Annotated in this window: 46 protein-coding genes, 2 tRNA genes and 1 riboswitch (2 of these 49 running past the window's edge); of the genes, 19 read left to right on the top strand and 29 right to left on the bottom strand. The window is 72.9% G+C overall.

The features are described from left to right. Positions 1-36, bottom strand: partial view of a urocanate hydratase gene (gene hutU, locus ACIQ8B_RS09745; RefSeq protein ID WP_290000994.1) — the 5' end (the start) only. The gene continues 1,683 nt to the left of window position 1, outside the view; the window shows 36 of its 1,719 coding nt (coding positions 1-36); the start codon lies at positions 34-36; the stop codon falls past the left edge of the window. A 119-nt stretch (positions 37-155) separates the two neighbouring features. Between hutU and ACIQ8B_RS09740 the strand changes: the two genes are divergently transcribed. Then, positions 156-1,568 carry a diaminopimelate decarboxylase gene (locus ACIQ8B_RS09740; protein ID WP_403546359.1) on the top strand — a complete coding sequence of 471 codons (1,413 nt, stop codon included), beginning with the start codon at positions 156-158 and terminating at the stop codon, positions 1,566-1,568. 80 nt (positions 1,569-1,648) lie between these two features. On the opposite strand, the gene ACIQ8B_RS09735 is transcribed toward ACIQ8B_RS09740, so the two are convergent. Both ACIQ8B_RS09735 and ACIQ8B_RS09730 read right to left on the bottom strand, forming a co-directional pair. Next, positions 1,649-2,233 (bottom strand): hypothetical protein, encoded by a 585-nt coding sequence (locus ACIQ8B_RS09735; protein WP_290000998.1) that lies wholly within the window; start codon positions 2,231-2,233, stop codon positions 1,649-1,651. A gap of 171 nt (positions 2,234-2,404) precedes the next feature. Further along, the gene (locus ACIQ8B_RS09730; RefSeq protein WP_106413880.1) at positions 2,405-3,247 is read right to left on the bottom strand and encodes a MurR/RpiR family transcriptional regulator; all 843 of its coding nucleotides are present in this window, start codon (positions 3,245-3,247) and stop codon (positions 2,405-2,407) included. A 283-nt stretch (positions 3,248-3,530) separates the two neighbouring features. On the opposite strand from ACIQ8B_RS09730, the gene ACIQ8B_RS09725 reads away from it, so the two are divergent. Next, positions 3,531-5,231, top strand: a complete 1,701-nt coding sequence (locus ACIQ8B_RS09725) for an LCP family protein (protein WP_403546358.1) — start codon at positions 3,531-3,533, stop codon at positions 5,229-5,231. 86 nt (positions 5,232-5,317) lie between these two features. Next, positions 5,318-5,743, top strand: a complete 426-nt coding sequence (locus ACIQ8B_RS09720; RefSeq protein ID WP_198602730.1) for a hypothetical protein — start codon at positions 5,318-5,320, stop codon at positions 5,741-5,743. A 332-nt stretch (positions 5,744-6,075) separates the two neighbouring features. Here the strand turns inward: ACIQ8B_RS09720 and ACIQ8B_RS09715 are convergent, their stop codons facing one another. Beyond that, complete coding sequence (locus tag ACIQ8B_RS09715) at positions 6,076-7,464, bottom strand: cystathionine beta-synthase (RefSeq protein ID WP_290001008.1); 1,389 nt, start codon at positions 7,462-7,464, stop codon at positions 6,076-6,078. A 163-nt stretch (positions 7,465-7,627) separates the two neighbouring features. Here ACIQ8B_RS09715 and ACIQ8B_RS09710 point away from each other — a divergent pair, with 163 nt between their 5' ends. The 3 genes from ACIQ8B_RS09710 (at position 7,628) to ACIQ8B_RS09700 (ending at position 11,124) form a co-directional block, all read left to right on the top strand. Next, positions 7,628-8,650, top strand: coding sequence for an SGNH/GDSL hydrolase family protein (locus ACIQ8B_RS09710; protein WP_403546357.1), 1,023 nt, complete (start codon positions 7,628-7,630; stop codon positions 8,648-8,650). 197 nt (positions 8,651-8,847) lie between these two features. Further along, the gene (locus tag ACIQ8B_RS09705) at positions 8,848-10,068 is read left to right on the top strand and encodes an acetyl-CoA C-acetyltransferase (RefSeq protein WP_403546356.1); all 1,221 of its coding nucleotides are present in this window, start codon (positions 8,848-8,850) and stop codon (positions 10,066-10,068) included. 279 nt (positions 10,069-10,347) lie between these two features. Then, a complete protein-coding gene (locus tag ACIQ8B_RS09700) occupies positions 10,348-11,124 on the top strand; it encodes a hypothetical protein (protein ID WP_403546355.1) in 777 nt (258 codons plus the stop codon). Positions 11,125-11,190: 66 nt separating this feature from the next. Here ACIQ8B_RS09700 and ACIQ8B_RS09695 read toward each other — a convergent pair whose 3' ends face one another. The 3 genes from ACIQ8B_RS09695 to ACIQ8B_RS09685 form a co-directional block, all read right to left on the bottom strand. After that, the gene (locus ACIQ8B_RS09695) at positions 11,191-11,502 is read right to left on the bottom strand and encodes a hypothetical protein (RefSeq protein ID WP_106416376.1); all 312 of its coding nucleotides are present in this window, start codon (positions 11,500-11,502) and stop codon (positions 11,191-11,193) included. A gap of 108 nt (positions 11,503-11,610) precedes the next feature. Further along, the gene (locus ACIQ8B_RS09690; RefSeq protein WP_290001023.1) at positions 11,611-12,498 is read right to left on the bottom strand and encodes a Bax inhibitor-1/YccA family protein; all 888 of its coding nucleotides are present in this window, start codon (positions 12,496-12,498) and stop codon (positions 11,611-11,613) included. 596 nt (positions 12,499-13,094) lie between these two features. Next, a tRNA-Leu gene (locus ACIQ8B_RS09685) sits at positions 13,095-13,181 on the bottom strand. 387 nt (positions 13,182-13,568) lie between these two features. Between ACIQ8B_RS09685 and ACIQ8B_RS09680 the strand changes: the two genes are divergently transcribed. Together ACIQ8B_RS09680 and ACIQ8B_RS09675 are read left to right on the top strand one after the other, a co-directional pair. Beyond that, positions 13,569-14,339, top strand: a complete 771-nt coding sequence (locus ACIQ8B_RS09680) for an ABC transporter ATP-binding protein (RefSeq protein WP_106413873.1) — start codon at positions 13,569-13,571, stop codon at positions 14,337-14,339. 71 nt (positions 14,340-14,410) lie between these two features. Then, positions 14,411-16,939: an ABC transporter permease gene (locus ACIQ8B_RS09675; RefSeq protein ID WP_403546354.1), complete on the top strand. Its 2,529-nt coding sequence runs from the start codon at positions 14,411-14,413 to the stop codon at positions 16,937-16,939. On the opposite strand, the gene ACIQ8B_RS09670 is transcribed toward ACIQ8B_RS09675, so the two are convergent. The 14 genes from ACIQ8B_RS09670 to ACIQ8B_RS09605 all read right to left on the bottom strand — a co-directional run bounded on the left by ACIQ8B_RS09670 (position 16,926) and on the right by ACIQ8B_RS09605 (position 32,112). After that, a complete protein-coding gene (locus ACIQ8B_RS09670) occupies positions 16,926-17,294 on the bottom strand; it encodes a hypothetical protein (RefSeq protein ID WP_403546353.1) in 369 nt (122 codons plus the stop codon). The two genes, ACIQ8B_RS09675 and ACIQ8B_RS09670, sit on opposite strands and share 14 nt — an antisense overlap. 270 nt (positions 17,295-17,564) lie before the next feature. After that, the gene (locus ACIQ8B_RS09665; RefSeq protein WP_290001030.1) at positions 17,565-18,950 is read right to left on the bottom strand and encodes an NAD(P)/FAD-dependent oxidoreductase; all 1,386 of its coding nucleotides are present in this window, start codon (positions 18,948-18,950) and stop codon (positions 17,565-17,567) included. A 562-nt stretch (positions 18,951-19,512) separates the two neighbouring features. Beyond that, complete coding sequence (locus tag ACIQ8B_RS09660; RefSeq protein ID WP_290001034.1) at positions 19,513-20,466, bottom strand: Ppx/GppA phosphatase family protein; 954 nt, start codon at positions 20,464-20,466, stop codon at positions 19,513-19,515. Further along, positions 20,463-20,999: a DUF501 domain-containing protein gene (locus ACIQ8B_RS09655; RefSeq protein WP_106413868.1), complete on the bottom strand. Its 537-nt coding sequence runs from the start codon at positions 20,997-20,999 to the stop codon at positions 20,463-20,465. Before ACIQ8B_RS09655 ends, ACIQ8B_RS09660 begins: the two co-directional genes overlap by 4 nt. A 28-nt stretch (positions 21,000-21,027) precedes the next feature. Beyond that, on the bottom strand, positions 21,028-21,504 hold the full coding sequence (locus ACIQ8B_RS09650) for a septum formation initiator family protein (RefSeq protein WP_106413867.1): 477 nt from the start codon (positions 21,502-21,504) through the stop codon (positions 21,028-21,030). A 101-nt stretch (positions 21,505-21,605) separates the two neighbouring features. Next, a complete protein-coding gene (gene eno / locus ACIQ8B_RS09645; RefSeq protein ID WP_106416375.1) occupies positions 21,606-22,886 on the bottom strand; it encodes a phosphopyruvate hydratase in 1,281 nt (426 codons plus the stop codon). Positions 22,887-23,154: 268 nt separating this feature from the next. Beyond that, positions 23,155-23,865, bottom strand: a complete 711-nt coding sequence (locus ACIQ8B_RS09640) for a transglycosylase family protein (RefSeq protein ID WP_403546352.1) — start codon at positions 23,863-23,865, stop codon at positions 23,155-23,157. A 4-nt stretch (positions 23,866-23,869) separates the two neighbouring features. Further along, positions 23,870-24,038: riboswitch (cyclic di-AMP (ydaO/yuaA leader) on the bottom strand. Positions 24,039-24,256: 218 nt separating this feature from the next. Then, on the bottom strand, positions 24,257-25,192 hold the full coding sequence (locus ACIQ8B_RS09635; RefSeq protein ID WP_403546351.1) for a transglycosylase family protein: 936 nt from the start codon (positions 25,190-25,192) through the stop codon (positions 24,257-24,259). Between the two features lie 203 nt (positions 25,193-25,395). Beyond that, positions 25,396-26,685, bottom strand: coding sequence for a cytochrome P450 (locus ACIQ8B_RS09630; RefSeq protein WP_403546350.1), 1,290 nt, complete (start codon positions 26,683-26,685; stop codon positions 25,396-25,398). 240 nt (positions 26,686-26,925) lie between these two features. After that, positions 26,926-27,918 (bottom strand): nucleoside triphosphate pyrophosphohydrolase, encoded by a 993-nt coding sequence (locus tag ACIQ8B_RS09625; protein ID WP_290001052.1) that lies wholly within the window; start codon positions 27,916-27,918, stop codon positions 26,926-26,928. Between the two features lie 19 nt (positions 27,919-27,937). Then, positions 27,938-28,588 (bottom strand): SurA N-terminal domain-containing protein, encoded by a 651-nt coding sequence (locus tag ACIQ8B_RS09620; protein WP_290001055.1) that lies wholly within the window; start codon positions 28,586-28,588, stop codon positions 27,938-27,940. Between the two features lie 159 nt (positions 28,589-28,747). Then, positions 28,748-30,244 (bottom strand): serine/threonine-protein kinase, encoded by a 1,497-nt coding sequence (locus ACIQ8B_RS09615; protein ID WP_274543374.1) that lies wholly within the window; start codon positions 30,242-30,244, stop codon positions 28,748-28,750. Between the two features lie 38 nt (positions 30,245-30,282). Next, positions 30,283-30,897, bottom strand: a complete 615-nt coding sequence (locus ACIQ8B_RS09610) for a hypothetical protein (RefSeq protein ID WP_403546349.1) — start codon at positions 30,895-30,897, stop codon at positions 30,283-30,285. A 435-nt stretch (positions 30,898-31,332) separates the two neighbouring features. Continuing rightward, positions 31,333-32,112, bottom strand: a complete 780-nt coding sequence (locus ACIQ8B_RS09605; protein WP_403546348.1) for an HNH endonuclease family protein — start codon at positions 32,110-32,112, stop codon at positions 31,333-31,335. Positions 32,113-32,275: 163 nt separating this feature from the next. Between ACIQ8B_RS09605 and ACIQ8B_RS09600 the strand changes: the two genes are divergently transcribed. Beyond that, on the top strand, positions 32,276-32,461 hold the full coding sequence (locus ACIQ8B_RS09600) for an antitoxin (protein ID WP_106413855.1): 186 nt from the start codon (positions 32,276-32,278) through the stop codon (positions 32,459-32,461). A 78-nt stretch (positions 32,462-32,539) separates the two neighbouring features. Here the strand turns inward: ACIQ8B_RS09600 and mfd are convergent, their stop codons facing one another. From mfd to ACIQ8B_RS09570, 6 genes are all read right to left on the bottom strand, one after another. Beyond that, positions 32,540-36,097 (bottom strand): transcription-repair coupling factor, encoded by a 3,558-nt coding sequence (mfd, locus tag ACIQ8B_RS09595; protein WP_290001062.1) that lies wholly within the window; start codon positions 36,095-36,097, stop codon positions 32,540-32,542. 219 nt (positions 36,098-36,316) lie between these two features. Beyond that, the gene (locus tag ACIQ8B_RS09590) at positions 36,317-38,896 is read right to left on the bottom strand and encodes an ABC transporter permease (protein WP_403546347.1); all 2,580 of its coding nucleotides are present in this window, start codon (positions 38,894-38,896) and stop codon (positions 36,317-36,319) included. Then, entirely contained in the window at positions 38,893-39,681 is a 789-nt protein-coding gene (locus tag ACIQ8B_RS09585; RefSeq protein WP_106413852.1) for an ABC transporter ATP-binding protein, read from the bottom strand. The genes ACIQ8B_RS09590 and ACIQ8B_RS09585 overlap by 4 nt, the downstream gene beginning before the upstream one ends. A 930-nt stretch (positions 39,682-40,611) precedes the next feature. Beyond that, positions 40,612-41,523 carry a cellulose-binding protein gene (locus ACIQ8B_RS09580; protein ID WP_403546346.1) on the bottom strand — a complete coding sequence of 304 codons (912 nt, stop codon included), beginning with the start codon at positions 41,521-41,523 and terminating at the stop codon, positions 40,612-40,614. Between the two features lie 197 nt (positions 41,524-41,720). Next, positions 41,721-44,411 (bottom strand): SUKH-4 family immunity protein, encoded by a 2,691-nt coding sequence (locus ACIQ8B_RS09575; RefSeq protein WP_403546345.1) that lies wholly within the window; start codon positions 44,409-44,411, stop codon positions 41,721-41,723. Positions 44,412-44,420: 9 nt separating this feature from the next. Beyond that, a complete protein-coding gene (locus ACIQ8B_RS09570) occupies positions 44,421-45,440 on the bottom strand; it encodes an SMI1/KNR4 family protein (protein WP_403546344.1) in 1,020 nt (339 codons plus the stop codon). Positions 45,441-45,771: 331 nt separating this feature from the next. On the opposite strand from ACIQ8B_RS09570, the gene ACIQ8B_RS09565 reads away from it, so the two are divergent. Both ACIQ8B_RS09565 and ACIQ8B_RS09560 read left to right on the top strand, forming a co-directional pair. Beyond that, on the top strand, positions 45,772-46,305 hold the full coding sequence (locus ACIQ8B_RS09565) for a YwqJ-related putative deaminase (RefSeq protein ID WP_290001074.1): 534 nt from the start codon (positions 45,772-45,774) through the stop codon (positions 46,303-46,305). Between the two features lie 43 nt (positions 46,306-46,348). Next, a complete protein-coding gene (locus ACIQ8B_RS09560) occupies positions 46,349-46,843 on the top strand; it encodes an SUKH-3 domain-containing protein (RefSeq protein WP_290001076.1) in 495 nt (164 codons plus the stop codon). A 27-nt stretch (positions 46,844-46,870) separates the two neighbouring features. Here the strand turns inward: ACIQ8B_RS09560 and ACIQ8B_RS09555 are convergent, their stop codons facing one another. Next, on the bottom strand, positions 46,871-48,178 hold the full coding sequence (locus ACIQ8B_RS09555; protein ID WP_290001079.1) for a sensor histidine kinase: 1,308 nt from the start codon (positions 48,176-48,178) through the stop codon (positions 46,871-46,873). Positions 48,179-48,345: 167 nt separating this feature from the next. On the opposite strand from ACIQ8B_RS09555, the gene ACIQ8B_RS09550 reads away from it, so the two are divergent. The 7 genes from ACIQ8B_RS09550 (at position 48,346) to ACIQ8B_RS09520 (ending at position 53,997) form a co-directional block, all read left to right on the top strand. Further along, entirely contained in the window at positions 48,346-49,206 is an 861-nt protein-coding gene (locus ACIQ8B_RS09550; protein WP_403546343.1) for a hypothetical protein, read from the top strand. A gap of 14 nt (positions 49,207-49,220) precedes the next feature. Beyond that, positions 49,221-49,294 (top strand) — tRNA-Gln (locus ACIQ8B_RS09545). 134 nt (positions 49,295-49,428) lie between these two features. Beyond that, entirely contained in the window at positions 49,429-50,874 is a 1,446-nt protein-coding gene (gene glmU, locus ACIQ8B_RS09540) for a bifunctional UDP-N-acetylglucosamine diphosphorylase/glucosamine-1-phosphate N-acetyltransferase GlmU (protein ID WP_403546342.1), read from the top strand. Positions 50,875-50,962: 88 nt separating this feature from the next. Continuing rightward, positions 50,963-51,943: a ribose-phosphate diphosphokinase gene (locus tag ACIQ8B_RS09535; RefSeq protein WP_106413844.1), complete on the top strand. Its 981-nt coding sequence runs from the start codon at positions 50,963-50,965 to the stop codon at positions 51,941-51,943. Between the two features lie 207 nt (positions 51,944-52,150). Next, complete coding sequence (locus ACIQ8B_RS09530) at positions 52,151-52,741, top strand: 50S ribosomal protein L25/general stress protein Ctc (protein WP_403546341.1); 591 nt, start codon at positions 52,151-52,153, stop codon at positions 52,739-52,741. 76 nt (positions 52,742-52,817) lie between these two features. After that, positions 52,818-53,420: an aminoacyl-tRNA hydrolase gene (pth, locus tag ACIQ8B_RS09525; RefSeq protein WP_403546340.1), complete on the top strand. Its 603-nt coding sequence runs from the start codon at positions 52,818-52,820 to the stop codon at positions 53,418-53,420. A gap of 91 nt (positions 53,421-53,511) precedes the next feature. Then, positions 53,512-53,997 (top strand): hypothetical protein, encoded by a 486-nt coding sequence (locus tag ACIQ8B_RS09520; protein WP_403546339.1) that lies wholly within the window; start codon positions 53,512-53,514, stop codon positions 53,995-53,997. Between the two features lie 78 nt (positions 53,998-54,075). Here the strand turns inward: ACIQ8B_RS09520 and ppc are convergent, their stop codons facing one another. Continuing rightward, positions 54,076-56,808, bottom strand: a complete 2,733-nt coding sequence (ppc, locus tag ACIQ8B_RS09515; RefSeq protein ID WP_403546338.1) for a phosphoenolpyruvate carboxylase — start codon at positions 56,806-56,808, stop codon at positions 54,076-54,078. Between the two features lie 290 nt (positions 56,809-57,098). On the opposite strand from ppc, the gene ACIQ8B_RS09510 reads away from it, so the two are divergent. Next, positions 57,099-57,671, top strand: partial view of a fatty acid desaturase gene (locus ACIQ8B_RS09510; protein WP_290001098.1) — the 5' portion only. 441 nt of this gene lie beyond the right edge of the window; 573 of the gene's 1,014 nt are visible here — the first part of the coding sequence; the start codon lies at positions 57,099-57,101; the stop codon falls past the right edge of the window.

Genomic DNA, 57,671 nt, shown 5'->3' with positions numbered 1-57,671 from the left:
GTGGGGGCGGGAGACGGGCGGGCGGGGTCCGGACATGGGGTGCCTCCAGGGTGCCGACGTCGTCTGCAGATATTCATATCCTCATGAGCTGAATAGACCTAGTCAACACCGGGGGTGCGTCGGCACGGCCGTCCGGGGGATGTTTGGCTGGACGCATGCGCGCGAACGAGCAGACCGATGACAGGACGGACGGCATGACGGCCGGGGCGGACCCGCGGGCCGCCGGACGGGCGGCCCGCCGGGACGCGGCGGTGCGGGCGGCCGTGGAGCAGGGGCTCCTCGACGCCGGCGTGCCCCTCGTGGCGCTGCTGGACGTCACCGGCATCCGTGAGTCGGCGGCGGACCTGCGGGCCGCGTTCGAGGCGGTGACCGCGCCCGGCACGCCGGTGCTGCACGCCTTCGCGGTCAAGGCGAGCCCGCTGGTGCCGGTGCTGCGGCTGCTGCGCGAGGAGGGCATCGGCGCGGAGGTGGCGAGCCCGGGCGAGCTGGCGCTGGCGCGCGCCGCGGGCGTGGAGCCGGGGCGCACGGTGCTGGACTCCCCCGCCAAGACGCACGCCGAGCTGCGGGAGGCGCTGGAGCTGGGCATCGCCGTCAACGCGGACAACCCGCAGGAGCTGGAGCGCATCGACGCGCTGGTGGCCGGCACGGACATCCGCCCGCCGCTCGGCATCCGGGTGAACCCGCAGGTCGGAGGCGGTTCCATCGAGGCGCTGTCGACCGCCACGGCCACCTCGAAGTTCGGTGTGGCGCTGCGCGACGAGGGCGCGCGGGAGTGGGTGGTCCAGGCGTACCTGGACCGGCCGTGGCTGACCCGGCTGCACGCCCACACCGGCTCCCAGGGCATCGCCCTGACGATGATGGCGCGCGGGGTCGCGGAGACGTACGAGCTGGCGGAGGAGATCAACCGGCGGGCCGGGCGGCGCCAGGTCGACACCCTCGACATCGGCGGCGGACTGCCGGTGAACTTCGCCTCCGAGGAGAGCCGCCCCGGCTACGCGGAGTACGCGCGGCTGCTGAAGGAGACGGTGCCGGGGCTGTTCGACGGGCGGTACGGGCTGGTCACCGAGTTCGGCCGGTCCCTGCTGGCCAAGCACGGCACGATGGTCACGCGCGTGGAGTACGCCAAGAGCGCGGGCGGCCGGCCGGTCGCGGTGACCCACGCGGGCGTGCAGGTGGCGACGCGCACGGTGTACGCGCCGGCGTCGTGGCCGCTGCGGATCGCCGCGTACGACGCGAAGGGGCTGCCCAAGGAGGGCCCGGCGGTCCTCCAGGACGTGGCGGGACCGGCCTGCTTCGCGGGCGACCTGCTGGCACAGGGACAGGAGCTGCCGCTGCTGGAGCAGGGCGACCACGCGGCGGTGCTGGACACCGGCGCGTACTACTTCGCGCACCACTACGCGTACAACTCGCTCCCCCGCCCGGCCGTCCTCGGCTTCACGCAGGACGCCTCCGGCGCGATCACCTTCGCGACGGTCCGCCCGGCCCAGCCGGTCGAGGAGATCGTCACGGAGTCCGGCGCTGCCCACAGGGACGCCCTGACGGGGCTGGGGAACACGCCTCCGGCGTGACCGGCGGGGATGCGGGCTCCCCCGGCACGGGTACGCCTGAACGCCCCGGGCGCGTGGCCGCCACGCGCCCGGGGTGCCGGCTACGCCGCCGTCACGAGCCTGCGGCGGGCCCCGCCAGGGGCCGCGTCGCCCGCGGCGATGCCGGTCGTGCGGTAGGCCTTGACGGCGCGTCCGGCGGGACGGCCCGCGCCCTTGCGGAGCCAGTCGACGCGGACCCACAGCAGCACGTCCTCGGCCTGCTCCAGGCGGCCGATCCACGCCGCCTTCAGCCACAGCCCCACACCGCACCCGGCGAGCAGCAGACCGGCCGCGGCGGGCGCCGCGAACGCCGAGCCGAGCGCGGCGAGGAAGGCGAGCAGCAGCCACCAGCGGTGCGCCCGGCGCCAGTTGCGCGCGGTCACCGCGCGGTCCTGCAGCACGTCGTGCCGGCCCGCCCGGGCCGCCGCCCGGGCCAGTGCGCGGTACCGGCCCCGCCGCGTGAGCGCCACGAGGGCCGCGGCCACGAGGAACAGCCCGGCTCCGCCGAGCGCGCCGATCCGCAGCCCCGTCAGGCCCGGCACGAACGCCCCGGCACCCGCGGCGACGACTCCCAGCCACCACAGTGGCGCGGCCCCGGCCCGTACGACGACGGCCACCCGGGCCAGCCCCTGTCCTCCGCGTGTCACGTCCAGCCTCCCGTCATCCGATTCCTGAGGAAGTCCATCTGTGGGAAGTCCCTTGCCAGTGGTCCTTCACCTGTGGAACGCCTTCGAGGGAAGTCCCCTGCGACGGACGCTAGCGCGGCAAGCTGAGACGAGTCTGAGAAGACGCGGCGGACGACCCCCGCGCCGTGCCCGTCACTCCACGAACAGCCCGCGCGCCGCCGCCCGGGCGTCGAACTCCTCCAGCCGTGCCTGCGCGTCCGGCAGGTCGTCGCACATCGCCTCCAGCAGGACCCGCCCCAGCAGCATCGGCGCGCACGCGGTGTCGAACACCAGCGCCGTGCCGACGGCGGCCGGCAGCAGCAGGTCGGACACCTTGGCGACCGGCGCGAACGGCGAGTCGGCGACGGTGACCACGGTCAGCCCCGCCTCCTTGGCGTGGACGAGCGCGTCGAGGACCTCGCGCGGATGCCGCGGCAGCGCGAAGCACAGCAGCGCCGACGCCCCGGCCCGCACGGCGGCGTCGATCCGGTCGGGCAGCATGGTGCCGCCCTCGTTGAGCAGCCGTACGTCCGGGTGGACCTTGGCGGCGAAGTAGGCGAAGCCGTGCGCCTGGGCGGCTGCGGCCCGCAGGCCGAGCACGGGCAGCGGCCGGCTCGCCGCCAGCACGCCCCCCGCCCGCCGCACGGGCTCCGGGTCGGCCAGCACCTCCGCGAGGTGGCGCAGGTTCTCGATCTCGGCCTCGACGGCCTGCTGGTACGCGTTGTACGAGCCGGTCTCCGGGGCGGGCTCGGCCGGCGCGGCCTCGCGCAGGTGCCGGCGCAGCGCGGGGTACCCGTCGAAGCCGAGGGCGACCGCGAACCGGGTCACGGAGGGCTGGCTCACCCCGGCCAGCTCGGCCAGCTCCACGCTCGACAGGAACGGCACGTCGGCGGCGCGCCGCACCATGCTGTGCGCGATGCGCCGCTGGGTCGGCGTCAGCCGGTGCCCCTCGAAGAGCGCCTGGAGACGCGCCGCGGGGCTCTCGGTGCCGCTCATGACCTGGCTCCCCCTCGGCCGTCCCCGGCCCATTCATCCGTCGTGACTTCTGCATGCCGTTATACAGGCGAACGCCCCGCCGCGTCGGACGGGCACCGCACCGCGCGGAGGTCACGCCACGAACCGCTTCCCGGACCCGCCTCCCGGACACGTCCGGATCTCGACGATTCCGCCACGACGTCCGCGCGTCCGGGAACGGCCGGACAGCGTAACTCGTCGAACATATAAACCATTTCAAACTCAGGTGCCCCACGGGGCACCTGGCGCAGAACGGGGTGGGGGCGTGGACGCGCACAGTCGTGGGCGGGCGGACGGGAGCGATCCCGCCGACCAGTGGGTGCTCAATCCGCGGACCGGTGACTACGAGCTGAGGCCGGACGGCGCCGCCCCGCCCCCGCCCCCGGCCCCCCGCCGACGCACCCCCCACACCCCCGGCCCGCGTCCCGACGGCCCCCGCGACCGGCCCCCCGGCCCACGCGACCGTGACGGCGGCCCCGCCGCCGACGGCCCCCGCGACGCCCACCGCCGCAAGCGCAAGCAGCCGAAGAAGTCCGGCAGGCGCAAGGCGCTGATGTGGACCGGGGGCACGCTGGGCCTGGTCCTCGTCGCCGGCTCGGCGTTCGCGTCCTACTGGTACGACCGCCTGTACGGGAACATCGACACCGTCGACATCGGTGACGTGGGCAGCGACACGGTCCTCGGGGACGGCCCGGCCGACATCCTCGTCATCGGCAACGACGTCCGCACCGGCAAGGGCAACGAGGCGTACGGCAACCGGGACAACGTGACCGGGCACGCCGACACCACGCTCCTGTTCCACGTCGCGGGGGACCGGTCCAACGCCACGGTGGTGAGCATCCCCCGCGACCTGATGACCGAGATACCGGACTGCGAGACCCGCACGGCGGACGGCTCGACGAAGACGGTCCCCGGCTCGCAGGGCGCCACCCGGTTCAACGAGTCGTACGGCGTGGAGGGCCGCGACCCGGGCTGCACCATGCGCACGGTCGAGCAGCTCACCGGCGTGGACGTGGACCACTTCATGATGTTCGACTTCAACGCCGTCAAGACGCTGTCCACGGCGGTCGGCGGCGTCGAGGTGTGCCTGGAGAAGCCGCTGAAGGACACCGAGGGCGGCACCGACCTCGACCTCCCGGCCGGCAAGAGCACGATCCAGGGCGAGGACGCGCTGTCGTTCCTGCGCAACCGGCACGGTCTGAAGAACGAGAGCGACCTGGACCGGATCGGCATGCAGCAGAAGTTCGTCGCGTCGATGCTGCGCCGGCTCAAGGAGGACACCCTCGGCAGCCCGTCCACGATGCTGGACGTCGCCGACGCGGCCACCAAGTCCCTCACCGTGGACAAGGGCATCGGCAGCCCCGGCAAGCTGCTCGCCCTCGCCGGGGAACTCGGGAAGATCGACCTGAAGAACATCACCCTGATGACGCTCCCGGTCATCGACAACCCGGACGAGCCGACGCCCGTCACCGTCGTCCCCGACCCGGTCAAGGCGCCGCAGGTGTTCTCCATGCTCCGGGACGACGTGTCGTTCACCGAGGTGAAGAAGCAGCGGAAGAAGGCCGAGGACGAGCGGGACGCGCTGCTGAGGGGGGAGCGGGCCGAGGCGTCCGCCGTGCGCGTCGACGTCCTCAACGGCGGCGGCCCGCAGGGCGCGGCGCGGGACACCGTCGTCTGGCTGCGGAACAGCGAGGGGGTGTCCCGGTCGTCGAACCAGGGCAACGCCCCCGCGAAGGTCGCCCGCACCCGGCTCGTGTACGCCCCGGACCAGGCCGGCCAGGCCCGTAGGCTCGCCGACCTGATGGGCCTGCCCGCCGCCGCGCTGAAGCCCTCCGCGGACGCCGGCGACGGGCCGATGACGCTCACCCTCGGCCCCGACTTCAAGAAGGCCGGGGTGCCGGTCGCGACGCCGAAGAAGGTCGACGTCCCGCAGTCCCGGGCCGACGACAGGATGTGCGAGGGCTGACACGGCGGCGGGCCCGAGGGCGGGAACGGGGGTTACCCCCAGTGCGGGCGGGCCCCCGCGTGCCTACCTTGTGAGGCATGACCGGAATCGACGCGCGGGACGCCGAGCTGAAGAAGGAACTCCACGCCTCCCTGCAGGCCCGCAGGGAACTGGGCGAGGACTACGAGTCCGCCCTGGTCGACTCGTTCCTCGAGAAGGTCGACCAGCGCATCGACGGCGCGGTGGACCGCCGGGTGCGCCGGCAGCTGGCCGAGCAGCGGATGACGTCCGCACGGGACGCGCGTGCGCCGAAGGCCACGGACTCCTGGGGCGAGCGGTTCGGCTTCGGGATCGTGTCGCTGGTGCTGGCGGTGCCGCTGTCCGCGATCGGCGGGGGCGTGGCCGATCTGCCGGGACTGCTGGTCGCCTGGGCGGGGATCGTCGGCGTGAACGTCGTCCAGGCCGTGCGCACCAACCCCGGGCTGTTCCGGCACCGCCGCTCCGCGACCGCCGACGACGCCTGGGAGGACTGAGCCGCAGGGGGCCGGCGGCGTCCCGCGGAAGGGTCGTGCGCGGGGACCGCCGCACCCCCGTCACCGGGGGGCGGGACGACGGCGGTCCCCGCGAACACGCGCTCCGCCACGGGCGCAGCGCGTGTCACAGGCGTCCAGGGAGGTCCGGGAGCCGCTCCGGAGGTCCGTCGACGCCGTGTGGCCGTCGGCCGGAACGGGGAGCCGCTCCCGTCCCGCCGACAACCACCACTGTGCCGGAGCTGTGTTAAGCGAGTGCTGCGCGGGCGTGACGTGCTCGTACCACTTCCGCGAAGGGCACGCGCCTCACGGCCGCGCGGGGACCGCGCGGTCCCTCACGCGCCGGTCCTGGCGAGGAAGGACAGCAGGTCCTGACGGCTGACCACACCGGTCGGCTTGCCCTCGACCAGCACGATCGCCGCGTCCGCCTTGCCCAGCACGGCCATCAGGTCCGCGACCGGCTCACCGGAGCCGACCTGCGGCAGCGGCGCCGACAGGTGCTTCTCCAGCGGGTCGTCGAGCGAGGCGCTCTTGCTGAACAGCGCGTCCAGCAGCTCGCGTTCCACCACCGAGCCGACGACCTCGGCGGCCATCACGTCGGGGTGGCCGGCGCCCGGCTTGACGACCGGCATCTGCGAGACGCCGTACTCGCGCAGCACCTCGATGGCCTGGCCGACGGTCTCGTCGGGGTGCATGTGGACGAGGGACGGGATGTGGCCGCCCTCCTTGTCGTCCAGCACGTCGGCGACGCGGGCGCTCGGGCCGGAGTCCTCCAGGAAGCCGTAGTCGGCCATCCACTCGTCGTTGAAGATCTTGCTGAGGTAGCCGCGTCCGCTGTCCGGCAGCAGCACGACGACGACGTCGTCCTCGCCGAGCCGGGAGGCCACCTCCAGCGCCGCCACGACCGCCATGCCGCAGGAGCCGCCCACCAGCAGGCCCTCCTCCTTGGCGAGGCGGCGGGTCATCTGGAAGGAGTCCTTGTCGGAGACGGCGACGATCTCGTCCGCGACGTCCCGGTCGTAGGCGGTCGGCCAGAAGTCCTCGCCGACGCCCTCGACCAGGTACGGACGGCCGGAGCCGCCGGAGTACACCGAGCCCTCGGGGTCCGCGCCGATGACCTTGACGCGGCCGTCGCTGGCCTCCTTCAGGTAGCGGCCGGTGCCGGAGATGGTGCCGCCGGTGCCGACGCCGGCCACGAAGTGGGTGATCCTCCCCTCGGTCTGCTCCCACAGCTCGGGGCCGGTGGAGTGGTAGTGCGACAGGGGGTTGTTCGGGTTGGAGTACTGGTCCGGCTTCCACGCCCCCGGCGTCTCACGGACCAGCCGGTCGGAGACGTTGTAGTAGGAGTCGGGGTGCTCGGGCGCCACCGCGGTCGGGCAGACGACGACCTCGGCGCCGTACGCCCGCAGGACGTTGATCTTGTCCGTGGACACCTTGTCCGGGCAGACGAAGACGCACTTGTAGCCCTTCTGCTGGGCCACGATGGCGAGCCCGACGCCGGTGTTGCCGCTGGTCGGCTCGACGATCGTGCCGCCGGGCCGGAGCTCCCCGCTCTTCTCGGCCGCCTCGATCATGCGCAGGGCGATGCGGTCCTTCACGGAGCCGCCCGGGTTGAAGTACTCCACCTTGGCCAGGACGGTGGCCTTGATGCCCTTGGTCACGCTGTTGAGCCGCACCAGCGGGGTGTTGCCGACGAGGCTGATCATCGAGTCGTGGAATTGCACCGTTGTCTCCGGATGCTGCAAAGGATGTGGTCGGGGTGGTGATGCCAGCCTAGGCCCTTCCCGGAACCGGACTCGGCCGGGCCGTTCACTCCCCGTCGGGATTCAACCACCGTCCGTACGGGGCAAGACCTGGGTGTACGGCTACGAGGAGGTGGCGGCGAGCATGACGGGCATGTCGAGGGCGCGGGTGGCCCGGCGCATCGCGGCCGGCGCCGCGTACGGCGGCGGGGGGATCGGGCTGGCGGGCGCGGCGGCCGCGGGGCTGCTGCTGGCGGAGGCGCGGCTGGCGCGGCGCCGGGTGGGCAACGGCACGAGTCCTTACGTGCCCCACGCGGACGGACTGTACGGCGCCGCCTGGACCGTGCCGGGCGAGCCGGCGCTGCGGCTGACGATGCTGGGCGACTCCACGGCCGCGGGCCAGGGCGTGCACCGGGCCGGGCAGACGCCGGGCGCGCTGCTCGCCTCGGGGGTCGCGGCCTTCGCGGAGCGCCCGGTGGGGCTGTCCACGGTGGCGGCGCCCGGGGCGTGCTCGGACGACCTGGACCGGCAGGTGACCCGGACGCTGGCGGACCCGTCGAGGGTGCCGGACATCTGCGTGATCATGATCGGCGCCAACGACGTGACGCACCGCATGCCGCCCACCCGTTCCGTGCGCCACCTCGCCTCGGCGGTGCGCCGGCTGCGGACGGCGGGCGCGGAGGTGGTGGTCGGCACGTGCCCGGATCTCGGCACGCTCGAGCCGGTGCGGCAGCCGCTGCGCTGGCTGGCCCGCCGCGCCTCCCGGCAGCTGGCGGCGGCCCAGACGATCGGCGCGGTGGAGCAGGGCGGGCGCACGGTGTCGCTGGGCGACCTGCTGGGGCCCGAGTTCGCGGCGCACCCGCGCGAGCTGTTCGGCCCGGACAGCTACCACCCCTCGGCGGAGGGGTACGCGACGGCGGCGATGGCGGTGCTGCCGACGGTGTGCGCGGCGCTGGGGCTGTGGCCGGCGGACGAGGAGCGGCCGGACGCCGCCCGCCGTGAGGGCTTCCTCCCGGTGGCGCGGGCCGCCGCGGAGGCCGCCGCGGAGGCGGGCACGGAGGTCGCCGCGGCGATGCCGGCCGGGCCGCGCGGCGCCTGGGCCCTGCTCAAGCGGCGGCGCCGGCGGCGCGTCACGGAGGCCGAGCCGGAGCCGTCGGCCCAGCCGTGACGCGAACGCCCGTCCGGGAAGGGAGCGGAAGCCAAGCAAGCGCTTAGACAGTTGCGGTCCATGTCACACCGCGACACGCGTGACCGCGCGCACACGTACGGGTAGCTTCGCCTCAGGCGCCGCACCGACCCGCCGGTATGCCCGCCCGCGCCCGACCGCCGAGCGCTCCGCCGCCGCCTCTTCACTCTGGAGCCGTGATGCCCGAAGCCGTGATCGTTTCCGCCGCCCGCTCCCCCATCGGCCGCGCCTTCAAGGGCTCGCTCAAGGACATGCGGCCGGACGACCTGACCGCCACGATCGTCCAGGCCGCCCTGGCCAAGGTCCCCGAGCTGGACCCGAAGGACATCGACGACCTGATGCTCGGCTGCGGCCTGCCCGGCGGCGAGCAGGGCAACAACCTCGGCCGGATCGTCGCCGTGCAGATGGGCATGGACCACCTCCCCGGCTGCACGGTCACCCGTTACTGCTCCTCCTCGCTGCAGACCTCCCGGATGGCGCTGCACGCGATCAAGGCCGGCGAGGGCGACGTCTTCGTCTCGGCCGGCGTCGAGACGGTCTCCCGCTTCACCAAGGGCAACTCCGACAGCCTCCCGGACACGCGCAACCCGCTGTTCGCCGAGGCGGAGGCGCGCACCGCCGCCGTCGCCGAGTCCGAGGGCTCCACCTGGCACGACCCGCGCGAGGACGGCCTGCTCCCCGACCCGTACATCGCGATGGGCCAGACCGCGGAGAACCTCGCCCGCTGGAAGGGCGTCACCCGCCAGGAGATGGACGAGTTCGGCGTCCGCTCGCAGAACCTCGCCGAGGAAGCCATCAAGAACGGCTTCTGGGAGCGCGAGATCACCCCGGTGACGCTGCCCGACGGCACGGTGGTCAGCAAGGACGACGGCCCGCGCTCCGGCGTGACCATGGAGGGCGTCTCCGGCCTCAAGCCCGTCTTCCGCCCCGACGGCCTGGTCACCGCCGGCAACTGCTGCCCGCTCAACGACGGCGCCGCCGCGCTCGTCATCATGAGCGACACCAAGGCCCGCGAGCTGGGCCTGACCCCGCTGGCCCGGATCGTGTCCACCGGCGTCTCCGGCCTCTCCCCGGAGATCATGGGCCTCGGCCCGGTCGAGGCGAGCGAGCAGGCCCTGCGGCGGGCCGGCCTGACCGTCGGCGACATCGACCTGTTCGAGATCAACGAGGCGTTCGCCGCCCAGGTGATCCCGTCCTACCAGGACCTGGGGATCCCGCTGGAGAAGCTGAACGTCAACGGCGGCGCCATCGCCGTCGGCCACCCCTTCGGCATGACCGGCGCCCGCATCACCGGCACGCTCATCAACTCCCTGCAGTGGCACGACAAGCAGTTCGGCCTGGAGACCATGTGCGTCGGCGGCGGGCAGGGCATGGCGATGGTCATCGAGCGCCTGAGCTGACCCTCGCGTGCCGCTGGGTGACCGCCGCGGCACACCGTGTGACGTTCCGGCCCGGCACCCCGCTCGCCCGGGGTGCCGGGCCGTTCCGTGATCCAAATTCCCCCAGGATGTGACCTATGCCTCGCGGGAGGGGCATCCGTGCAGGTCACGACGGACCCGCCGGACACTCCGTCCCCCGCACGCTGTCCGATTCGTGACGTTACGCACTGACAGACGGTTAGTCCGCCCTTCAAGCTGATGTAGGAAGTCGGGGGTCGACTGTGAACCGGGAGTACGTCAGTGAGCGCCATGCCGATCGCCCTGCTGATCACCACGGCCGCCACCGGCGCCGTGGGCGTCGCCGTCCTGCGCAGCGTGCTGGTGCTGCGCCGACAGGTCGCGGCACTGCACACCGAGCTGGCCAGGAGCCAGGTGACGGGCCGTGCGCAGGTCCCGCCCGCCCGCTCGGCCGGACCGGACGAGATACGCACCGCGGTCGCGGAGGCGCTCGCCGAGGAGCGGGAGCGCGAGCTGGCCGAGGCGCGGGCCTTCTGGGCCGCCCAGGAGGCCCGTGACGCCTCCGACGGCCCGTCCCTGCTGGGTCTGCCCGACAGTGAGCTGTTCCTGCCCCGGCAGGCCGACTTCGCGGGCCTGGAGCCGGTCGCCGAGTCCGGCGCCGACACCGAGGAGCACGGCGGCGACTCCCCCGAGCTGGCCGCGGCCCGCCGCCGCCACCCCTCCCACCCCGACTTCGTGCCGCACTCCTCGCCGGTGGTGAGCGACCACGAGCACACGGTGGAGGTGCTGGAGGAGCTGGCGGCCGCGCGCACCGAGCTGACCGACGTCCGTCCGGGCCCGCTGGGCACCCTGGACGTGTACGTTTTCGCCGACGGCACCACGCTGTGCATGACGCCGGGCCACCGCGAGACCGCGGAGCGCCTGGCCGAGGCCCTGCGGGCGGGCGAGACGCCGTTCCTGCTGGGCGGCTCCGGCATCTCCGGGGCGTACACGCTGACGTTCTCCTGCGGCGAGGACAGCGTCTACATCCTCGCGGACCGCGTCATCGCGTCCCTGTAGGACCGGGCGCCGCGTCCCTCCGGTCGCGGGCGTCCCCGTACCGCCCGGCGCACGCCTCGTGCGGGGTCACACGCCCGCGCGTCCGCGTGCCTCCTCCACGAGCCGGGCGGCTTCCGCCACGTCCTCGTCGCTCGTGAGCACGAGGGCGTGGTCGTGCCCGGCGACGGTGATCTGGTCCGCGGCGGCGAACATCCCGGCGTCCGGCATCTCGCGCGGCTCGGTGCCCGGCTCCTCGACGAGCTGGGTGCGCCGCGCCAGCTCCCTGGCCAGGGCGAGCGCCTCGGCCGCCGCGCCCCGCTGCAGCCGGCTCTGCGGCGCGGCCCGCAGGCGGTCGGCGAAATGATCCACGGCACGGGTGAAGGGCGTCGTATCAACCACGCGGCGAGCGTACGCGGCGCGGCGGGACCGCCGCCAACGGGCGGGCGCGGACGCGCGCAAGGGCCCCGGCGGGAGCCGGGGCCCTTGCGCGCGGTGGACGCCGTGGCGTCAGTCGCTGCTGCTGAGGATCGAGATGAGCCGCAGGAACTCGAGGTAGATCCACACCAGGGTCAGGGTGAGGCCGAAGGCGGCGAGCCAGGCCTCCTCGCGCGGGGCGCCGTAGGCGATGCCGTCCTCGACCTGCTTGAAGTCCAGGGCGAGGAAGCAGGCACCGAGGATGATGCCGATGACGCCGAAGAGGACGCCGAGCGCGCCGCTGCGGAAGCCGAGGCCGTCACCGCCGCCGATCACCGCGAACAGCAGGTTCACGGCCATCAGCAGGACGAAACCGAGCGCGGCCGCCATCACGAAGCCGTAGAAGCGGCGGTTGACGCGGATCCATCCGGCCTTGTAGGCCACCAGCACACCGGCGAACACCGCCATGGTGCCCAGCACGGCCTGCATGGCCGCGCCGTCGGCGATGCGGTTGTCGACGACGCTGGAGACGACGCCGAGGAACACGCCCTCGAAGGCGGCGTACGTCAGGATCAGCGCGGGCGACGCCTTGCGCTTGAAGGCCTGCACGAAGCCCAGGACCATGGCGATCAGCGCGGCGCCGATGCCGATGCCGTAGGACCGGCCGATGTTGGCGTCGTCGACGGGCAGCAGCGCCCAGGCGAGCGCGGCGGTGACGACGAGCACGCCGAGCGTGGTGCCCGTGCGCATCACGACGTCGTCGATGGTCATCCGGCCGGCCGCGGCGGGGGCCTGCGGCGGCGCGCCGTACTGCTGCTGCGCGTACGGGTTCTGGGCGTACGGGTTGTCCGTCGGCTGTGCGTACGGGTTGGCCTGCGTGGCGACGGCGGGGCCCCCGGCCTGCGGCGCGGTGTTGAAGCCCGCGTAGCCGTTGTCGCGGCCGAACCCCCGTCGCGAGAAGACCGGGTTACTGCTCCTCATTTCACTCCTCCATGGCCACTCGGTGCGGCCTTGGCTCAAGAGTAATAGGTAGGCAAAGGAATGACCCTAATGCTTGGGGAGGATCTTTCCCTCGTTGTGCTGCGCAACACGCTACGCGGCTTCATGATTCCCCTCACGGCGGGCGGCGGACCGGTACCGAGCCGGTACCCGCCCGGTACCGGCCGGAGACAGTGATCGCTCCGGGGGGCCGGTGCAGCCCTCAGCGGGGCCGGCCGCGGCGGACCGGGAGCCGGCGACGCGGCCGGGACGGGCGACGCGGCCGGGACGGGCGACGCGGCCGGGACGGGCGAGCCGCGCCCGGCCGGCCCGGCCCCGGCGATCCCCGCGGCGGTACGCACCGGCCGTCCCCCTCCGCGTGCGGCGGAACGCGAGTCCCGTGTTGTGCGCACGTCCGTGCCGACGGCCGCGCGGGGGTGTCCGGGGAGGCCGGTGCCGGGCGCGAGGAGGGCGCCGCCACGTCCCGGGCGCCGGACGCCAGGCAGGCGGAGCGCTCCAGGGTGTGGACGAGCGGCAGCGAATCCTGTCCTGTCCCACGGGTCGGGCCCTGTCCCACGGGTCGGGCCCGACGGCCGTGGTGGTGCCCGGAGCCGGACTCGAACCGGCACGCCCGCTCAGGGGCAGCGAGGTTTAAGCTCGCCGTGTCTGCATTCCACCATCCGGGCAGGCCATGGGCCCCGCTTCGCGGTTCCGAGCCTATCGGTGGCCCTCCCCCCGGCAGCGGCGGGATCGGCTGATCTTGTCTTATTTTATTGACGCCTGATGGTCCATCAGCCCAGCTAACGCACCGTCAGCACGCGCCACCAGCCTTGCGCGTGACGGGACGCCCCGCACGCGGAATGACGTAATTTCACCGTCCGGACAAGGGCGCCCCACCCGTTACGGGCCCGCTCCCGGTCGGGGTCCCCCGTCATCCCCAGGTATGACCCCGGGGCCGGCGCTCCGTCCCGAGTCGCCCCCGGGAACCGGAGCAGCGGCTGACTACACGGCGGCAGAGCCACGGAACGATGGTCACGTCCCCGAGAACACGCCGTCCCGACAGGAGCCCGCCCGTGACCACCGCCCCCCTCGCCGACCGGACCACCGCCGTGGCCGCACGCGCCACGGAGCTGTCGAAGATCTACGGCCAGGGCGAGACCCGGGTGGTCGCCCTGGACCGGGTCTCCGTCGACTTCCGGCAGGCCGAGTTCACCGCGATCATGGGCCCCTCGGGCTCCGGCAAGTCCACGCTGATGCACTGCGTCGCCGGGCTCGACACCTTCACCTCCGGCTCCGTGCGCATCGGCGACACCGAGCTGGGCGCGCTGAAGGACAAGCAGCTCACCCGGCTGCGCCGGGACAAGATCGGCTTCATCTTCCAGGCGTTCAACCTGCTGCCGACGCTGAACGCCCTGGAGAACATCACGCTTCCCATGGACATCGCCGGCCGCAAGCCCGACAAGGAGTGGCTCGACACGGTGATCCGGATGGTCGGCCTGTCCGACCGGCTGAGCCACCGTCCCGCCCAGCTCTCCGGCGGCCAGCAGCAGCGGGTCGCGGTGGCACGGGCGCTGGCCTCCCGGCCCGACATCGTCTTCGGTGACGAGCCGACCGGCAACCTCGACTCCCGCTCCGGCGCCGAGGTGCTCGGCTTCCTGCGCAACTCCGTGCGCGAACTCGGCCAGACGGTGGTGATGGTGACCCACGACCCCGTCGCCGCCGCCTACGCGGACCGGGTGGTCTTCCTCGCGGACGGCCGGATCGTCGACGAGCTGCACGGCCCGACGGCCGACTCGGTGCTGGACCGCATGAAGCGGTTCGACGCCAAGGGCCGCACCAGCTGACCCGGGCCCGCCCTCCCCCGCCCGTCCCGCTCGCCCCCCTCTTCACGTACGTCTGGACCGAGAAGACACCCATGTTCCGTACCGCCTTGCGCAACGTCCTCGCGCACAAGGCCCGGCTCCTGATGACCGTGCTCGCCGTGATGCTCGGCGTGGCCTTCGTCTCGGGGACCCTGGTCTTCACCAACACCCTCTCCGCCGCCCTGCAGAAGCAGTCCGCCAAGGGCTTCGACCACGTCGACGTCGCCGTCACGGCCGCCTGGGAGAGGGCCGAGGGCGACCGGGTCGGCGAGTCGCACCGCCTCACCCGCGACCTGGTCGACGACGCCGCCGCCGTACCCGGCGCCGAGCGGGCCGTCGGCGTCGTCTCCGGCTTCACCGCGATCGCCGACAAGGACGGCAAGCTGATCGGCGGCGGCTTCCAGTCGCAGGGCGGCAACTACTGGGGCGACGACGACCCCCGCTACCCGCTGGCCGAGGGGCGCGCCCCGAAGGGCGAGGGCGAGATCCTCATCGACTCCGAGACCGCGCGGCGGGCCGGCTACGAGGTCGGCGACAGCGTGCGCATGTCGGTCGACGGCCCGGTCCTGGAGCCGGTGATCACCGGTGTCTTCACCACCGACGACGGCTTCGTCGCGGCCGGCGGCAGCCTCACCCTGTTCGACACGGCGACCGCGCAGAAGCTGCTCGGCGAGCCGGGCGTCTTCGACGAGATCGCCGTGACGGCGAAGCCGGGGGTCGGCGACGCCGCGCTGATGGCCCAGCTGGAGAAGGCGCTGCCGGACGACGTCGTGGAGATGACGACCGGCGAGAAGCTGGCCGACGACCAGGCGCGGTCCATCGCCGCGCAGATGGACGGCCTGAAGCAGGGCCTGCTGGTCTTCGCCGGGATCTCGCTGTTCGTCGGCACGTTCATCATCGCCAACACCTTCACCATGCTGGTCGCCCAGCGCACCAAGGAGCTGGCGCTGCTGCGGGCCGTCGGCGCCTCCCGCCGCCAGGTCACCCGGTCGGTGCTGGTCGAGGCACTCGTGGTCGGCACCGTCGCGGCCGCCACCGGTCTGCTCGCCGGCGTCGGCATCGGCGTCGGGCTGCGCTCCCTGATGGGCGCCCTCGACGCGCCCGTGCCCGACGGCCCGCTGGTCGTCAGCCCCGGCACCGTCGCCGCCGCGTTCGCCGTCGGCATCGTCGTCACCGTGCTCGCCGCGTGGCTGCCGGGCCGGCGCGCCGCGAAGATCCCGCCGGTGGCGGCGATGAGCGCGGTGCACGCCCAGGCGACCACCAAGTCGCTGGTGCTGCGCAACACCGTGGGCGCGCTGTTCTCGGCGGCCGGGATCGCGGTGGTCCTCGCGGCCACCACGATGGACGGCACCGAAGGCCAGGCGCCGATGGGCCTGGGCGCGGTGCTGCTGATCATCGGCGTGTTCGTGCTGACCCCGCTGCTGTCCCGTCCGCTGACCGCCGCCGCCTCGCCGGTGCTGCGCCTGTTCGGGGTGGCCGGCAAGCTGGCCCGGCAGAACTCGGTGCGCAACCCGCGGCGCACCGCCGCCACCGCGTCCGCCCTGATGATCGGGCTCACGCTGATCACCGGCATGACCGTGGCGGCGGGCAGTCTGCAGCAGGCCATCGACAAGATGGCGGCCGACGCGGTCAAGGCCGACTACACGGTCTCGATGGTGAACTACAACTCACTGTCCCCGGACGTCGAGAAGACGCTGAGGAGCACCGAGGGCGTGGTCGCCACCAGCCCGATGCGGGGCGCGGTCACCCGCGTCGACGGCGAGACCGAGTACGTCACCGGCGTCGACGGCTCCACCATCGGCGACCTGCTGCGGCTGCCGGTCCACGACGGCACGTTCGAGATCGGCGGCGCCCGGGTCGTCGCGGACCGGGAGACCGCGGCGTACTACGGCTGGAAGACCGGCTCGGTCTTCACGGTGGCCTTCGAGGACGGCGGGAAGGAGCGGCTGACGCTCGCCGGCGTCTACGAGTCCAACGACATGGTCCGCGGCGTCCTGCTCGACACCGCGGTCCTCGCCCCGCACGACCCGGAACCGGACGACATGCAGGTCCTGGTGAAGACGGCCGACGGCGCGTCCGACGCGGTCAAGGACTCGCTGGAGAAGGCCCTCGGCAGCAACCCGGGCATCGCGGTCCAGGACCGGAAGGACCTGTCCGACGAGGTCGGCCAGATGTTCACCGTGGTGCTGAACATGGTGTACGGGCTGCTGGCGATGGCGGTGGTCGTGGCGGTGCTCGGCGTCGTCAACACCCTGGCGATGTCGGTGTTCGAGCGGTCCCAGGAGATCGGCATGCTGCGGGCGGTCGGCCTGGACCGCCGGGGCGTGAAGCGCATGGTCCGGCTGGAGTCGATGGTGATCTCGCTGTTCGGCGCCGTGCTCGGCATCGGCCTGGGCGTGTTCTTCGGCTGGGCGGCCGGCGAACTGGTCGCCTCCCGGATGGACACGTACGAGCTGATCGTGCCGTGGGGCCGGATGGGCGTCTTCCTGCTGCTGGCGGCGGTGGTCGGGGTGCTGGCCGCGCTGTGGCCGGCGCGGCGCGCGGCCCGGCTGAACATGCTGCAGGCGATCAAGGCCGAGTAGCCGGGACGTCCCGGCACGAGGACGGGTCCCGCTCCGGGCGGAGCGGGACCCGTCGTCGTGTGCCGGGCCGGTTCCGGGTGCGGCTGCGCAGCGGGAGCCCGGAGGCGCCGGATCCCGGGGTCCGCACGGCGACGGCCTGGCCGGCGCCGGTGCGGTCGCGTCCGGAGGCGAGCGCGGGGGCGGCCGTGCGGAGCTGCCGGACGCGGGCCCGTCCCGGCCCGGCGGGGGCCGCCGCGCGGGCCCGCTCGGACTCCAGGCCGGCCACCCGGCGGCGCGGGGCGCGGCGGTCGCGCACGACCGGAGCGGGGGCGTCCGGGGGGCCGGCTTCCGCGCCGTCCCGGGTACGGACGCGCACGGGGAGGAGTGCGCCGGTCAACCGTTCGAGGGCGTCTTCGGCCGCGGGGCGGCGTCTGCCATGGTGTGCACCTCCGTGACCGGAGCCCGGAATGTCGTCACCGCGACACGCCTGGGCGCGGCCGTGACGGTGCCCGGCGCGCGTCGTGTTCCGGCGGAGCAAGGGAACGCGACCCGCGGGGAGCCACCCCCGAACACGCCGAAGGGACCGCCCGCACCACGGATGGCGGGCGGCCCCTTCGACAGTGGCCTGCCTACGGCCGGCCTCGGGTCAGGAGGCCTTGGCCTCGGTCTTCTTCGGCTCCTGCGCGGCGGGCGCCGGGGCCGGCTTGGCGGCCTCGTAGAACTCCTCGCGCGGGGACTCGATCGCGCCCAGGGACACGACCTCGCGCTTGAGGAACATGCCGAGGGTCCAGTCGGCGAAGACCCGGATCTTGCGGTTCCAGGTCGGCATGGCCAGACCGTGGTAGCCACGGTGCATGTACCAGGCGAGCCGGCCCTTGAGCTTGATCTTGAACTTGCCCATGACGATCATCGCCACGCCCTTGTGCAGGCCGAGGCCCGCGACCGCGCCCTTGTTGGCGTGGCTGTACTCCTTCTGCGGGAAGCCCCGCATGCCGGAGATCACGTTGTCGCCGAGGACCTTGGCCTGGCGCAGCGCGTGCTGGGCGTTCGGCGGGCACCAGGCGTTCTCGTTGCCGGCCTTGCGGCCCACGAGGTCCGGCACCTGGGCGTTGTCGCCCGCGGCCCAGATGTAGTCGGTGCCCTTGACCTGGAGCGTCGGCTCGGTGTCGACGTGGCCGCGCGGACCGAGCGGCAGGCCGAAGCGGGCCAGCGCCGGGTTGGGCTTGACGCCCGCGGTCCACACGATGGTGCCGGCGTCGACCTCGAGGCCGTTCTTCAGCACCACGTGGCCGTCGACGCAGGAGTCCATGGAGGTGGACAGGTAGACCTCGACGCCGCGGCTCTCGAGGTGCTTCTTGCCGTACGCGCCGAGCTTGGGGCCGACCTCGGGGAGGATCTTGTCGGCGGCGTCGACGAGGATGAAGCGCATGTCCTCGCGGGACACCGTCTTGTAGTACTTGGCCGCGTCCCGGGCCATGTCCTCGACCTCACCGATGGTCTCCGCGCCGGCGAAGCCGCCGCCCACGAAGACGAAGGTGAGCGCCTTGCGCCGGATCTCCTCGTCCGTGGTGGAGTCGGCCTTGTCGAGCTGCTCGAGGACGTGGTTGCGCAGGCCGATGGCCTCCTCGACGCCCTTCATGCCGATGCCCTGCTCCGCGAGACCGGGGATCGGGAAGGTGCGGGAGACCGCGCCCAGCGCGATCACCAGGTAGTCGAAGGGCAGCTCGTACGCCTCGCCCACCAGCGGGGCGATCGTGGCGACCTTGCGGTCCTGGTCGATGGTGGTGACCCGGCCGGTGAGGACCTCCGCCTTGGGAAGCACGCGCCGCAACGGGACGACGACGTGCCGCGGGGAGATGCTGCCGGCGGCGGCTTCGGGGAGGAAGGGCTGGTAGGTCATGTACGACCGCGGGTCGACGACGGTGACGGTCGCCTCGCCGTAACGCATCTTCTTCTGGATGCGCCGAGCTGCGTACAGGCCTACGTACCCACCGCCTACTACGAGGATCCTGGGACGCTCCGTGGTGCTCATGGCATCGAGTATCCACCCGCCTCAGAGGGGTACCTCGTGCGCCCCTTCACAAGCTTTGACAGGGCCTGTGTTACCATCCCGCATTTCTTGATCCAGATCACAGTGCGGATCGGGAACCGGCGCCGCGGGTGACGCGTTGTCAATGCCGCGTGAGCTGCCTCTCTGTCGTCCCGGACGGACTGTGAGGCCGACCGGGCGGTCGGTGCGACCGGTGCGCGCAGACCCTCTCCGACTCCCTTCTGAACGTGTTCAAAGGGGTGTTGAGCGCCCGAACGGGTCAATCGGACCCACTTCTCCGCCCTCCCGGGGCCAAATCCTTGTGAAGAACTTCACGAACTTTCCCGCAGAGGTCCGCCCCGAAGGGCCCGAAGACCCCCCGGAGCACCGCTCAAACGCCATCCCGACTGCTCAGCGGAGGTCTACTCGCCGATAACAAAAGGGGTCGGGCCGCGGACCAGGCGGTGGTGAATCGCCGCGCTCGCGGCCGAGGCGGACGACCGGCGGGACGTCCGCCGCACGCTGCGACGCCCCGCCCGGTGCCGGCCTCGTCCGGCAGCGCCCCTCAGCGCGCCTCGGCGGCGCAGCTGTGAGCGATCCCGTCGAGGATGTCGTGCTCCGACACCACGACCTCCTCCGCGCCCGTCCGCTCCATGACCGCCAGGAGCACCAGGGCCCCGGCGCCGATCACGTCGACCCGCCCCGGGTGCATCGACGGCACCGCCGCCCGTTCGGCGTGGGTGGAACGCAGCAGCCACTCGGTGATCCCGCGGACCCGGTCGCGGGAGACGCGGGAGTGGTGGATGGCCGCCGAGTCGTACTCGGGCAGGTCCTGGGCGATCGCCGACACGGTGGTGACGGATCCGGCGAGGCCCACCAGCGTCCGTGCCTCGCGCAGCGGCACCGCCTCCTCCGCCCGGTCCAGGGCGGCCTCGATGTCGGCGCGCATCGCGGCGATCTGCTCCTCGGTGGGCGGGTCCGTCACGGCTCCGTCCCGCACCAGGTGGCGCTCGGTCATCCGGACGCAGCCGACGTCCACGGAGCGGGCGGCGCGCACGTGGTCGTCGCCGACGACGAACTCGGTGGAGCCGCCGCCGATGTCCACCACCAGGAACGGCCGGTGCAGGCCGTCCCGGCCGGTCAGCTCCCTGGTGGCGCCGGTGAAGGAGAGCTCCGCCTCCTGGTCGCCGGTGATCACCTCGGGCTCCACACCCAGGATGTCCACCACCCCGCGCACGAACACGTCGCGGTTCTCGGCGTCGCGGGAGGCCGAGGTGGCGACGAAGCGCAGCTTCCGCGCGCCGTGCTTCTCGATGACCTCCGCGTACTCGCGGCAGGCGGCGAAGGTCCGCTCCAGCGCCTCCGGCGCCAGCCGGCCGGTGCGGTCGACGCCCTGGCCGAGCCGCACGATCGTCATCCGCCGGTCCAGGTCGGTGAGTTCGCCCGTCACCGGGTCGACGTCGGCCACCAGCAGCCGGATGGAGTTCGTCCCGCAGTCGATCGCGGCGACCCGGGTCACCGGCCCTCCCCCGTCTCCTCCGCCGGCGTCACGCACGGCCCCTTGCTCCACCACTCCGGCAGCATCGCCAGCGCCTCGTCGCCCAGCGGGTTCACGCCGGGGCCGGCCGCGAGCGAGTGGGCGACCAGCACGTGCAGGCACTTCACCCGGTCCGGCATGCCGCCCGCGCTGGGGAAGTTCCTCAGCTCCTCGATCTCGTCGCGGCGCCGGACGTAGTCCTCGTGCGCCGCGCGGTAGGCGGCCGCGAGCTCCGGGTCGGCGGCCAGCCGCTCGGTCATCTCCTTCATCACGCCGTTCGCCTCCAGCGTGCCGATCGCGGAGTTCGCCCGCGGGCACGTCAGGTAGTACAGCGTCGGGAAGGGCGTGCCGTCGGGCAGCCGCGGTGCGGTCTCCACGACGTCCGGCTGCCCGCAGGGACAGCGGTGCGCGATGGCGCGCAGCCCGCGCGGGGGCCTGCCGAGCTGCTGCTTGAAGGCCTCGACGTCCGCGGCGGTGGGCTCGGTGCGCGGGGTCGTGGGCGGAGGGGTGTCCATACGTGTCTTTCTGCGGTGTTCCGTCGGGTCACTGGTCGGCGGCGTCGGCCTTGTCGACGCCGTCCCAGACGTTGGCGTACCAGGGGCGGTCGGCGGCCCGGAGGTCGCCGCGCGTGGTTCCGGCGCCGGCCGGGTCGACGACGATGTAGCCGGTCTCCCCCGGCATGACGTAGTGCAGGCGCCTGCGGATCTCCTGCTCGGCGTAGGCGTCGTCCTGCCAGCGGGCCTTGAGGTCGCGCAGCCGTTCGACCCGCCGGCGGGTCTCGTCCTGCTCCTTCTGCAGGTCGGCGATCTCCGCGCGCTGGGAGACGTACTGCCGCATCGGGTAGGCGAGGGCCACGACCAGGGAGCAGACGACCAGGACGAGCAGGGCCGCGCGGCCGGTCAGCCGGGAGCGGCGGGCCTGCCGCTTGGTCTGCGAGCGGTAGACCCGGGCCGCGGTCTGCTCACCGATCAGCCGGATCCTGGTCGCGGTGGAGAAACGGTCCCGGTCCTTGACCGCCATGTTCCCGCCTCTCGTTCGGTCTCCTACGCGCGTACGTCCCCGCACACGGTACGGGACCGGGTACGGGGACGTACGTACGACGCCTCCTGCGGAGGGCGGGGTCAGCCCTTGAAGCGGGGGAACGCGCTGCGGCCGGCGTACACCGCGGCGTCGTCGAGGATCTCCTCGATGCGCAGCAGCTGGTTGTACTTGGCGACGCGCTCGGAGCGGGCCGGGGCGCCGGTCTTGATCTGGCCGCAGTTGGTGGCGACGGCGAGGTCGGCGATGGTGACGTCCTCGGTCTCGCCGGAGCGGTGGGACATCATGCACTTGAAGCCGTTGCGCTGGGCCAGCTCGACGGCGTCCAGGGTCTCGGTGAGCGAGCCGATCTGGTTGACCTTCACCAGCAGGGCGTTGGCGGCGCCCTCCTCGATGCCGCGGGCCAGGCGCTCCGGGTTGGTGACGAACAGGTCGTCACCGACGAGCTGGACCTTGTCGCCGAGCTTGGCGGTGATGGTCTTCCAGCCCTCCCAGTCGTCCTCGAACAGCGGATCCTCGATGGACACGAGCGGGTACGCGTCGACGAGCTCCGCGTAGTACTCGGTCATCTCGGCGGCCGAGCGCTCCTTGCCCTCGAAGCTGTAGACGCCGTCCTTGTAGAACTCGGAGGCGGCCACGTCCAGGGCCAGGGCGATCTGCTCGCCGGGGGTGTAGCCGGCTTCCTGGATGGCCTCGAGGATGAGGTCGAGGGCCTCGCGGTTGGAGCCGAGGTTCGGGGCGAAGCCGCCCTCGTCGCCGAGGCCGGTGGCCAGGCCCTTGCCCTTCAGCACCTTCTTGAGGGTGTGGTAGACCTCGGCGCCCCAGCGCAGCGCCTCGGAGAAGGACTCCGCGCCGATCGGGGCGATCATGAACTCCTGGATGTCCACGTTGGAGTCGGCGTGCGAGCCGCCGTTCAGGATGTTCATCATCGGCACCGGCAGCAGGTGCGCGTTCGGGCCGCCCAGGTAGCGGAACAGCGGCAGGTCGCTGGCCTCGGAGGCGGCGTGCGCGACGGCGAGCGAGACGCCGAGGATGGCGTTGGCGCCGAGCGAGCCCTTGTTGTCGGTGGCGTCCAGGTCGAACATCGCCTGGTCGATCAGGCGCTGCTCGGTGGCGTCGTAGCCGACGAGCTCCGGGCCGATCTGCTCGATGACGGCCAGTACGGCCTTCTCGACGCCCTTGCCGAGGTAACGGCCGGCGTCGCCGTCACGGAGTTCGACGGCCTCGAAGGCGCCGGTGGAGGCGCCGGACGGGACGGCGGCACGACCCGTGCTGCCGTCGTCGAGGCCGACCTCGACCTCGACCGTGGGGTTGCCTCGGGAGTCCAGGATTTCCCGGGCTACGACGACGTCGATGGACGGCACGAGCATCTCCTTCTTGGGATGTGACGCGGGTGAGCGGGGCCGCGGGGGCCCTGCGAGTCCGAGCCTAACCGGCTCCGGGCGATCGGCCATCCGGCCGCCCGCCTCATGGACAGAACCGAGAGTAAATTGTTTCCGAACGGAACAAAGCAGGTTCGGGAAACCGTGACCGGAAAGCGTCCGGACATGACCCCGCCCCGGTGCGTACGGGGAAGAAACGCACCGGGGCGGGTGGCCCGTGGGGACGGGGGGAGGGACCGTGCGGCCGGCCTTACTTCAGGTGCAGCTGCTGGCCCGGGTAGATGAGGTCGGCGTCGTCGACGATGTCGTCGTTCAGCTCGAACAGCTTCGCCCAGCCGCCCTTGACGTCGTGCTCCGCGGCGATCGAGCTGAGGGTGTCGCCCTTGACGACCTTGTACTCGCCGTCGCCCTTCTCGACCTTCTCGCCGGTCGGGGTGGTGACGGTCTTCTTCTCGCTCTTCTGCTCGGCCTTCTGCTCGGCCGGGGCGGCCGGGCGCTCGGCGGAGCGGGAGGCCTTCTGCTCGCTCTCGCGGGACTCCGCGGCGCCGGACTCCTGGGAGGAGCCCTCGGCGGAGGAGCCGTTGTAGGCGGCGTTGGACAGGCCGGTGCCGCAGACCGGCCAGGCGCCCTTGCCCTGGCCCGCGAGGACCTTCTCGGCGATCTCGATCTGCTGGGCCTTGGTGGCCTGGTCGGCGGTGGCCGCGTACTTGGTGCCGCCGTACCCGGCCCAGGTGGAGGCGGAGAACTGCAGACCGCCGTAGTAGCCGTTGCCGGTGTTGATGGACCAGTTGCCGCCGGACTCGCACTGGGCGACGGCGTCCCACTCGGACGCGGTGGCGGCGGAGGCGTTGCCGGCCGCCATCAGCGGACCGGCGACGGCGGCGCCGGTGACACCGGCGATGGCGATGGCGCGAGTGGCCTTGGACGGACGACGGTGCTTGCCCTTGCCGGAAAACAGCATGGATGGATCCCCTCACCGACGCCTACGAGGTGAGCTGTCGGGTTCGGGCCGGTTGAGTTGCCCGGCCACGTCCCTCCCGGGACGCGGCTTCACCCCGAGCCGTACCGGACGTGAACCGTCCGGGTCCGGCGCCTACCTGGGTCCCCCGCTCCTGCCTACGGCGCATGACGCGACGACTGTTCCCGTGCTGCCACTGGCAGGATTCGGCGTGGCGGCAGCCGGGGCCCGCGATGGCGAGCGGTCACGACCGTAAGCACGGGCCCGACGGAATTTCAAAGATGATCAGGTCTTCTGAGACCTATCTCTCACAGCCCTTATTACGGACATTCAGCCCGAATCACTCCGTCAACTGCCGCCGCGCGGAGGCGCCTTCGAACGCCGCCCGCGCCCGCTACTCGCCGGTCTCCGCGTCCACGAGAAGCCGCTGACCTGGCAGGATCAGGTTCGGGTCGTCGCCGATGACCTGCTGGTTCTCGACGTAGAGCGCCGTCCATCCGCCGGTGAGGGCAAGGGAGTCGGCGATGGACACCAGACTGTCCCCGGCCCGCACGGTGTAACGGTCGTCGGCGGCCCCGGCCGGCGTGCCGGCGGAGCGCGAGGCGTGCCGGCCGGCCGACGAGGCCGCGGCGTCGGCGCGCTCGTCCTCCTGGGCGCTGGGGCCGCGGTGGCGGCCCGGGCCGGCGGACTCGGACTCGGTGACCTCCGAAGAACCGGTGCTCTGCCCCGACTTGTCCGACTCGTCACGCTCGGAGGCGGCGGGGGCGGACGGGGAGGCCTTGTCGTTCGCGTCACCCTCCTCCCCGCCGGACGAACCGGGCGTGGCGGACGGAGAGGGAGAAGCGGACGCATCACCCGGTTCCGGCGAACCGGACGGAGTGGTGGTGCCGGCGGTCCGGGAGTCGTCCGGGGTCGCGTCGTCGGCCACGCCCGGGTCGACGTCCGGGGACGCCGCGTCCTGGTTCAGGCCCGTGAGCAGGCCGCAGGCGCGCCACTTGCCGACCCCCTGGTCGGCGAGGAGCCTCTCGGCGACGGTGATCTGCTGGTTGCGGCTGGCCTGGTCGGCGCTGGGCGCGAACTCCAGGCCGCCGTAGGCCTCCCAGTCGTCCTGGGTCAACTGAAGGCCGCCGTAATAGCCGTTGCCGGTGTTCTGGCTCCAGGATCCGCCGCTCTCGCACTCCGCGACCCGGTCCCAGGTCTCGCCGTCCGCCGCACTGGCACTGCCCGCCCCGAGCAGAGGGATCGCGATGGCGGAGCCGGTCACCCCGGCCGCGACGAGAAGAGCCGGAGCCTGGCGAGGGCGACGGTGTCGGCCGTTCCCGGAGAGCATGCGGAAGCCTTTCACTCGGCGACGAGGACCGGCACGGTGAGCAAAACCTTGCGGCGCGCCGTACTTGATGGGTGAACGTATAGGCAGACGATCACTTGTCACAAGTTCATGCCGTGCAGATCACATGGAGATCACAGAGTTGAGCACGTCTCAGGTTTCCGCGCGTAACCCGCAGGAACCGGACAGGAAGGTCAGCCTCCTCGTCAGGCCCGTCCTGGACGCGGAGGAGAGAATTCCACCGGAAGCGTGCGGAGTCCCCGCATGATGAGGCCGCCGCGCCACCGCAGCTCGGCCGGCTCCACGGCGAGCCTGAGGTCCGGCAGCCGGGTCAGCAGGGTGGCCAGCGCGGTCTGCCCCTCCAGGCGCGCGAGGGGGGCGCCCAGGCAGTAGTGGATGCCGTGCCCGTACCCCAGGTGCTGGTTTTCGCGGCGGCCCAGGTCCAGGGTGTCCGGGTCGGCGAACCGCTCCGGGTCCCGGTCGGCCGCGGCCAGCACGACGAGGACCGGGTCGCCGGCCTCGACACGCTGCCCGCCGATGACCACCGGCTCGGTGGCGAACCGCCACGTCGCCAGCTCCACCGGCCCGTCGTAGCGCAGCAGTTCCTCCACCCCGGTCTCCAGCAGCCCGCGGTCCCCCTCGGCCAGCGCCCGTTGCAGGCGCTCCCGCTGCCCGGGGTGGGTGAGCAGGGCGTAGGTGCCGTTGCCGATGAGGTTGACGGTGGTCTCGAAGCCGGCGAAGAGAAGGATGAACGCCATCGCGGCGGCCTCGTTCTCGGTGAGGTGCTCCCCGTGGTCGGAGGCGCGGATCAGACCCGAGATGAGGTCCTCGCCGGGGACGGGCTCGGCGGGCAGCGCCTCGCGCTTGCGGTGGATCAGCTCGGCGAGGTAGCCGCGCATCTTCTTCACCGACCGGGCCACCCCGCCGCGCGGGCCGCCGCCGTGGCGGATCATCATGCCCGCCCAGTCCCGGAAGTCGTCCTGGTCCTCGCGCGGGACGCCGAGCAGGTCGCAGATGGCGTAGATGGGGAGCGGGAAGGCGAACTCGTGGATCAGGTCGGCGGAGCCGGTCGCCGCGAAGCGGTCGATGAGGCCGTCGGTGAGCTCCTGCACGCGGGGCGCGAACTCCGCGACCCGGCGCGGGGTGAACGCCTTGCTGACCAGCCGGCGCAGACGGGTGTGGTCCGGCGGGTCGATGTTCAGCAGGTGCGTCATGAGGTCGGCCTGCCGCTCGCCCGGGATGCCGGTCTTGCCCTTGGCGTGGGCGGGCTCGTCGTGGTGCGCGGGGTTCTTGGACAGCCGGTTGTCGGCGAGGGTCTGCCGGGCGTCGGCGTACCGCGTGACCAGCCAGGCCTCGACGCCGCTGGGCAGCCGGGTCCTGCGCACGGGGGCGTGCTCGCGGAGCCAGGCGTAGGCGGGGTAGGGGTCGGCTGCGAATTCCCAGGTGAACAGGTCGGGGGCGGGGCCCTGGGGGGTGGGGGGTGACTGGTCGCGCATGGGGCGACCCTAACGGGGGCCCGCGGCGGCGGCAGCGGGGGCGGGGTGGCCGGCGCGCAGGGCAGGTGCGGGCGCGGGGGGGTGTTCGCGCAGTTCCCCGCGCCCCTGGAGGGACGCTGCCCCCGCGCGTCCGCGAGGGCTCGGGCTCTCCTCTTGAAGGGCTGGGGACCAGTACGCCTACAGGGGCGCGGGGAACCGCGCGCATGGGGGTCCGGGGGCGGAGCCCCCGAGACGGGGAGGTCAGACGCCCGTGACCTTTTCCGCGGCGCGGATCGCATCCCGGTAGGCCCGGGCGGCGGCCCGGAGGGCCGCCTCCGCGTCCACCCCCTCCGCCTCCGCCCGCGCCGCCAGCGCCAGCAGCTCGTACCCGATCCCTTCCGCGGAGGGAAGAGGAACGGAGAGGCCCGCCCCGCGGGCCCGGCCCGCCAGCTTGGCGGCGAGGGCGAGCGCCGGCTGCCCCACCGGCACCCCGTCCGTGACGGACTCCCGCCGCTTCTCCTCCGCCTTCGTCCGCATCCAGTGCGCCTTGACCTCCTCCGGCGTCCGCGCCGTCTCCTCCCCGAAGACGTGCGGATGCCGGTGGACGAGCTTGGCGACGATGCCGCCCGCCACGTCGTCGACGGAGAACGGCTCGTCCGGGTGCTCCTCGGCGATCCGCGCGTGGAAGACGACCTGGAGCAGCACGTCCCCCAGCTCCTCGCGCAGTTCCTCCCGGTCGCCGTCCTCGATGGCCTCGACGAGCTCGTACGCCTCCTCGATGCCGTACTTGGCGAGGCCCTTGTGGGTCTGCCGGGAGGACCAGGGGCACTCCGCGCGGATGCGGTCCATGACCTGCACCAGGTCGAGCAGGCGGGCGCCCGGCAGGTCGTAGGAGGCGGGCAGCAGCTCCAGCTCGGGCATCCGCACCCGCCCGCCGCCGGCCAGCCGCGCCAGTCCGTCGGTGAGCGCGGGCTCGCCCTCGCCGGTCGCGACGACGACCACGGTGCGTCCGCCGGCGCAGGCGTCGACGACCTCCTCGGCGGTGGGCGCGGCCTCCTCGACGGATATCCCCGCCTCCCGCAGGTACGGCAGCTGCGGATGGGCGCCGTCCGCGCACAGCACCCGGTCGGCCGCGTGCAGGGTCTGCCAGGCGGGCCAGGACAGCAGTCCGGGCGCGACCCGGTGGCTGGTGGTGAGCAGGACGACACGGCCGGCGGCGGCCTCGGGGGTCGGTGCGGGGCTGGTTGCGTTCACCCTTCGAAACTAGCCCACGTCACAGGCCCAGCGGCGGCCCGTCCGCGGCGGTGACGTCCTTCACCCACGGCGTCCTCGCGTCCACCCGGCTGCTCTTCTCCGCGTCCCACTCGCCGTAGCGCGGGTTGAGGTCGACCCCGAGCTCCTCGCTCGCGTCGGACAGCGCCTTCCAGAACTCGGGACGGCTGGTGTCGGTGCCGAGCTTCTGGGCGAGCTTCTGCGCCGTCACCTGGACGCGGAGGTTCTCGTCGAGGCGCTGCGGCGGGACGCCGTACTGCTGGAGCCAGGCGGCCTCCAGCGCCTTCGCGCCGCCGGCCTGCTGCTCGAACTCGGCCCGCGTCCGCTGCACCTCGCGGTCCGAGACGGTCACCCCGGCGTCGCGCGCGGCGCGCTCCAGCACCTTGTCCAGCACCATGCTGTGCAGGGTGTCGCGGGTCAGGCCGCCGGTGCGCGCGATGGCCTGCTGGTACTGCGCCTCGTCCGGGACGGCGGCCCGCTGGGCGGACCGCACCTCGTCGACGCGGTTCTCCAGCTGCGACACGGTGATCCGCTCCCCGCCGACCACTGCCGCCGCACCGGGGTGCGCGTCGTTTCCGCAGGCGGTGAGCAGGGGCGCCGCCGCGGCGATCGCGGCGGTGAGGAGGAACGCGGTGCGACGGCGGCGGTGCAAGGAAACCTCCTGAGGAGAGCTTGTGCGGCGGTGCACAAAGTCTTGCGGTGATCGATGGTAGGCATCGGCCAAGCTCTGGCCAACCCATTCGACCAACGATTCACGGCGACTTCGGGCACCGCCGCGCCCGCCGTCTCCCCTTCGCCGGGTCCGGCCGCGCTAGCCGCGCACCTGTCCCAGCCACTGGAGGGTCCGCCGGATGTCCGCGGCGAGCGGGTGACCCGGCCCCTGGACGCGCTCCACGTCGTGCAGCAGCCGCGCCAGCGTGTCGTGCGCGGCGGGGCGGTCACCGAGGGCGAGCAGCAGGTGGCCGATGCGGCGGCGCACGTCGTGGGCCTGCTGCATGTCCCCGGCGGCCACGTACCGGTTCTCGTAGTACGGCAGCAGCGCCCGGTACTCGGCGAGGGCGGCCACCGGGTCGCCGAGCTGCTCCAGGCACTGGGCGGCCTCGTAGCGGTGGCGCAGCGACTGCGGGTCGGCCTGCCCCGCCTCGGCCGCGCGCTCGTCGGCGAGGCGGCGCAGCTCGGGCAGGGCCCGCCGGTACTGCCCGTCGTCGAGCAGCGTGGCCGCGTACTGCTTGCGCAGGGTGCGCACGACCGGGGAGTGCTCGCCGTGCTGCTCGGCGGCGACCGGGAGGATGGAGCCGAGGATGTCGACGGCCTGGGTGATGCGGCCCTCGCCGAGCAGCCGCTTCACCTCGTCGACGGCGGCGGCCACGTCGGCCTTCTCCGCAGCCGGCGCGGGCGGCGCGGCGGGCGCGGGCTGCGGCGCCGGCGTCCTGGCCCGGTCCGGCCAGGGGGCGTGCGGGCGCAGGAAGGGCCGGGTCGGGTCCAGCGGGGCGCCGGTGGGCGTGCCCCGGGCGGGCAGCAGCAGCGACAGGTGTTCGTAGACCTCCTGCGCGGAGTCCGGGCGGTGCTGCGGGTCCTTGGCGAGCAGCCGCAGCACCAGGGCCTCCAGCGCCTCGGGCACCTCGGGGCGCAGCCGGCGCACCGGCACCGGCGGCTCGTACAGGTGCCGGTGCAGCACCCCGAGCGCCGTGGAACCGGAGAACGGCACGTCCCCGCTGAGCAGTTCGTGCATCAGCACGCCGAGCGCGTACAGGTCCGTGTACGGGCCGACCGCGCCGCCCATCGCCTGCTCGGGCGCCATGTAGGCGGGCGAGCCGATGGGGGTGCCGGTGTGGGTCAGGCGGGTGGTGTCGGCGTCCATCACGGAGGCGACGCCGAGGTCCAGCACGGTGAGCGTGCCGTCCTGCCTCACCATCACGTTGCGCGGCTTGAGGTCGCGGTGCACGATCGGCACCGCGTGCACGGCGCTGAGCACCGCGCACAGCTGCGCGGCGACCGCGACCGCCCACTGCCACGGGTAGGGGTCGTGCTCGGCGAGGTGGTCGCCGAGGTCGGCGCCGTCGACGTACTGCATGACGAGGAACAGTTCCTCGCCCTCGCTGCCCGCGTCGTGCACGGTGACCAGGCCGGGGTGGTCGACCTGGGCGGTCACCCGGCACTCGCGCACGAAGCGGCGGCGCAGTTCGTCGGCCTCCTGGCCGGCCACCTTGTCGGGGCGCAGCAGCTTCACGGCCACGCGCCGGTCCAGCCGCTTGTCGTAGGCCGTCCAGACCTGTCCCATGCCGCCCTGGCCGATGAGCGTGGACAGTTCGTAGCGGCCGGCGACGACTCGTCCCGCCGTCACGCTCACCGTCCGCCTTCGTGGTCGCCCGGCCGCCGCTGCTGTCCGTCCTGCCGGCGCAGGTAGTCGCTCAGCTCGTCGAGCTCGGCGCGCACCTGGTCGATCCGGGCGGGCGCGGGCCGCTGCGGCGGCTGCGCCTGCGAGGGCACGGGGGCGGGCGGCACGGGGCCGGCGAGGGGGGTGTGCGGCGGCTGCGGCACGGCCGTGGACGCGTACGGCGAGGCCGGCTGCGGGTAGCCGTAGGGGGCGTGCACCGTGGTGGCGTGCGGCGACGGCGGCACCGGGCCGCCGTAGGGACCCGGCCGGCGCGGCAGCCGGATGTCCACGATCAGGTAGTGGGCGGAGGCGCAGGCGCCCAGGAGGAGAAGGACGCCGAGGCCCGCGTCGCTCCGCCAGTCCTCCTCCGGGACGGAGCCGATCAGGACGAGGCAGGCGATGATCAGCGGAATGCTCGCCCAGGCCGCTATCCAGTCGAAGACCCGCCCGCGCCGCACCGCGATCCGGAACAGCGGCACGGAGGCCAGCATGCCGCAGCACAGCACCCCGGAGGCCGCGTACAGCACGCGCTGCGTGATGACCGATCCCGTGCTGGGTGTGGGCGGCGCGCCGTGGCCGTACATGCTGCTCCTGGACGGGTGTAGCCGATGTGTGGACTCCGGTGGAGACTCCGAGCGTATAGGTCCGCGGCCACAACCGTTCCCGTGATGTACCGAACCGTTGTCGTACCGGAGCACGCCGGGCACCGGCGCGAACTCCCCCCGCGCGGGGGCGCGGAGGGCGGCAGGGGCGGTGTCCGGGCGGACCCGCGGGCTCCGGCTGGGGCGTCGGTCGGGGGCGAACGGGTCGAGGGCGGGCAACCGCCCCTCGTAGCGCCGCTGTTCGTCCGGTGCGGGACGCGGGAGCCGGAGGCGGCGGACGCCGAGCCGGAGGCGGCGGACGGGTGGCTGCCGGCCTCGCGGTGGCCGGCGGTGCGCAGCCCGCGCGGGGTCAGCGGCGGCGCACGGCCAACGCCCGCCGCGCACGGGAGGATTCGGGGACGGCGGCCGCCGGCGCGCTCAGCCGCCGCACTGCGCGGCCATCGCGCGCTTGTCGGCCGACGTCACCGGCATCTCGTACTTCACCGCGACCTGGGCGAAGCGGACGGCGTAGGCGCAGCGGACGGCCCTGCTGGGCGGCAGCCAGGAGGCCGGTCCGGAGTCGCTCTTGGCGGAGTTGGCGCCGCCGTCGACCGGCATCAGGTTGAGCGGGTCGTTGGCCAGTTGCCGGCGCTTGGCCTCGGACCAGCGGGAGGCGCCCATCTGCCAGCTGTAGGAGAGCGGCACGACGTGGTCGATCTGCACCTCGGCGGCCTGCTGCTTGCGCCACTCGATGGTCTTGCCGGTGTAGGGGTCGGCCAGTGTCAGGGAGACGACGACGCAGTCGGAGCCGGAGCGGAAGCGCACCTCCTGGCCGTCGCGCCGGAGGATGTCGTTCCGGGTGTCGCAGCCGTTCCGGGCCAGCGGCACTCCGTCCGCCGTGTCCATCCACGCGTAGCCGTACTCGTCGCGGTCGTAGCCGGTCCTGGGGCCGCGGCCCTTGGTGGCGACCTTGTCGATGAGGGCGGCGGCCTCGGCGCGGTCCCGGGCGTCGCGCACGGGGGCGAGGCCGGGGCGGGTGCCGTCGGGATTGTCCAGCGGGCTCACCGCCTTCCCGTCGGGCGTCGCCGCTCCGCTGCTCCCGACGGCGGGGACGTCCGCCTCCGGTATGGACTCGCATCCCGCGAGGAGGACCACCGCGACGGCCGCGGCCCCTCCCGCACGCCGCACCCTGACGCCCCGTCCCGGATCTCTCGTCACCGCGCCCCTCCCTCGGTCTGCTGTACCCCTGCCCCGGCAGGGGCGGTCCGATCCCGGAACTCACCGTAACGAGCGAGCGGTGCAGACCGTCCGCCACCCCCGTGGGCACTCCGTCCGATCCGCGCGTATGGTCGGATTCGAGCCACTTCGGAAGGAGCTCCGCATGGGCATCCTCGACAAGTTCAAGGGCAGCAAGGCGGCGCGCGAGAAGGCGCACAAGGCCTCGGACGCCGCGGAGAAGAAGCTGAACGAGAGGACCGGCGGCAAGCACGAGCAGCACATCGACACCGGGCAGCAGCAGGCGGAACGCCGCCTCGGCATGGACCGCGACCGCCCCGACCGGCCGTAGGGCCCCGTACGCGTCAGGGCCGTCCGCGACGCCTCTCGCGCGCCGCGGACGGCCCCGCCGTCTGCCGGACCGGCCGGCTCAGGACCCCAGCACCGAGGTGAGGAACTCCCCGACCCACCCGAGCAGGTCCCGCCCGACCAGCGGCTTGCCGCCGACCTTCGCGGTCTTCGGGCGCGGCACCAGCACCTGATGGGACGTCGCCTTGATCACCGAGCCCGGGTAGAGCCGCTTGAGCCGCAGCTCCTGCGACTCGCGCAGCTCCACCGGCGCGAACCGGATGCTGGTGCCCTGCAGCACGATCTCGCCGACGCCGCACGCCCGCGCGAGCATCCTCAGGCCCGCCACCAGCAGCAGGTTCTCCACCGGCTCCGGCAGCTTGCCGTAGCGGTCGGCCAGTTCCTCGCGGACGGCCTTGACGTCCTCCTCGCTGTTGGCGGAGGCGATCGCGCGGTACGCCTGGAGGCGCAGCCGCTCGCCGGGCGCGTAGTCGTGCGGGACGTGCGCGTCGACCGGCAGCTCGATCTTCACCTCGAGCGGCGGCTCCTCCTGGACCTCGCCGGTCTCCAGCTGGCGGCGGTAGTCCGCGACCGCCTCGCCCACCATGCGGACGTACAGGTCGAAGCCGACGCCCGCGATGTGCCCGGACTGCTCGCCGCCGAGCAGGTTGCCCGCGCCGCGGATCTCCAGGTCCTTCATCGCCACGTACATGCCGGCGCCCATCTCGGTGTGCTGGGCGATGGTCGCGAGCCGCTCGTGCGCGGTCTCCGTCAGCGGCTTCTCCGGCGGGTACAGGAAGTACGCGTACCCGCGCTCACGGCCGCGGCCGACCCGGCCGCGCAGCTGGTGCAGCTGGCTGAGGCCGAAGTTGTCGCCGCGCTCGACGATCAGGGTGTTGGCGTTGGAGATGTCGATGCCGGACTCGACGATCGTCGTCGACACCAGCACGTCGAACTTCTTCTCCCAGAAGTCGACGACGACCTGCTCCAGCGCCTGCTCCGACATCTGGCCGTGGGCCGTGGCGATGCGCGCCTCGGGCACGATCTCGCGCAGCCGGGCCGCCGCCCGGTCGATGGACTCGACGCGGTTGTGGATGTAGAAGACCTGGCCCTCGCGCAGCAGCTCACGGCGGATGGCGGCGCCGATCTGCCGCTGGTCGTAGGGGCCGACGAAGGTGAGCACCGGGTGGCGCTCCTCCGGCGGGGTGGTGATCGTCGACATCTCGCGGATGCCGGTGACCGCCATCTCCAGGGTGCGCGGGATGGGCGTGGCGGACATGGTCAGCACGTCGACGTTGGCGCGCAGCTTCTTCAGCTGCTCCTTGTGCTCGACGCCGAACCGCTGCTCCTCGTCGACGATGACCAGCCCCAGGTCCTTGAACTTCGTCTCGGAGGAGAACAGCCGGTGGGTGCCGATGACGACGTCCACCGTGCCGTCCCTCAGGCCCTCCAGGACCGCCTTGGCCTCGGTGTCGGTCTGGAACCGGGACAGGGCGCGCACGGTCACCGGGAACTGCGCGTACCGCTCGCTGAACGTCCCGAAGTGCTGCTGCACCAGCAGCGTGGTCGGCACCAGCACAGCGACCTGCTTGCCGTCCTGGACGGCCTTGAACGCCGCCCGCACCGCGATCTCGGTCTTGCCGTAGCCGACGTCGCCGCAGATCAGCCGGTCCATGGGGACCGTCTTCTCCATGTCCTCCTTGACCTCGGCGATGGTGGTGAGCTGGTCGGGCGTCTCCGTGTACGGGAAGGCGTCCTCCAGCTCGCGCTGCCAGGGCGTGTCGGGGCCGAAGGCGTGCCCGGGCGCCGCCATCCGCGCGCTGTACAGCTTGATCAGGTCGGCGGCGATCTCCTTGACGGCCTTCTTGGCGCGCGCCTTGGTCTTGGTCCAGTCGGCGCCGCCGAGCCGGTGCAGGGTGGGCGCCTCACCGCCGACGTACTTGGTGATCTGCTCGAGCTGGTCGGTGGGGATGTAGAGCCGGTCGCCGGGCTGGCCGCGCTTGGCGGGCGCGTACTCCACGACCAGGTACTCGCGGGTGGCGCCCTGCACGGTGCGCTGCACCATCTCGATGTACCGGCCGACGCCGTGCTGCTCGTGGACGATGTAGTCGCCCGACTCCAGGGTGAGCGGGTCGATCGTCTTGCGGCGCCGGGCGGGCATCCGGGCGCCCTCGCGGCCGGACGCCTTCTGGCCGGTGAGGTCGGTCTCGGTGAGCACGGCCAGCTTGAGCGCCGGGTCGACGAAGCCGTGGTCGAGGCAGCCGCAGGAGACGTGCACGACGGACGGGGTCAGCTCGCCCAGGTCGTCGTCCAGGCGGGCGGCGATGCCCTCGCCGCCGAGCACCTCGACGGTGCGGGACGCCGGCCCGTGCCCCTCGGTGACGTAGACCGCGCGCCAGCCGTCGGCGAGCCAGCCCTTGGTGTCGGCGAGCGCCCGCGCGGTGTCGCCGCGGTAGGACTCGGGGGCGCGCATGCCGAGCTTGAGGGTGTCGCCCGCCGCGTCAGCGGCGAATGTCTCCGTCAGCTCCTCGTCGGCGGCGAACGGCGACACCGTCCACCACATCATGTCCAGCTCGCGGGCCCGGCCCCGGACGTCGGCGAGGGACCACAGGGAGGCCGCACCGACGTCGATGGGAGCCTCGCCCCCGCCGGCCGTGGCCGCCCAGGACGCCTGGAGGAACTCCTGGGAGGTGGCGACCAGGTCGGAGGCGCGCGTGCGCACCCGCTCCGGGTCGCAGACGACGGTCATGGCGCCCTCGGGCAGCACGTCCAGCAGCAGCTCCATGTCGTCGACGAGGACCGGGGCGAGGGACTCCATGCCCTCCACCGCGATGCCCTCGGCGATCTTGCCGAGCAGTTCGCCCAGCTCCGGGTGGTCCTCGGCGAGGACCCGTGCCCGCTCGCGCACCTCGTCGGTGAGCAGCAGCTCACGGCAGGGCGGCGCCCACAGGCCGTGCTCGGCGACCTCCAGGGACCGCTGGTCGGCGACCTTGAAGTAGCGGATCTCCTCGACGTCGTCACCCCAGAACTCCACCCGGAGGGGGTGCTCCTCGGTGGGCGGGAACACGTCGAGGATGCCGCCGCGCACCGCGAACTCGCCGCGCTTCTCGACCAGCTCCACGCGCGCGTACGCGGCGGCGGCGAGGGCGTCGACGACGTCGTCCAGGTCGGCGGTCTGCCCGGTGCGCAGGGCGACAGGCTCCAGGTCGCCCAGGCCCTTGACCTGCGGCTGGAGGACGGAGCGCACGGGGGCGACGACCACGGAGACCGGGCCGGTCTCGGGGTCGTCCGGACGCGGGTGGGCCAGGCGCCGCAGCACGGCGAGGCGGCGGCCGACGGTGTCGCTGCGGGGGCTGAGCCGCTCGTGCGGCAGCGTCTCCCACGAGGGGTACTCCACGACCCCCTGGGGCGGGAGCAGCGAGCGCAGGGCGGCCGCCAGGTCCTCCGCCTCGCGTCCCGTGGCCGTCACGGCGAGCACGGGGCGGCCCGCGTCCCGGGCGAGGGCGGCGACCGCGAAGGGACGGGCCGCCGGCGGGCCGACGAGGTCGACGTGCATGCGGTTGCCGTCGGCGGCGGCCGAGACCGCTTCCGCGAGGGCGGTGTCCTTGACGACGGCGTCGAGCAGACCGTGCAGGCTCATGCGGGGCGGAATCCCTTCCGGGGATGTGCAACACGACAGACCCGACGCGCGCGGCGGGCCGGGGGGTGTCCAGGGTACGTCGCCCCGCCCGCGGTCGCCGGGGCTGTGGACGACGACGGGCACCCCGCCCCGGGCGCACGCACCGGCGCCGGAAGGCCCTCGTGAGGACTTTCCGGCGCCGTCTCCCCGCCACCCCCGTGCGCGGTGTCCGGGCGGCCGCTACTCGGTCGCGATGGCGTTCAGGACGTTCATTCTCCCGGCGCGGAAGGCCGGGACCAGCGCGGCGAACAGGCCGACGAAGGCGGATCCGACGAACACCCCGGCGATGGTGGGCCACGGGATGTCGAGGACCTTCAGGCCCTCCAGGGCGAGGAGCTGCTGGGCGGTGGCGCCCCAGCCCAGGCCCAGTCCGAGGCCCAGCAGGGCGCCGAAGAGGGCGATCACGACCGACTCCATCCGGATCATGCGGCGCAGCTGCCGGCGCGAGAGGCCGATGGCCCGCATCAGGCCGATCTCCCGGGTGCGCTCGACGACCGACAGGGCCAGGGTGTTCACCACGCCGAGGATCGCGACGACGATCGCCAGGGCCAGCAGGCCGTAGATCATGTTCAGCAGCTGGCCGATCTGGCCCTGCAGCGCCTCCTTGTAGTCGGTCTGGTCGCGCACCTCGTACTGCGGGAAGCGGTCCATGGTCTGCTTCAGGGCCGAGTACGCGGCGTCCTTCCGGCCGTCCTCCGCCGAGGCGAACACCATCAGGTCGAGCGGCATCCTGTCGGCCGGCACGTACCGGCCGAGGGTCTCGATCGACGTGTACATCGCGCCGGCGTCGATGGCGCCGTCGCTGCTGGTGACGGCCCGCACGGTGAGGGTGCCGGTGGTGCCGTTCTCGAAGGCGACGTCGATCGTCGAGCCGAGGGTGACCCCGTGCTCCTTCGCGAAGTCCTCGTGGACGGACATGGAGTCCGGCCGGTAGGCGTCCTCCAGCCTCCCCTCGACGGTCTCGACCTGCAGATCCGTGGCGTACGTCGGGTCGGCGGCGCTGATCGGGGTGTCGTCGCTGGTCTTCCCGTCGGGCGTGGTGAAGTCGGCCTTCGTCCACTTGTACTCGGTGACCCGCTCGATGCCCTCGGTCGCCCTGATCGCCTCGACGACCTCCGGGGTGATCCGCTGGCCGTTGTCGTCCTGGACGATGAAGTCCGTGCCGACCGCCTTGTCGAGCTCCTCGGTGGCCGAGGCGACCATGGAGGAGCCGACCACGGACAGGCACGCCACCAGCGCGAGCCCGATCATCAGCGCGGCGCCGGTCGCGCCGGTGCGGCGCGGGTTGCGCAGGGCGTTGCGCTCGGCCATGCGGCCCACCGGTCCGAACGCCCGCAGCAGGACCGCGCCGAGGACGCGGACCACGCCGCTCGCCAGCACCGGGCCGACGACGACGAAGCCGATCAGGGTCAGCACGATCCCGAGGCCCAGCCACATCGAGCCGTCGGCGGCCTTCTCGGCGGCGCCCGCCAGGTACAGGGCGGCCGCTCCGGCGCCGGTGAGGACCAGGCCGGTGACGGCGCGGATCCGGCCGGTCCGCCCGTCCGCCGGGGTGCCGGCGTCGCGCAGCGCGGCCATCGGGGAGACCTTCCCGGCGCGGCGGGCGGGCAGGTAGGCGGCGAGGACGGTGACGACCACGCCGAGGAGCAGGCCGAGTGCCGGGGTCGTCCAGGCGATGGTGAGGTCGCCGGTGGACAGCTCCATGCCGATCGCGCCCATGAGCTCCATCAGGCCGACCGCGAGGCCGATGCCGGCGGCGACGCCGAGGACGGAGCCGACGACGCCGAGCAGCAGCGCCTCGATCAGCACGGACCGGTTGACCTGCCGGCGGGAGGAGCCGATGGCCCGCATCAGGCCGATCTCGCGGGTGCGCTGGGCGACCAGCATGGAGAACGTGTTGATGATCAGGAAGATGCCGACGAGGAAGGCGATCCCGGCGAAGCCGAGCATCGCGTACTTCAGGACGTTCATGAAGCCCTCGACGCTCTTCTGGTTGGCCTCGGCGGCCTCCTTCTCGGTGAGCACCCTGTAGCCGCCGCCCAGCTCGGCCAGGACGTTCTGCTTCACCTGCTCGTCGCTGACGCCCTCGGCGGCCGTGACGTAGACGTCGGTGTAGACGCCGTCCTCGCCGACCAGGACCTTCTGTGCGGTGGGCGTGTCGAGGAAGAAGACCGCGGCGCCGGGGTTGGTGACGGTGAAGTCGGCGACGCCGGAGACCTTCGCGGTGTGCGTGCCGAGCGCCGTGATGACGCTGAGCTCGTCGCCGACGCCCAGGTCGTGCTTCTCGGCGGTGTCCGCGTCGAGCATGATCTGGCCGGCGCCCTTCGGCTCCGCCCCGGAGGTGATGTCCATGGTGCGGGCGTCGTTGGCGTTCCAGCTGCCGACGATGGTCGGGCCGCCGTTGGTGGGCGACAGGTTGTCCCGGTCGCCGTCGACGACGGTGACGGCGGTGGAGAACACCGCGCCCTCGGCCGCCTTCACCCCCTCCGCGCGCTGCACCTCCTCGACCACGGAGGCCGGTATCACCGGCGGCCTGCCGTTGCCGGAGGTGGTCTCGCCGCCCTCGGAGGCGTCCTTGGAGCTGACGGTGACGTCCGAGGCGGTCGCCGCGAACAGCTTGTCGAACGTGGTGCCCATGGTGTCCGTGAACACCAGCGTCCCGCACACGAACGCCACCGACAGCAGCACCGCCACCGCCGACAGCGCCATGCGTCCCTTGTGCGCGACGAAATTGCGCATCGAGGTCCTGAGGACGGTCATGACGTGCGCCCCCGGGCGTCGAAGTCCTTCATGCGGTCCAGGACCTGCTCGGCGGTCGGCTGCAGCATCTCGTCGACGATGCGGCCGTCGGCCAGGTACAGCACCCGGTCCGCGTAGGAGGCGGCGACGGGGTCGTGGGTGACCATGACGATGGTCTGGCCCAGCTCGTCGACCGAGCGGCGCAGGAAGCCGAGCACCTCGGCGCCGGCGCGGGAGTCGAGGTTCCCGGTCGGCTCGTCCCCGAAGATGATCTCCGGCCGGGCGGCCAGCGCCCGCGCCACGGCGACCCGCTGCTGCTGGCCGCCGGAGAGCTGCGTCGGCCGGTGCTTCAGCCGCTCCGCGAGCCCGACGGTCTCCACCACCCGGTCCAGCCACGCCTTGTCGGGCTTGCGGCCGGCGATGTCCATGGGCAGCGTGATGTTCTCGAGCGCGTTGAGCGTCGGCAGCAGGTTGAACGCCTGGAAGATGAAGCCGATCCGGTCGCGGCGCAGCCGGGTGAGCTTCTTGTCCTTCAGCCCGGTGATCTCGGTGTCGTCCAGGTGGATCTGACCGCTCGTCACGGTGTCGAGCCCGGCGAGGCAGTGCATCAGCGTGGACTTGCCGGACCCCGAGGGGCCCATGATCGCGGTGAACTGGCCGCGGGCGATGTCCACGTCGACGTGGTCGAGGGCGACGACACGGGTCTCCCCGGACCCGTACGCCTTCACGACCTGCCGCGCCCGCGCGGCAACGGCCGTAGTCCCTCCAGTACCCCCGTGCCTGGGAATGGTCACAGCCGATGTCACGGTAAGTCTCCTATGTCGGTCGTCAAGAGAAAGCGGTGCCCCTGGCGGTCGCCCGTGTGCGGTGCGGCGGCCGCCCGGTGCGTGGTGCTCGGGACGTGCTTCAGTCTGGCGTGGGGGGAGGGTCCGGCGCGCTGGTGTTTCACGCAGTCTTCTGCTGTGGAAAACCCCACCCCCGGTGCTGTGCTCCGCCACCCCCCCCGGCGGCGTGGAACCAGGCTAAGGACGGGGCCCGCCGCGCTTCGTCCTCCGCCGGGACGACCCCTCCCCGAGCCACAGGGCGGAGCTGCCCCTAGGGGCTCTCCCCCGTGGGGCGGAGACCGTCTCGGGGTCGCTCCTCCCTCCGGCACACCGGATCTCCTCCCGCCCGCGCCGCCGGGACCCGTCCTTCCCGGCGCCGCCCAGCGTCCACCCTGCCGCCGCGTCAGGGTCAAGCCGACCGGCGGCCGGCGGACAGCACGCTGTCCCGCACACACCGCACGCACCGCACAAGCCGGAGCTGATGCGGGCGACACCCCAGCTCAGGGCACGGACCACCCGCGGGAGCGCTCACCGGCGGGGAGTTCCGCCCGAACCGCCGCGCTCCGCTCTCCGCGCGAGTGACGTGCGGGCTCCCGCTCCCGCCCCCTCCCCGCGGCCCCCGCACGGGCCCGAAGCCACGCGAGGAGCACGGGATGCCCGCCGCCCCCTTCCCGCGCCCCCACGACCCGCGCCCCACCCGCACCCGCCCTTCGATGCCCCGTACACGGAACTTCTCGCGGCCGTCCCCCACGCCGCCTCCTCCGCCCACCGCACCAGCCCCCGACAGCCGCCCGCCCCGCACCCGCCCAGGCCGTACCGGGCACCTGGGCACGCCCCGCTCCAGCTTCTCGTCGCGGCAGGCCGTGATCAGCGGAAGCCCTGACCCGCCGCGTCCCCCGGCCCGGCCGCGCGTCACTCCGCCGCGCGGCCGGTCAGCGCGGTGAGGCTCGCGCAGACGTGGTCCATCTGCGTCTGCACGTCCTCGCGCCGGTCCGCGTGCTCGCGCAGCACCCGCGCGGTCTCCCGCTCGATGTCCTCCGCGCGCGCCTGCGCCTCGGCCAGCACTTCCGCCGCGCGCTCCCGCGCCTCGTCCGCGCACCGCCGCGCCTCCTCCTCCGCGTCCGCGAACGCCTGACGCGCCTCGGCCAGCACCTGCTCGGCGCGCTCCTCCGCCTCCGCGTGCCGGGCGTCCAGCCCGGCCGCGCGTGCCGCCTCCTCCCGGGCGGTCTCGTCCAGCCGCTGCGCCTGCGCCCTGGCCCCCTCGGCGAGCAGCTCCGAGGTGCGCTCCCGCGCCCGCCGCACCTCCGCCAGCGCCTCGGTGCGCCGCTCCTTCACCTCCAGCCGCGCCTCGACGCGGATCTCGTCGGCCTCCTCGCGCGCCGCGGCCAGCCGGTCACGGGCGTACGCGTCGGCGACGGCGCGCAGCGCGGCCGCGTAGGCCCGTGCGGCCTCCTCCACCTCGGCGGCGTCGTCCCGCGCCAGGTCGGTCAGGTCCTGCGCGTACTGCCGCGCCGACTCCCGTACGGCCGTGGCCTCCTCCAGCGCCAGCAGGAACAGCCGCCGGGGGCCGTCACCCAGCGACTCGTACGTCTGCTCGGGCAGCCCGGCCACCCGCGCCCGCAGCCGCTCCAGCTCCTCCTCCATCTCCCGGGCCAGCACGGTGAGCCGCGCCGCGCGTTCCCAGGCGGCGTCCCGGTCGTCCGACAGCGCCTCGACGTACGCGATCACCTGCAGCGGGCGGTACCCGCGCCCCCTGACGACCTCGAAACCCCGTGACGACACCGATGCGCTGCTCACCCTGGAACCCCTTCCACCGACGGACATGAAGCCCAGCACGACGACCGAGCACAAAAAGGGATGAATCGCGCACATCTTGATCGATGACAAGGAAGTGTTCATAACGCGACACTCCGCTCGAGGGGTGCGGAGGCGGCGCGCGGAGACGGCCGGCAGACGTGAGCCGGGCCCGGTCGTCGCACGACCGGGCCCGGCTCACGGGTCACGCCTTCAGCGGCGGCGGCTCACAGCAGACCGTCCCACATCTGCTCCAGCAGCACCGACCACCAGGTCTCCGGCGACCCCAGCGCCGCCGGGTCGAGGGCGGCCAGCTGCGCCTGGAAATCGACGGTCCAGCGGCCCGCCTGCTCCTGGTTCAGCCCGAACCGCAGCCGCCACATCCGGCCCAGCAGCGCCAGGCACCGCGCGAACTCCGGCAGCCCGGTGTTCACGAACTGCGGCGCCACCGCCGTACCGCCCGGACCGGCCTCCACCGGTACCGCGACGATGTTCGCCGTGCCGTACTGCACACAGAGCGCCTTGCCGAAGTCGCTGCCCATCACCAGGTACGAGCCCGCGTCCGGCGCCGGCTGCACACCCCGCTCCACGGCCAGCTCCGCCAGCGTCGGCACCGGGCGGCCCGGCTGGGCCTGCGCCCAGAAGAACGGGCCCATGTCCAGCGGCAGGCCCGCCACGACCAGCGTGTGCGCCACGATCGGCGGCACGCCCTGCCGGGCCACCGCCGCCTGCTCGAACCGGAACACGCCCGGCCCGAACGCGGCCGCCAGCTCCTGCCCGATCGCCTCCGGCGGGATCGGCGGGGCCGGCGGCACCGGCGGGATCGGCGCCCGCACCGGAGCCGGACGCGCGGGACCGTCCGCCACCTGGTGCAGCTCGCCCTGGTGGGCGAGGAGCTGCCGCATGCCCTGCTGCCGGCTCGCGTGGTCCGTGCCGTACGGCGCGATCGACGTGATCCGCGCCTGCGGCCACTGCTCGCGGATCATCCGCGCGCAGTACGCGCCCGGCAGCTCGCACGACTCCAGCTCCGTGTGCAGCTCCAGCACCTGGTTCGGCGGCACGTTCATCGCGCGCAGCTCGTGGAAGATCTGCCACTCCGGATGCGGGGTGCCCGGCGCGGAACGCCGGATCAACTGCTGCTCGGAGCCGTCCTGCGCGCGGTAACGCAGCACGGCCTGGTAACCGGGGCCGACGGTCGGCTGACCGGGCGGCTGCTGCGGATAGCCGTACGCCGGCGGCCGCCCCGGCGCGGGAGCACCCGGCGGGGGCGTACCCGGAGGCATGGCGCCGGGAGCCATCGGCGGCGCACCGGGCGGCCCCGGCGGCGGAGGCGTGCCCGGACCGCCGGCCAGCACCGTCTCCGCGTGGTGCACCCGCGGAGCGCCGGGGGCGCCCGGCGCTCCAGGGGCGCGGGGCGGGGCGGGCGGCTGGGGGGCGCCGGGGATGCCGGGGATGCCGGGGACACCCGGAGCACCGGGCGGGCCGGGCGGTGCGGATGCGCCGGGGGCACCAGGAGCACCCGGAGCACCCGGCTGACCGGGCGGCTGAGGCGTACCGGGCGTACCCGGGGCGGCCGGGGCCGGCCCCGGAGGCGTGGGCGCGCCGGCGCCCGGGCTGTCGGGGCCGGCGAGCATCGTCGCCGCGTGGTGCACCCCACCCGGCGGCGTGCCGGGCGTACCCGGCGCACCGGGCGGAGGCGGCGTCGGGGTGCCCGGAGCCGGTGTGCCCGAAGCGGGCGTGCCCGGCGGGGGCGGCGTCCGGGAGCCGGAGGCGCCCTCCGTGCCCAGTGACGACACCAGCTGCGTCGGCACATAACCGCTCGCCCCGCCCTGAGCGGGCGCGGGCGTGCCGCCCGGCGTACCCGGAGCGCCCGGAGGCGGCGGGGGCGTCGGGCCCTGGTCGCGCTTCGGCGGCGGCGTCGCCCTGCCGGTCGCCGCGTCGGCGATGTCACCGGCGTCCGGCGTGCCGCCCGGCGTGCCCGGAGCCGCCGGCGGCGGCACGGGAGCACCCGGCGCGGGAGTGCCCGGCGCCGGGGTGCCGGGCACACCGGCCCGGGTCGGGGCCGGCGGCGTGGCCTGGCCCGTCCCGCCCTCCGGTACCGCGGGCGCGACCGCCGTCGGCGGCAGCGCGCTGCCGCCCGACATCAACGTCGTCTTCGCGTCGGGCGTCGCCGCGCCGTCCTCGTCCGGCTCCCTCACCTGCGGTGCGTACACGGTCTGCGGCAACGGCACCGACCGGTCCTCACCGCCGTCCGCCGTGGTGTCCGTACCGGCCCACGGCGTCCCCTCGTCCGCACCGCCGCCGGCCGCCGGCCACGCCGACCCGCCGCCGTCGGACGCGGAAGCCGCCGCACCGGAACGCGCGGACGTCCCCTCGGAGCCGGACCCGGACGCGTCGGCGCCCCGCCCCGCACCCGACGACGCCCAGCTCGCGTCCGGCGCGTCCGCCTGCTCCGGCACCGCACCCGGCGCCGGACCGGCACCGGCGGACGCCCCCGAGGCCGCCCCGCCGGCACCCCCCGACGTCGCCCCGCGCCGGTCCGGGATGCCCAGCCGGTCCGCCGCCTCCTGCAGCCACTCCGGCGGACTCAGCAGGAACGACGTCTGGTTCAGGTCCACCCGCGCCGCGGGCGCCGGCGCCGGCTCCTCCTCCGCCTCGTCCCGGCCGTACTCCTCCTCGTACCGGCGGATCACCTCGCCCACCGGCAGCGCCGGCCACAGCGTCGCATCGCCACTGTCCCGGGCGATCACCAGCCGCTGCCCGCCGCCGTCCGACCGCGGACCCTCCGCACGGTCCTCCGCCCACACCACGAACCCGAGACCGAACTCCCGCACCCGCACCTCACGGTGCTGATACGCGGGCACGTCCCCGTTGACCCACTCCTCCGCGCGCTCCTGCGCCTGCGCGAACGTCACCATCGCTACGACTCACTCCCCCGCGGAAGAAACCGGAACGGCATGCGCGAACCCGCCGTCCACCATCAGATGCGCCACCGTCTCCAACTCCGGAGGAGACCCCGCGAGCCGCGACAGGAACACGTCGAAATCCTCACCGCACGAAAGCAGCAGCCGCTCCACCCGCTCCGCCTGCGACCACGACGGATCCACGTCCCGCACGTCGTCGTACGCGCAGAACCACACCGAACCCCGCCGCTCGCCCCTCACCTTCACGGCCAGCAGACCGCCCTGCACGAACGCCACGCACAGGTAGTCCTTGGTCAGGTGGTCCCGCAGACACTTGTTCACGTACACCAGGTCGTTGACCGCGGCCTCGTCCCGTACCGTGAAGAACGGCTGGTCCACCAGCAGACCCAGCTCCGCGTCCAGCGCCGTCCCCACCGGCGCACAGCCGCCCGCCGCCTTCAGGAACGACCGGTACGCACCCGGCAGCCGGTACCCGAGGTCCTCCTCGACCCCCAGCACCTGCGACTCCGTCACCGCCACACCCGACTTCGGCAGCCCGAAGTGCGCCGGTCGCGTCTCCTGCAACGGCCGCGTGCCCCGCTTGGCGTGGTCCACCGCCGCCGTCGCCACACCACCGTGATGCCGCAGCAGCGCCTTCACCTCGACCGGCACCAGCTCCAGCCGCCGCGTCCCCGCCACGTGATGCCACGTCCAGCCGTGCGGCGTCGCCACCGCAGGCACCGTGTCCCACAACTCGTGACCCGTCGCCGCCAACGCCGCGTTCGCCGACACGTAATCCGTCAGCCGCAGCTCGTCGACACCGAAACCCTCCGGCGGATCCGCGATCTCCGCGGCCGCGCGCGCGTAGGGCGAGAAGTCGGGATAGCCACGCTCGTCCACCCGCACCCCCCTCGGGTGGCGGGCCGCCCGCACCGGATCCGGGAAGTGCACGACCTGCCCGGCATAGGCCGCGTTCGGCGGCGCGGAAGTGCCCCCGGCCTGACGGCCGGGAGGTGCCCCCAGCCCGAGCCGACCTGTCGTCATGGCGGTTGCCCCCTGCGGCACTCTGTACGCCCGCCGCCCTCCATCAGGACCGTCACGGAGCGTATTCGACTGTCACGTCTGCTTCACCGGTACGACCCCACGGCGCCCGCACACGGAACACCGCCGGATCGCGGTGCCGACAGCCTATGCGGTACACCACCGCCGGTCACCGGGCACCACCCACCAGCCCCTCCGCTTCCGTGACCCCACGTCACCCTCCCGTGACGGTCCGCCCCCGGCCTGGCGTGTCGTCCCGCCCCAGCTTCCCCACCCGCCACACGATTTGGCACTCTGTGACCACCGGGGGGATGCTCGGGAGGGGATGACGATCATGAACGCGACGCAGACGGGGACGCACACCGGGCCGGCCGGCGACCCCCGCTCCGGCGACCCCCGCATCGGCTGGAGCGCCACCGACACCACCCCCGCACCCGTCCTCCGGCACCGCCGCGACGGCATCCTCCCCACCATCGCCGCCGCCCTCTCCGTCCGCGGCGCCACCCTCACCGGCACCCCCGCCCGCGGCGACACACCCCCCGCGCTCCACCCGCTCGTCCAGGACTTCCTCGACACCCTCACCAGCGACCAGCGCGACCGCTTCACCGGACGCTGCGCCGAGACCATCCTCATCTCCCGGCACATCGCCACCGCCGACGCCGCCCGCAGCAAACGCGCCGCCCGCAGACCCATGACCAACGGCGAAGCCCGCAAAGCCCTCAAACACGCCAAACTCACCACCCGCCGCATCCGCGAGGACGGCGACCCCCTCCACGGCAGCTACGCCGCCCCCTGCCGCGCCTGCACCGCCCTCACCGCCCACTTCGGCGTCCGCCTGGTCGACCCCGCCGCCCGCACCGGCGGCTGAACCACCCCCGCACCACCACACGACCTAGACGAACGAAGGGCAGATGCACACCGACCGCACCTCGACCACCCGGTTCGCCGTCCCCGTCGACGCCGCACTGCGCGCCGCCGGATGGCAACCCGGCCGCTGGGACATCAAACAGGCCGAGATCTGGGCCGACACCCTGCGCGGCCACACCTCACCCGCCGGACACCGCCACACCGTCTTCCCCGCCGCCGTCGAGGCCTGGGCCGAATTCGGCGGACTCCACATCCGGCCCGGCGGACCCGGCCGCCAGATCGCCCCCACCCCCTTCCACCTCGACCCCCTCCACGGCCTCCACCTCGCCCGCACCCTCAACGACCTCGGCCGCGCCCTCGGCACCGAGGTCTGCCCCCTCGGCGCCGAGACCGACACCCAGGCACTCCTCGCCATCGACGCACCGGGCCGCGTCTACGCCCTCGACCACACCGGCGACTGGTACCTCGGCCCCGACATCGACCACGCCCTCGCCACCCTGATCACCGGCATCCAGCCCCAGCGCCTCACCGCCGGTTGACCCCGGCACAGCCCGCGAACGACGCCCTCACGACGCCGGAATCACCGCCGACACCCGAAAACCCCCCGCGTCCGTCGGCCCCGACACGAACACCCCGCCCAGCGCCGACACCCGCTCCCGCATCCCCACCAGACCGTTGCCCCCCGACGGCAGCCCCGCCGCCGACCCCGCACCCGACGGCGGCTCGTTCTCCACCTGCATCGCGATCTCCGACACCCGGTGCGCCAGACGCACGTACGTCTTCGCACCCGCCGCATGCTTGTGGACGTTCGTCAACGCCTCCTGCACCACCCGGTACGCCGTCGCCTCCACCTCCGGCGCATACGGCCGGTACTCCCCCTCCACCGACAGATCGACCACCATCCCCGCAGCCGCCGACTGCCCCACCAACTCGTCGATCTCCGCCAGCGACGGCCCCTCGACCGCCTCCTCCTCGACCACCCGCGACGCCGCGGCAGCCGCCGCCGCACCCACCGCGGCCAACGGCACCGACCCCCCTCCCGCCCCGGGCCGCACCGCGTCCGCCCGCAGCACCCCCAGCATCTGACGCAACTCGGTCAGCGCCTGCCGCCCCATGTCCCCCACCAGCGCGGCATTCCTCACCGCCTTCTCCGGGTCCTTCCGCGCCACCGCCTGCAACGCCGCCGCATGCACCACCATCAGACTCACCCGGTGCGCCACCACGTCGTGCATCTCCCGCGCGATCCGCGTCCGCTCCTCGTTACGCGCCCACTCCGCACGCTCCTCCGCCCGCTCCGCGAGCAACTGGAGCTCCCGCTCCAGACTGTCCGCCCGCTCCCGCAGACTCTCCATCAACCGCCGTCGCGCCCCCACGTACAGGCCCAGCAGCAACGGCGGAGCCGTCACCCCCAGCGCCATCGTCACCGACGCGAACGGCACCAGCCAGTCACCGACCTCCACGTCCCCCCGCGCGATGTCCTGCCGCATCCGCACGAACATCACGATCAGCACGCCCACCGACTGCATCCCCGCCAGCGAACCGATGATCCGCCGCGGCAGATCCGACGCCGCCAGCGAGTACAGCCCCACGACCCCCAGCAGGAACCCCATCGCCGCCGGCGTCACCGCGATCGCCACCAGCACCACCGCGATCGGCCACCGCCGCCGCACCAGCAGCACCGACCCCGCGGCCAGCCCGAACACCACACCCACGGCCACCGGGAGCCCCGCCTCCCACGCGAACGGCACCCCCTCGATCCCGCACTCCAGCGCGGACACCGCCGCGAGCCCCGCGTCGAGCACGGCACCGCGCCGCCGCTCCCACCACCACGGCCCTCCCCGGGCCGTCACATGATCTTCCCCCGTCGTGGTCATGCCTCCCAGCCTAAGGGCGCTCCCAGCCCGTTTTCCGGGGAGTTTTCACCTCGGCACCGGACCACACCGACCGACCGATCGGCCGCGGTACGCCCGACATTCCCTCGAACTGTTGAATCGGACACCGTTCGAGGGGGAACCTGCCATTCCTCCCGGACGGTATGTCCATGGCACATCCGACCGGCAAGTACGCCGACTTCGAAGGCCTGCGCGAGCAGGCGGTCACCCTGCGACGCGCGGGACTGAGCCGACGCCAGATCCGCGACCGGCTCCACGTCGACAACAACGACCTCCTCAACCGCCTCCTCCAGGGCGAACCCGCCCCGGACTGGACACGGCGCCCCAACGCCAAGGACGACCTGCGGGCGAAGGCCCGCGAGCTACGCCTCCAGGGCTGGACCTACGACCGGATCCAGGTCGAGCTGGGGTGCTCCAAGGGCTCGATCTCGCTGTGGGTGCGAGATCTGCCCAAGCCTGAGCGGAAGCGCACCCGCGAGGAGGCCTCGGCGATCGCGAAGCGCGGCTGGGAGGCCACACTCCGGCGGCGCGAGGAGGAACGGCAGCAGACGAAGGCGGCCGCAGCCAGCGAGATCGGCACGCTGACCGATCGTGAACTGTTCGTCATCGGCGTGGCCCTGTACTGGGCCGAAGGCTCGAAGAGCAAGCCGTACAGCCGCCGGGAGCGAATCACCTTCGTCAACAGCGACCCGGACATGATCACACTCTTCCTGCGCTGGCTCGCACTCCTCGACGTGGACCCGACAACCCTCAGGTTCGCGGTACAGATCCACGAGACCGCCGATGTGGCAGCCGCGGAGGCGTTCTGGGCCCACCATGCAGGCATCGACACAGGCAGCCTCATGAAGACCACCCTCAAGAAGCACAACCCACTCACCAACCGGAAGAACACCGCTGACAGCTACCGCGGATGTCTTCGTGTCGACGTCCGGGACGGAGCCGAGCTGTACCGCCGTATCGAAGGGTGGTGGAGCGGTATCGTCGCGCACGCGCAAGCACGCCTCCGGTAAGGTCTGACGCGCGGTCCCCCGTGGTGTAACCCGGCAGCACACCAAGTTTTGGTCTTGGCAGGTCAAGGTTCGAATCCTTGCGGGGGAGCTCACAGCGCACAGCGTCCAGGTTCGGGTCCTGACTGGTAACCGGTCAGGACCCGCGCTCATGTCGCCCCGGAGACGCCCCGGTATCCTGCGGATGTCCATCCCCCCACCTCCAACACAGCCGAAGGGCATCCCGTGAGCGCCAACCGCCCGGCAGCCGTCGTCGTCCTCGCAGCGGGTGAGGGCACCCGTATGAAGTCGGCCACACCGAAGGTCCTGCACGACATCTGTGGCCGTTCCCTGGTGGGCCACGTCCTCGCCGCCGCCGGTGAGCTGGAGCCGGAGAACCTGGTCGTCGTCGTGGGTCACGCCCGCGAGCAGGTGACCGCCCATCTCGCCGAGGTCGCCCCCGCCGTCCGCACCGCGGTGCAGGAGGAGCAGAACGGCACCGGTCATGCCGTGCGGATGGGGCTGGAGGAGCTGGGCGGTTCCGTGGACGGGACCGTGGTGGTGGTGTGCGGTGACACTCCGCTGCTGACCGGTGAGACGCTGCGCCGGCTGTCGGAGACGCACGGTGCGGACGGCAACGCGGTGACGGTGCTGACGGCGGAGGTGCCGGACGCGACCGGGTACGGCCGGATCGTGCGGGACGGCTCCGGCGCGGTGACCGCGATCGTGGAGCACAAGGACGCCTCCGACGAGGTGCGGGCGGTCCGGGAGATCAACTCGGGTGTGTTCGCGTTCGACGGGGCGCTGTTGGCGGACGCGCTGAAGAGGGTGCGTACGGACAACAGTCAGGGTGAGGAGTACCTGACGGACGTGCTGGGGATCCTGCGTGAGGCGGGGCACCGGGTGGGTGCGTCGGTGGCGGGGGACCACCGGGAGATCGCGGGGATCAACAACCGTGTGCAGCTGTCGGAGGCGCGGCGGATCCTGAACGAGCGGTTGCTGACGGCGGCGATGCTGTCGGGCGTGACGGTGGTGGATCCGGCGTCGACGTGGGTGGACGTGTCGGTGACGTTCGAGCGGGACGCGGTGGTGCATCCGGGGACGCAGCTTCACGGTGCGACGCATCTGGGTGAGGGCTGTGAGGTGGGTCCGAACACGCGGCTGACGGACACCCGGGTGGGTGCGGGGGCGCGGGTGGACAACACGGTGGCGGTGGGGGCCGAGGTGGGTCCTGAGGCGTCGGTGGGTCCGTTCGCGTATTTGCGTCCGGGGACGCGGCTGGCGCGCAAGGGCAAGATCGGTACGTACGTGGAGACGAAGAACGCGTCGATCGGTGAGGGGACGAAGATTCCGCACCTGTCGTACGTGGGGGATGCCACGATCGGTGAGTTTTCGAACATCGGTGCGGCGAGCGTGTTCGTCAATTACGACGGACAGGACAAACATCACACGACGGTCGGGTCGCACTGCCGGACGGGGTCGGACAACATGTTTGTGGCTCCTGTCACGATCGGCGACGGCGCTTACACGGCCGCGGGTTCGGTGATCACGAAGGATGTGCCGCCCGGTTCGCTGGCGGTGGCGCGCGGTCAGCAGCGGAACATCGAGGGCTGGGTGGCTCGCAAGCGGCCGGGGAGTGCCGCCGCGAAGGCCGCGGAGGCGGCGTCGCGGGAGCCGGCCGGCGAGGAGTGACCGGGAGAGCGTTCCGTTCGGGACGGCGTACCGTGAGGGGTGCAGTGTGCACCCCCACCAGCTGAGACACCTCTGAGGAGACAGTGCTGTGACCGGGATCAAGACGACCGGCGAGAAGAAGATGATGTTCTTCTCCGGCCGCGCCCACCCCGAGCTTGCCGAGGAGGTCGCCCAGCAGTTGGGTGTCGGGGTCGTCCCGACGAAGGCCTTCGACTTCGCGAACGGTGAGATCTATGTGCGGTATCAGGAGTCGGCGCGCGGCGCGGACTGTTTCCTGATCCAGAGCCACACGGCGCCGATCAACAAGTGGATCATGGAGCAGTTGATCATGATCGACGCGTTGAAGCGTGCGTCGGCCCGTTCGATCACGGTGATCGTGCCGTTCTACGGGTATGCCCGGCAGGACAAGAAGCACCGGGGGCGTGAGCCGATCTCGGCGCGTCTGATCGCGGACCTGATGAAGACGGCGGGTGCGGACCGGCTGTTGACGGTGGATCTGCACACGGACCAGATCCAGGGCTTCTTCGACGGTCCGGTGGACCATCTGTTCGCGTTGCCGCTGCTGGCGGACTACGTGGGCGCGAAGGTGGACCGGTCGAAGCTGACGGTGGTGTCCCCGGACGCGGGCCGGGTGCGGGTGGCGGACCGGTGGTGCGACCGGCTGGGTGCGCCGCTGGCGATCGTGCACAAGCGCCGGGACAAGGACGTGGCGAACCAGGTCACGGTGCACGAGGTGGTCGGCGAGGTGAAGGGCCGCGTGTGTGTGCTGGTGGACGACATGATCGACACGGGTGGCACGATCTGCGCGGCGGCGGACGCGTTGTTCGCGCACGGCGCGGAGGACGTGATCGTGACGGCGACGCACGGTGTGCTGTCGGGTCCGGCGGCGGACCGGCTGAAGAACTCGAAGGTGAGCGAGTTCGTGTTCACGAACACGCTGCCGACGCCGACCGAGCTGAGTGAGAGCCTGGACAAGATCACGGTGCTGTCGATCGCGCCGACGATCGCGCGCGCGGTGCGTGAGGTGTTCGAGGACGGGTCTGTGACCAGCCTGTTCGACGAGCAGTAAGGGTTCTGCGCTCCGACGTCCGTTCGGATGCCGGTGATCGTTTTGGGTGCGGCCTTCCGGTCCGGGTAAACTGCTCGAGTTGCTCGGCGAGGGAGGCCGTACCGCTTCTTCGGAAGATTCGTACGGCGGTCCGTTATCGACGCGCTCTTCGTAGCAGGCCGTTCGTGGCCGGGTGACCACGTCCGTTTCTGACTATGAGGAGTGATCATGTCCGAGGTGAAGATCGCCGCCGAGACGCGCACCGAGTTCGGCAAGGGCGCCGCCCGCCGTATCCGTCGTGAGGACAAGGTTCCGGGTGTGCTGTACGGGCACGGTTCGGACCCGCTGCACCTGACCTTCCCGGGCCACGACCTGCTGCTCGCCCTGCGTACGCCGAACGTCCTGATCGCGCTGGACATCGACGGCAAGACCAACGAGCTGGCCATCCCGAAGGCCGTCCAGCGTGACCCGCTGAAGGGCTTCCTGGAGCACGTCGACCTGCAGCTGGTGCAGCGCGGCGAGACCGTCACGGTGGAGATCCCGGTCCTCACCGAGGGCGAGCTGGCCGCGGGCGGCAACCTGCTGGAGCACGTACTGGGCACCCTGACGGTCGAGGCCGAGGCCACCCACATCCCCGAGTCCGTCACGGTGTCCGTCGAGGGCCTGGCGGCCGGTGCCTCCATCCTCGCCAAGGACATCACCCTTCCGAAGGGCGCCAAGCTGGCCGTCGACGAGGACGCGGTCGTCATCCAGGTGCTGGCCGCGCAGGCGGAGGAGGCCCCCGCCGAGGGTGAGGGCGGAGAGGCCGCCGGGGCCTGAGCCTTTCGGTACCAGTCGTTCGTCGGCCGCTGCTCCCGTGCGGGGCGGCGGCCGACGCGTATGTGTGGGAGGAAGCGTGGGCGTGACGGAGGACGCGGCGGGTCCCTGGCTGGTCGCCGGGCTGGGCAATCCGGGGCCGGGGTACGCGATGAACCGGCACAACGTGGGGTTCATGGTGGCGGATCTGCTGGCGGAGCGGATGGGCGGCCGGTTCAAGCGGGCGGCGAAGGCGCAGGCGCAGGTCGTGGAGGGCCGGACCGGTCCGCCGGGGCCGGGCAGCCGGCGGGTGGTGCTGGTGAAGCCGATGTCGTACATGAACCTGTCGGGCGGGCCGGTGAACGCGCTGCGGGAGTTCTACAAGGTGCCGCCGCAGCGGGTGGTGGCGGTCCACGACGAGCTGGACATCGACTACGGGACCCTGCGGCTGAAGCTGGGCGGCGGGGACAACGGGCACAACGGTCTGAAGTCGCTGACGGGGGCGTTCGGCCGGGACTACCACCGGGTGCGGTTCGGGATCGGCCGGCCGCCGGGGCGGATGCCGGTGGCGGACTACGTGCTGAAGGACTTCTCCTCGGCGGAGCGCAAGGAGCTGGACTATCTCGTGGACCGGGCGGCGGACGCGGTGGAGTGCCTGGTGACGGAGGGTCTGGAGCGGGCGCAGAGCGCGTACAACTCCTGACGCGGCGACGACGGTGACGTGGGCCGGCATGTCACCTGGTGCCGTCCGACGGAGTTGACCGGGCGCGAGGTCATGGCCAAGGATCGCGGCCATGCCTTCCGCTGTCCGTTCCCCGCGCGGTTCTTCCGCGCTGCGCTTCGGCCGGTTCGCGGCGATGGGGACGGTCGCCGCGCTGATCCTGATCGCCGGTGTGTGGGCGTCGTGGGGGACGGCGCAGCACGTGATGCTGACCAAGGGGCGCGAGCGCGGCACGGTGGAGGTGACGCGGTGCGCCGAGGACGTCTGCGAGGGTCCGTACGCGCCGTTGTCGCCGGGGTCGCAGCCGCGCGCCAAGGTGGTGCTGGACGACACGGTGGCGGTGGAGAGGGGCCGCACGTACACGGTGGTGCTGAAGCCGGGCGGTGCGGAGGCGGTGCGCTCGGGTCCGGCGGGGGTGCTGTACGCGTGGGTGCCGCTCGGGGGCGCCTTGCTGCTGACGTCGGTGGTGGTGGCGGGCGGCCTGCTGCGGACGCGTGCGGCGTGGGTGTTGGCGCTGGGGGGCGCGGGACTGCTGACGGCGGCGTTCGTGGCGCTGTAGACCTCCCGGGACGGGAAAGGGGCGGTGCCCCCCGGCTCGTACGGGCCGGGGGGCACCGCCCCTTTGTGCGTCCGGTGGTCAGCCGGTGTTGCGCAGGCCCGCGGCGACGCCGTTGACGGTGAGCAGCAGGGCGCGGGAGAGCAGCGGGTCGGGCTGGTCGCCGGCGGCGACCGCGTCGCGCTGGCGCTTGAGGAGCGCCACCTGGAGGTAGGAGATCGGGTCCAGGTAGGCGTCGCGGATGGCGAAGGTCTGCTTGAGGACGGGGTCGGCGTCGAGCAGTTCCTGTTCGCCGGTGACGCGGAGCACCTCGGTGACGGTGAGCTCGTGTTCGGCCACGATGGTGTCGAAGACGTGCTTGAGCTCGTCGGGCACGAGGCTGTCGACGTAGTGGCGGGCGATCCGCAGGTCGGTCTTGGCGAGGGTCATCTCGACGTTGGAGATGAAGTTGCGGAAGAAGTGCCACTGCTCGTACATCTCGTCGAGCACGGTGTCCAGGCCGGCCTCGCGCAGGGCCTTGAGGCCGGAGCCGACGCCGAACCAGCCGGGGACGATCTGCCGGGACTGGGTCCAGCCGAACACCCAGGGGATGGCGCGCAGGCCGTCGAGGGAGACGCCGGAGCCGGGGCGGCGGGAGGGCCGGGAGCCCAGGTGCAGCTCGGCGAGCTGGTCGACGGGGGTGGAGGCGAGGAAGTACGTCGGCAGGTCGGGGTCCTCGACGAAGGCGCGGTAGGCGGCGTGGGCGGCGTCGGAGACGACGTCCATGGCGGCGTCCCAGCGGGCGAGGGCCTCGACGGACTGGCGGGGCGCGGTGTGCAGGGCGGAGGCCTGCAGGGTGGCGGCGACGGTCAGTTCGAGGTTCTCCCGGGCGAGGGACGGGATGAGGTACTTGTCGGAGATGACCTCGCCCTGCTCGGTGACCTTGATCTCGCCCTCGAGGGTGCCCCAGGGCTGGGCGAGGATCGCGTCGTGGGTGGGGCCGCCGCCGCGGCCGACGGTGCCGCCGCGGCCGTGGAAGAGGCGCAGGCGGACGCCGTAGCGGTGGGCGACGTCGCGCAGGCGACGCTGGGCGCGGTGGATCTCCCACTGGCTGGTGGTGATGCCGCCGAACTTGGAGGAGTCGGAGTAGCCGAGCATGACCTCCTGGACGTCGCCCCGCAGCGCGACGAGGCGCCGGTAGGACGGGTCGGAGAGCATGTCCTCGAGGATGGTGTCGGCGGCCTTGAGCTCGTCGGTGGTCTCGAGGAGCGGCACGATGCCGATCTTGGCCCAGCCGGCGTGCAGGTCGATGAGGCCGGCCTCGCGGGCGAGGACGGCGGCGGCGAACACGTCGTCGGCGCCCCGGCACATGGAGATGATGTAGGACTCGACGACCTCGGGGCCGAAGACATCCAGGGCGCGCTTGACGGTCTGGAAGACGCCGAGGGTCTTCTCGCCGGCCGCGTCGACGGGCGCCGGGCTGGGCGCGAGGGGACGGCGGGAGCGCAGTTCCTTGGCGAGGAGCTTGGCGCGGTACTCGCGGGGCATGTCGGCGTAGCGCCACGATTCCTCGCCGAGCCGGTCGAAGAGCTGGCCGAGGGCGTGGTGGTGGGCGTCGGCGTGTTCGCGGACGTCCATGGTGGCGAGCTGGAGGCCGAAGGCGGCGAGGGTGCGGATGGTGCGGGCGAGGCGCCCGTCGGCGAAGAGGCCGCCGCGGTGTTCGCGCAGGGAGGCCTGGATGATCCGCAGGTCGGTGATCAGTTCGCTGGTGCCGAGGTAGTCGCGGCCGGGCTCGTGGGGGGTGCCCTTGGCGAGGCGGAGCTTGGTGTTCTCCAGCTTCTGCCGGATGCAGGTGGCCTTGAGCCGGTAGGGCTCCTCGGCGTTGAGGCGCTTGTAGCGGGGGCTGATCTCGGGGAGGGCCTCGAGGTCGGCCTGGAGGGAGGTGAGCAGTTCCTCGGTGGCTCCGGTGTAGCGGATGGAGTTGGAGAGGAAGCCGCGCAGTTCGTCGATCATCTCCAGGGCGTCGTTGATGCCGTGTTCGTGCTGGAGGATGAGGACGTCCCAGGTGACCTGGGGGGTGACGTTGGGGTTGCCGTCGCGGTCGCCGCCGATCCAGGTGCCGAAGGTGAGGGGGCGGGTGTCGTCGGGGAGGCGGACGCCGACGCGCTCGAGTTCGGCGGTGAGGTCCTCCAGGACGTCGCCGACGGCGCCGGCGTGGAGTTCGTCGAGGTAGTAGATGGCGTTGCGGGCCTCGTCGGCGGGCTCGGGGCGCACCACGCGCAGTTCGTCGGTCTGCCAGACGAGGTCGATGTTCTCCGCCAGGCGGGTGTCGAGGCGGCGCCGGTCGGAGGCGAGGACCGGGGTCTCCAGGAGGGCGGCGATGCGGCGGAGCTTGTTGAGGACGGAGCGGCGGGCGGCCTCGGTGGGGTGGGCGGTGAAGACGGGCCGTACGTTGAGGTGGCGGACGGTCTCCCGCAGGTGCTCGGGGTCGGCGTCCTTGAGGCGGTCGGCGGTGCGGGAGAGCAGGCCGCCCTCGGCGGCGCGGCGGGCGGCCAGTTCGCGTCCGCGGTGCACCTGCTCGGTGACGTTGGCCAGATGGAAGTACGTGGAGAAGGCGCGCACCAGCTTGGCGGCCGTCTCCAGTTCGGTGCCGCGCAGCAGTTCGGCGGCGGCCTCGCCGTCCTCGCGGGTGAGGCGGCGGACCTTCTCGACGAGTTCGAGGAGCTCCGGGCCCTCCTGCCGGACGAGCGTCTCTCCGAGGAGGTCACCCAGTCGGCGGATGTCGGCACGCAGTTCGGCGCTCGTCGTGGTGGTCTGGTCGTCGGCACTGCTCACAGGTGCGGCTCCTTGCAGTGTTGAAGCTCGTCTGGAGGGAACCCGGATGAGCGTCTCGCGCGGCGGGCGCCGCTGCGGGCCGGACGTCCGGGAAGAAATCAGAGCGGACCGCGCTGTCCGACCGACTTCCAAGGATAGGTGTCGAGCCGGACGCGCTGGTTCACGGGCTCTTGCCGCGGGGCGACGCACTGCCATACTTACGATGCCGTAGGTTACGGAACCGTAGGAAAGCGATGCGGTTCCGGCGGCCCGGCACCTTCCTCAAGTCCACATACCCCACAGGGGAACGCATGACCTCAACCTCCGATGTGCTCGACGAAGCCTCGAAGCGGTCCCGGCCCGACGACACCGCGGCCTCCGCCACGCTGGGCGGGGAGCGGAAACGGTCCATCGAGCAGATCACGCTGCTGCTCTTCATCGTCGTCCCCTTCCTCGCGCTGGTGGCGGCCGTGCCGCTGGCGTGGGGGTGGGGGGTGAGCTGGCTGGACCTCGGCCTGCTGGTCTTCTTCTACTTCCTGGGGTGCCACGGCATCACCATCGGCTTCCACCGTCACTTCACGCACGGTTCCTTCAAGGCGAAGCGGCCGCTGAAGATCGCGCTGGCCATCGCCGGTTCGATGGCCGTCGAGGGGCCGCTGGTGCGCTGGGTGGCCGACCACCGCAAGCATCACAAGTTCTCCGACGCGGAGGGCGACCCGCACTCGCCGTGGCGGTACGGGGAGACGATCCCGGCGCTGCTCAAGGGCCTGTGGTGGGCGCACATCGGATGGATGTTCGACGAGGAGCAGACGCCGCAGGACAAGTACGCGCCGGACCTGATCAAGGACCCCGCGATGCGGGCGATCTCCCGGCAGTTCGTGCTG

The organism is Streptomyces sp. NPDC096105, from assembly GCF_044763335.1.
Taxonomy (GTDB): domain Bacteria; phylum Actinomycetota; class Actinomycetes; order Streptomycetales; family Streptomycetaceae; genus Streptomyces.
The sequence above is the reverse complement of the archived record's forward strand: the minus strand, read 5'-3'. Positions and strand labels throughout refer to the sequence as shown.

Excerpts from the sequence above, each read along its gene's own strand:
- ACIQ8B_RS09740 (WP_403546359.1), top strand. The coding sequence starts at position 156 with ATGCGCGCGAACGAGCAGACCGATGACAGGACGGACGGCATGACGGCC.
- ACIQ8B_RS09730 (WP_106413880.1), bottom strand. The coding sequence starts at position 3,247 with ATGAGCGGCACCGAGAGCCCCGCGGCGCGTCTCCAGGCGCTCTTCGAG.
- ACIQ8B_RS09710 (WP_403546357.1), top strand. The coding sequence starts at position 7,628 with ATGACGGGCATGTCGAGGGCGCGGGTGGCCCGGCGCATCGCGGCCGGC.
- ACIQ8B_RS09705 (WP_403546356.1), top strand. The coding sequence starts at position 8,848 with ATGCCCGAAGCCGTGATCGTTTCCGCCGCCCGCTCCCCCATCGGCCGC.
- ACIQ8B_RS09690 (WP_290001023.1), bottom strand. The coding sequence starts at position 12,498 with ATGAGGAGCAGTAACCCGGTCTTCTCGCGACGGGGGTTCGGCCGCGAC.
- ACIQ8B_RS09675 (WP_403546354.1), top strand. The coding sequence starts at position 14,411 with ATGTTCCGTACCGCCTTGCGCAACGTCCTCGCGCACAAGGCCCGGCTC.
- ACIQ8B_RS09665 (WP_290001030.1), bottom strand. The coding sequence starts at position 18,950 with ATGAGCACCACGGAGCGTCCCAGGATCCTCGTAGTAGGCGGTGGGTAC.
- ACIQ8B_RS09655 (WP_106413868.1), bottom strand. The coding sequence starts at position 20,999 with ATGGACACCCCTCCGCCCACGACCCCGCGCACCGAGCCCACCGCCGCG.
- ACIQ8B_RS09650 (WP_106413867.1), bottom strand. The coding sequence starts at position 21,504 with ATGGCGGTCAAGGACCGGGACCGTTTCTCCACCGCGACCAGGATCCGG.
- ACIQ8B_RS09640 (WP_403546352.1), bottom strand. The coding sequence starts at position 23,865 with ATGCTGTTTTCCGGCAAGGGCAAGCACCGTCGTCCGTCCAAGGCCACT.
- ACIQ8B_RS09635 (WP_403546351.1), bottom strand. The coding sequence starts at position 25,192 with ATGCTCTCCGGGAACGGCCGACACCGTCGCCCTCGCCAGGCTCCGGCT.
- ACIQ8B_RS09630 (WP_403546350.1), bottom strand. The coding sequence starts at position 26,685 with ATGCGCGACCAGTCACCCCCCACCCCCCAGGGCCCCGCCCCCGACCTG.
- ACIQ8B_RS09610 (WP_403546349.1), bottom strand. The coding sequence starts at position 30,897 with ATGTACGGCCACGGCGCGCCGCCCACACCCAGCACGGGATCGGTCATC.
- ACIQ8B_RS09600 (WP_106413855.1), top strand. The coding sequence starts at position 32,276 with ATGGGCATCCTCGACAAGTTCAAGGGCAGCAAGGCGGCGCGCGAGAAG.
- mfd (WP_290001062.1), bottom strand. The coding sequence starts at position 36,097 with ATGAGCCTGCACGGTCTGCTCGACGCCGTCGTCAAGGACACCGCCCTC.
- ACIQ8B_RS09590 (WP_403546347.1), bottom strand. The coding sequence starts at position 38,896 with ATGACCGTCCTCAGGACCTCGATGCGCAATTTCGTCGCGCACAAGGGA.
- ACIQ8B_RS09580 (WP_403546346.1), bottom strand. The coding sequence starts at position 41,523 with ATGTCCGTCGGTGGAAGGGGTTCCAGGGTGAGCAGCGCATCGGTGTCG.
- ACIQ8B_RS09575 (WP_403546345.1), bottom strand. The coding sequence starts at position 44,411 with ATGGTGACGTTCGCGCAGGCGCAGGAGCGCGCGGAGGAGTGGGTCAAC.
- ACIQ8B_RS09570 (WP_403546344.1), bottom strand. The coding sequence starts at position 45,440 with ATGACGACAGGTCGGCTCGGGCTGGGGGCACCTCCCGGCCGTCAGGCC.
- ACIQ8B_RS09565 (WP_290001074.1), top strand. The coding sequence starts at position 45,772 with ATGAACGCGACGCAGACGGGGACGCACACCGGGCCGGCCGGCGACCCC.
- ACIQ8B_RS09560 (WP_290001076.1), top strand. The coding sequence starts at position 46,349 with ATGCACACCGACCGCACCTCGACCACCCGGTTCGCCGTCCCCGTCGAC.
- ACIQ8B_RS09555 (WP_290001079.1), bottom strand. The coding sequence starts at position 48,178 with ATGACCACGACGGGGGAAGATCATGTGACGGCCCGGGGAGGGCCGTGG.
- ACIQ8B_RS09550 (WP_403546343.1), top strand. The coding sequence starts at position 48,346 with ATGGCACATCCGACCGGCAAGTACGCCGACTTCGAAGGCCTGCGCGAG.
- ACIQ8B_RS09530 (WP_403546341.1), top strand. The coding sequence starts at position 52,151 with ATGTCCGAGGTGAAGATCGCCGCCGAGACGCGCACCGAGTTCGGCAAG.
- ACIQ8B_RS09520 (WP_403546339.1), top strand. The coding sequence starts at position 53,512 with ATGCCTTCCGCTGTCCGTTCCCCGCGCGGTTCTTCCGCGCTGCGCTTC.